The sequence below is a fragment of the Roseovarius amoyensis genome, from assembly GCF_003260265.1.
Taxonomy (GTDB): Bacteria; Pseudomonadota; Alphaproteobacteria; order Rhodobacterales; family Rhodobacteraceae; genus Roseovarius; species Roseovarius amoyensis.
The window spans coordinates 114,611-171,246 of the sequence record NZ_QITQ01000007.1; the positions used below are offsets into that span (position 1 = coordinate 114,611).

54 protein-coding genes, 1 tRNA gene and 1 pseudogene (1 of these 56 cut by a window edge) are annotated in these 56,636 nt (G+C 65.3%); 24 read left to right on the forward strand and 32 right to left on the reverse strand.

Annotation, left to right across the window (positions count from 1 at the left end):
• From DL899_RS08405 to pdxH, 5 genes are all read right to left on the reverse strand, one after another.
• Positions 1–757, reverse strand: the beginning of a protein-coding gene (locus DL899_RS08405) for a vitamin B12-dependent ribonucleotide reductase (protein ID WP_111733776.1). 2,912 nt of this gene lie to the left of the window's left edge; 757 of the gene's 3,669 nt are visible here — the first part of the coding sequence; the start codon lies at positions 755–757; the stop codon falls past the left edge of the window.
• Positions 758–1,220: 463 nt separating this feature from the next.
• Positions 1,221–1,297 (reverse strand) — tRNA-Pro (locus DL899_RS08410).
• A gap of 43 nt (positions 1,298–1,340) precedes the next feature.
• Entirely contained in the window at positions 1,341–1,808 is a 468-nt protein-coding gene (locus DL899_RS08415; protein ID WP_239494647.1) for a DUF192 domain-containing protein, read from the reverse strand.
• Positions 1,808–2,341 carry a cold-shock protein gene (locus DL899_RS08420; protein WP_239494648.1) on the reverse strand — a complete coding sequence of 178 codons (534 nt, stop codon included), beginning with the start codon at positions 2,339–2,341 and terminating at the stop codon, positions 1,808–1,810. Before DL899_RS08420 ends, DL899_RS08415 begins: the two co-directional genes overlap by 1 nt.
• Positions 2,342–2,458: 117 nt before the next feature.
• Positions 2,459–3,061 carry a pyridoxamine 5'-phosphate oxidase gene (gene pdxH, locus DL899_RS08425; protein ID WP_111733781.1) on the reverse strand — a complete coding sequence of 201 codons (603 nt, stop codon included), beginning with the start codon at positions 3,059–3,061 and terminating at the stop codon, positions 2,459–2,461.
• 161 nt (positions 3,062–3,222) lie between these two features.
• Here pdxH and fabI point away from each other — a divergent pair, with 161 nt between their 5' ends.
• The 4 genes from fabI (at position 3,223) to trpE (ending at position 8,045) form a co-directional block, all read left to right on the forward strand.
• A complete protein-coding gene (gene fabI / locus DL899_RS08430) occupies positions 3,223–4,029 on the forward strand; it encodes an enoyl-ACP reductase FabI (RefSeq protein WP_111733783.1) in 807 nt (268 codons plus the stop codon).
• Positions 4,030–4,056: 27 nt separating this feature from the next.
• Positions 4,057–4,554: a xanthine phosphoribosyltransferase gene (gene gpt / locus DL899_RS08435; RefSeq protein WP_111733785.1), complete on the forward strand. Its 498-nt coding sequence runs from the start codon at positions 4,057–4,059 to the stop codon at positions 4,552–4,554.
• 124 nt (positions 4,555–4,678) lie between these two features.
• A complete protein-coding gene (locus DL899_RS08440) occupies positions 4,679–6,520 on the forward strand; it encodes a peptidyl-prolyl cis-trans isomerase (protein ID WP_111733787.1) in 1,842 nt (613 codons plus the stop codon).
• A gap of 10 nt (positions 6,521–6,530) precedes the next feature.
• The gene (gene trpE, locus DL899_RS08445) at positions 6,531–8,045 is read left to right on the forward strand and encodes an anthranilate synthase component I (protein WP_111733789.1); all 1,515 of its coding nucleotides are present in this window, start codon (positions 6,531–6,533) and stop codon (positions 8,043–8,045) included.
• A gap of 109 nt (positions 8,046–8,154) precedes the next feature.
• Here trpE and DL899_RS08450 read toward each other — a convergent pair whose 3' ends face one another.
• Entirely contained in the window at positions 8,155–9,663 is a 1,509-nt protein-coding gene (locus tag DL899_RS08450; protein ID WP_239494649.1) for a divergent polysaccharide deacteylase family protein, read from the reverse strand.
• A 135-nt stretch (positions 9,664–9,798) separates the two neighbouring features.
• On the opposite strand from DL899_RS08450, the gene DL899_RS08455 reads away from it, so the two are divergent.
• From DL899_RS08455 to lexA, 6 genes are all read left to right on the forward strand, one after another.
• On the forward strand, positions 9,799–10,380 hold the full coding sequence (locus tag DL899_RS08455) for an anthranilate synthase component II (RefSeq protein WP_111733791.1): 582 nt from the start codon (positions 9,799–9,801) through the stop codon (positions 10,378–10,380).
• Entirely contained in the window at positions 10,377–11,396 is a 1,020-nt protein-coding gene (gene trpD / locus DL899_RS08460) for an anthranilate phosphoribosyltransferase (protein ID WP_111733793.1), read from the forward strand. Before DL899_RS08455 ends, trpD begins: the two co-directional genes overlap by 4 nt.
• Positions 11,393–12,211, forward strand: coding sequence for an indole-3-glycerol phosphate synthase TrpC (gene trpC / locus DL899_RS08465; RefSeq protein ID WP_111733795.1), 819 nt, complete (start codon positions 11,393–11,395; stop codon positions 12,209–12,211). Before trpD ends, trpC begins: the two co-directional genes overlap by 4 nt.
• Complete coding sequence (gene moaC / locus DL899_RS08470) at positions 12,208–12,684, forward strand: cyclic pyranopterin monophosphate synthase MoaC (protein ID WP_111733797.1); 477 nt, start codon at positions 12,208–12,210, stop codon at positions 12,682–12,684. Before trpC ends, moaC begins: the two co-directional genes overlap by 4 nt.
• On the forward strand, positions 12,681–13,853 hold the full coding sequence (locus DL899_RS08475) for a molybdopterin molybdotransferase MoeA (RefSeq protein WP_111733799.1): 1,173 nt from the start codon (positions 12,681–12,683) through the stop codon (positions 13,851–13,853). The genes moaC and DL899_RS08475 overlap by 4 nt, the downstream gene beginning before the upstream one ends.
• A gap of 89 nt (positions 13,854–13,942) precedes the next feature.
• On the forward strand, positions 13,943–14,650 hold the full coding sequence (gene lexA / locus DL899_RS08480; RefSeq protein ID WP_111733888.1) for a transcriptional repressor LexA: 708 nt from the start codon (positions 13,943–13,945) through the stop codon (positions 14,648–14,650).
• Here lexA and DL899_RS08485 read toward each other — a convergent pair.
• A complete protein-coding gene (locus DL899_RS08485; protein WP_420820962.1) occupies positions 14,644–16,680 on the reverse strand; it encodes a ComEC/Rec2 family competence protein in 2,037 nt (678 codons plus the stop codon). The two genes, lexA and DL899_RS08485, sit on opposite strands and share 7 nt — an antisense overlap.
• A 94-nt stretch (positions 16,681–16,774) precedes the next feature.
• On the opposite strand from DL899_RS08485, the gene gltX reads away from it, so the two are divergent.
• Together gltX and gltA are read left to right on the forward strand one after the other, a co-directional pair.
• Positions 16,775–18,184, forward strand: coding sequence for a glutamate--tRNA ligase (gene gltX / locus DL899_RS08490; RefSeq protein WP_111733801.1), 1,410 nt, complete (start codon positions 16,775–16,777; stop codon positions 18,182–18,184).
• A 71-nt stretch (positions 18,185–18,255) separates the two neighbouring features.
• Positions 18,256–19,551 carry a citrate synthase gene (gltA, locus tag DL899_RS08495; RefSeq protein ID WP_111733803.1) on the forward strand — a complete coding sequence of 432 codons (1,296 nt, stop codon included), beginning with the start codon at positions 18,256–18,258 and terminating at the stop codon, positions 19,549–19,551.
• A 92-nt stretch (positions 19,552–19,643) separates the two neighbouring features.
• Here the strand turns inward: gltA and DL899_RS08500 are convergent, their stop codons facing one another.
• From DL899_RS08500 to DL899_RS08545, 10 genes and pseudogenes are all read right to left on the reverse strand, one after another.
• On the reverse strand, positions 19,644–20,423 hold the full coding sequence (locus DL899_RS08500) for an enoyl-CoA hydratase-related protein (RefSeq protein WP_111733805.1): 780 nt from the start codon (positions 20,421–20,423) through the stop codon (positions 19,644–19,646).
• 76 nt (positions 20,424–20,499) lie between these two features.
• Positions 20,500–20,958 (reverse strand): cytochrome c-type biogenesis protein, encoded by a 459-nt coding sequence (locus DL899_RS08505; RefSeq protein WP_111733807.1) that lies wholly within the window; start codon positions 20,956–20,958, stop codon positions 20,500–20,502.
• Complete coding sequence (locus tag DL899_RS08510; protein WP_111733809.1) at positions 20,955–22,922, reverse strand: heme lyase CcmF/NrfE family subunit; 1,968 nt, start codon at positions 22,920–22,922, stop codon at positions 20,955–20,957. Before DL899_RS08510 ends, DL899_RS08505 begins: the two co-directional genes overlap by 4 nt.
• Before the next feature lie 58 nt (positions 22,923–22,980).
• The gene (locus DL899_RS08515; protein WP_204355277.1) at positions 22,981–23,574 is read right to left on the reverse strand and encodes a holin family protein; all 594 of its coding nucleotides are present in this window, start codon (positions 23,572–23,574) and stop codon (positions 22,981–22,983) included.
• Positions 23,565–24,176, reverse strand: coding sequence for a holin-associated N-acetylmuramidase (locus tag DL899_RS08520; RefSeq protein ID WP_111733811.1), 612 nt, complete (start codon positions 24,174–24,176; stop codon positions 23,565–23,567). Before DL899_RS08520 ends, DL899_RS08515 begins: the two co-directional genes overlap by 10 nt.
• Positions 24,177–24,239: 63 nt before the next feature.
• The gene (ccmE, locus tag DL899_RS08525) at positions 24,240–24,686 is read right to left on the reverse strand and encodes a cytochrome c maturation protein CcmE (RefSeq protein WP_111733813.1); all 447 of its coding nucleotides are present in this window, start codon (positions 24,684–24,686) and stop codon (positions 24,240–24,242) included.
• An 18-nt stretch (positions 24,687–24,704) separates the two neighbouring features.
• Positions 24,705–25,733: an N-acetyl-gamma-glutamyl-phosphate reductase gene (gene argC, locus DL899_RS08530; RefSeq protein WP_111733894.1), complete on the reverse strand. Its 1,029-nt coding sequence runs from the start codon at positions 25,731–25,733 to the stop codon at positions 24,705–24,707.
• 95 nt (positions 25,734–25,828) lie between these two features.
• Positions 25,829–26,641, reverse strand: coding sequence for a glutamate racemase (locus tag DL899_RS08535; protein WP_111733816.1), 813 nt, complete (start codon positions 26,639–26,641; stop codon positions 25,829–25,831).
• A 39-nt stretch (positions 26,642–26,680) separates the two neighbouring features.
• Positions 26,681–26,851 (reverse strand): annotated as a pseudogene (locus tag DL899_RS19845) (lysophospholipid acyltransferase family protein); the annotation flags it as partial.
• 201 nt (positions 26,852–27,052) lie between these two features.
• A complete protein-coding gene (locus DL899_RS08545; protein ID WP_111733820.1) occupies positions 27,053–30,472 on the reverse strand; it encodes an indolepyruvate ferredoxin oxidoreductase family protein in 3,420 nt (1,139 codons plus the stop codon).
• Positions 30,473–30,644: 172 nt separating this feature from the next.
• Between DL899_RS08545 and DL899_RS08550 the strand changes: the two genes are divergently transcribed.
• On the forward strand, positions 30,645–31,538 hold the full coding sequence (locus tag DL899_RS08550; RefSeq protein ID WP_111733822.1) for a LysR family transcriptional regulator: 894 nt from the start codon (positions 30,645–30,647) through the stop codon (positions 31,536–31,538).
• A 235-nt stretch (positions 31,539–31,773) separates the two neighbouring features.
• Here the strand turns inward: DL899_RS08550 and DL899_RS20235 are convergent, their stop codons facing one another.
• The gene (locus DL899_RS20235; RefSeq protein ID WP_420820964.1) at positions 31,774–31,914 is read right to left on the reverse strand and encodes a hypothetical protein; all 141 of its coding nucleotides are present in this window, start codon (positions 31,912–31,914) and stop codon (positions 31,774–31,776) included.
• 234 nt (positions 31,915–32,148) lie between these two features.
• Positions 32,149–33,180, reverse strand: a complete 1,032-nt coding sequence (locus DL899_RS08560; RefSeq protein ID WP_111733824.1) for a pyridoxal-phosphate dependent enzyme — start codon at positions 33,178–33,180, stop codon at positions 32,149–32,151.
• A 177-nt stretch (positions 33,181–33,357) separates the two neighbouring features.
• On the opposite strand from DL899_RS08560, the gene purL reads away from it, so the two are divergent.
• The 3 genes from purL to grxD all read left to right on the forward strand — a co-directional run bounded on the left by purL (position 33,358) and on the right by grxD (position 36,292).
• Complete coding sequence (purL, locus tag DL899_RS08565; protein ID WP_111733826.1) at positions 33,358–35,523, forward strand: phosphoribosylformylglycinamidine synthase subunit PurL; 2,166 nt, start codon at positions 33,358–33,360, stop codon at positions 35,521–35,523.
• Positions 35,524–35,610: 87 nt separating this feature from the next.
• On the forward strand, positions 35,611–35,853 hold the full coding sequence (locus DL899_RS08570) for a BolA family protein (RefSeq protein WP_111733828.1): 243 nt from the start codon (positions 35,611–35,613) through the stop codon (positions 35,851–35,853).
• Between the two features lie 76 nt (positions 35,854–35,929).
• Entirely contained in the window at positions 35,930–36,292 is a 363-nt protein-coding gene (gene grxD / locus DL899_RS08575) for a Grx4 family monothiol glutaredoxin (RefSeq protein ID WP_111733896.1), read from the forward strand.
• Positions 36,293–36,551: 259 nt separating this feature from the next.
• On the opposite strand, the gene DL899_RS08580 is transcribed toward grxD, so the two are convergent.
• Both DL899_RS08580 and DL899_RS08585 read right to left on the reverse strand, forming a co-directional pair.
• Complete coding sequence (locus DL899_RS08580) at positions 36,552–37,148, reverse strand: hypothetical protein (protein WP_111733830.1); 597 nt, start codon at positions 37,146–37,148, stop codon at positions 36,552–36,554.
• 244 nt (positions 37,149–37,392) lie between these two features.
• Positions 37,393–39,063 (reverse strand): cytochrome c oxidase subunit I, encoded by a 1,671-nt coding sequence (locus DL899_RS08585; protein WP_111733832.1) that lies wholly within the window; start codon positions 39,061–39,063, stop codon positions 37,393–37,395.
• A gap of 308 nt (positions 39,064–39,371) precedes the next feature.
• Between DL899_RS08585 and DL899_RS08590 the strand changes: the two genes are divergently transcribed.
• From DL899_RS08590 to DL899_RS08600, 3 genes are read left to right on the forward strand one after another with little or no spacing between them, the layout of a single operon-like run.
• Positions 39,372–39,530, forward strand: coding sequence for an Rrf2 family transcriptional regulator (locus DL899_RS08590; RefSeq protein WP_111733834.1), 159 nt, complete (start codon positions 39,372–39,374; stop codon positions 39,528–39,530).
• A gap of 20 nt (positions 39,531–39,550) precedes the next feature.
• The gene (locus DL899_RS08595; protein WP_111733836.1) at positions 39,551–39,910 is read left to right on the forward strand and encodes a carboxymuconolactone decarboxylase family protein; all 360 of its coding nucleotides are present in this window, start codon (positions 39,551–39,553) and stop codon (positions 39,908–39,910) included.
• Positions 39,907–40,368, forward strand: a complete 462-nt coding sequence (locus DL899_RS08600; protein WP_111733837.1) for a group III truncated hemoglobin — start codon at positions 39,907–39,909, stop codon at positions 40,366–40,368. The genes DL899_RS08595 and DL899_RS08600 overlap by 4 nt, the downstream gene beginning before the upstream one ends.
• Here DL899_RS08600 and DL899_RS08605 read toward each other — a convergent pair.
• Together DL899_RS08605 and rnk are read right to left on the reverse strand one after the other, a co-directional pair.
• Complete coding sequence (locus DL899_RS08605; protein WP_239494650.1) at positions 40,365–41,306, reverse strand: mechanosensitive ion channel family protein; 942 nt, start codon at positions 41,304–41,306, stop codon at positions 40,365–40,367. The two genes, DL899_RS08600 and DL899_RS08605, sit on opposite strands and share 4 nt — an antisense overlap.
• Positions 41,307–41,678: 372 nt before the next feature.
• Positions 41,679–42,119 (reverse strand): nucleoside diphosphate kinase regulator, encoded by a 441-nt coding sequence (rnk, locus tag DL899_RS08615; protein ID WP_111733841.1) that lies wholly within the window; start codon positions 42,117–42,119, stop codon positions 41,679–41,681.
• Positions 42,120–42,778: 659 nt separating this feature from the next.
• Between rnk and DL899_RS08620 the strand changes: the two genes are divergently transcribed.
• A complete protein-coding gene (locus tag DL899_RS08620) occupies positions 42,779–43,090 on the forward strand; it encodes a YjiS-like domain-containing protein (RefSeq protein ID WP_204355278.1) in 312 nt (103 codons plus the stop codon).
• Positions 43,091–43,363: 273 nt separating this feature from the next.
• On the opposite strand, the gene DL899_RS08625 is transcribed toward DL899_RS08620, so the two are convergent.
• Entirely contained in the window at positions 43,364–43,948 is a 585-nt protein-coding gene (locus tag DL899_RS08625) for an HNH endonuclease (protein ID WP_111733843.1), read from the reverse strand.
• 225 nt (positions 43,949–44,173) lie between these two features.
• Here DL899_RS08625 and DL899_RS08630 point away from each other — a divergent pair, with 225 nt between their 5' ends.
• Positions 44,174–44,614 (forward strand): VOC family protein, encoded by a 441-nt coding sequence (locus tag DL899_RS08630; protein WP_111733845.1) that lies wholly within the window; start codon positions 44,174–44,176, stop codon positions 44,612–44,614.
• A 103-nt stretch (positions 44,615–44,717) separates the two neighbouring features.
• On the opposite strand, the gene DL899_RS08635 is transcribed toward DL899_RS08630, so the two are convergent.
• From DL899_RS08635 to DL899_RS08670, 8 genes are all read right to left on the reverse strand, one after another.
• Positions 44,718–45,500 (reverse strand): FAD binding domain-containing protein, encoded by a 783-nt coding sequence (locus DL899_RS08635; RefSeq protein WP_111733847.1) that lies wholly within the window; start codon positions 45,498–45,500, stop codon positions 44,718–44,720.
• Between the two features lie 13 nt (positions 45,501–45,513).
• Complete coding sequence (locus DL899_RS08640; RefSeq protein ID WP_111733849.1) at positions 45,514–47,877, reverse strand: xanthine dehydrogenase family protein molybdopterin-binding subunit; 2,364 nt, start codon at positions 47,875–47,877, stop codon at positions 45,514–45,516.
• A gap of 77 nt (positions 47,878–47,954) precedes the next feature.
• Positions 47,955–48,323, reverse strand: coding sequence for a hypothetical protein (locus DL899_RS08645; RefSeq protein WP_111733851.1), 369 nt, complete (start codon positions 48,321–48,323; stop codon positions 47,955–47,957).
• Between the two features lie 27 nt (positions 48,324–48,350).
• Positions 48,351–48,836, reverse strand: a complete 486-nt coding sequence (locus tag DL899_RS08650; RefSeq protein WP_111733852.1) for a (2Fe-2S)-binding protein — start codon at positions 48,834–48,836, stop codon at positions 48,351–48,353.
• 81 nt (positions 48,837–48,917) lie between these two features.
• Entirely contained in the window at positions 48,918–49,928 is a 1,011-nt protein-coding gene (locus DL899_RS08655) for a molybdopterin-binding protein (protein WP_111733854.1), read from the reverse strand.
• Complete coding sequence (locus DL899_RS08660) at positions 49,925–50,890, reverse strand: XdhC family protein (RefSeq protein WP_111733856.1); 966 nt, start codon at positions 50,888–50,890, stop codon at positions 49,925–49,927. Before DL899_RS08660 ends, DL899_RS08655 begins: the two co-directional genes overlap by 4 nt.
• A gap of 102 nt (positions 50,891–50,992) precedes the next feature.
• On the reverse strand, positions 50,993–52,288 hold the full coding sequence (locus DL899_RS08665) for a vWA domain-containing protein (protein ID WP_111733858.1): 1,296 nt from the start codon (positions 52,286–52,288) through the stop codon (positions 50,993–50,995).
• 177 nt (positions 52,289–52,465) lie between these two features.
• Complete coding sequence (locus tag DL899_RS08670) at positions 52,466–53,374, reverse strand: AAA family ATPase (RefSeq protein ID WP_111733860.1); 909 nt, start codon at positions 53,372–53,374, stop codon at positions 52,466–52,468.
• 211 nt (positions 53,375–53,585) lie between these two features.
• On the opposite strand from DL899_RS08670, the gene DL899_RS08675 reads away from it, so the two are divergent.
• The 3 genes from DL899_RS08675 to DL899_RS08685 all read left to right on the forward strand — a co-directional run bounded on the left by DL899_RS08675 (position 53,586) and on the right by DL899_RS08685 (position 56,512).
• The gene (locus DL899_RS08675; protein ID WP_239494651.1) at positions 53,586–54,530 is read left to right on the forward strand and encodes a phosphoadenosine phosphosulfate reductase; all 945 of its coding nucleotides are present in this window, start codon (positions 53,586–53,588) and stop codon (positions 54,528–54,530) included.
• Positions 54,531–54,572: 42 nt separating this feature from the next.
• Positions 54,573–55,622, forward strand: a complete 1,050-nt coding sequence (gene pyrC, locus DL899_RS08680; protein ID WP_111733864.1) for a dihydroorotase — start codon at positions 54,573–54,575, stop codon at positions 55,620–55,622.
• Positions 55,623–55,879: 257 nt separating this feature from the next.
• Positions 55,880–56,512 carry an integrase arm-type DNA-binding domain-containing protein gene (locus DL899_RS08685; protein ID WP_111733866.1) on the forward strand — a complete coding sequence of 211 codons (633 nt, stop codon included), beginning with the start codon at positions 55,880–55,882 and terminating at the stop codon, positions 56,510–56,512.
• The last annotated feature ends 124 nt before the right edge of the window (positions 56,513–56,636 follow it).

Below are 56,636 nucleotides of genomic sequence, written 5' to 3' on the forward strand. Positions count from 1 at the left end.
TCTTGAGAAACCCCATCAGGCCGCTCGACTTGCCGCCGCCCGACAGGGCCTCCCCTTCGGCACGCAGGGAGGAAAAGTTCGTGCCGGTACCCGATCCGTACTTGAACAGGCGCGCCTCGCGCACCCACAGGTCCATGATGCCGCCGTCGCCGACAAGGTCGTCGGCCACCGACTGGATGAAACAGGCGTGCGGCTGGGGATGCTCATAGGCCGAGGTCGAGCGCACCAGTTCGCCGGATTCGTGATCGACGTAATAGTGTCCCTGGCTGGGGCCGTCGATGCCATAGGCCCAGTGCAGGCCGGTGTTGAACCATTGCGGGCTGTTGGGCGCGGCCATCTGGCGGGCCAGCATGTGGCGCATTTCGTCGAAATAGGCGCGCGCGTCCTCTTCGGTGGTGAAATAGCCGCCCTTCCAGCCCCAATAGGCCCAGGCGCCCGCCATCCGGTCGAACACCTGCCGGGCCGAGGTCTCGCCGGCGGCGACGGTGTCCTTGCTTGCCGGGACGGAGCGCCACAGGAAGTCCGGCACGCCCTTTTCGCGCACCTTCTTCAGTTTCACCGGCACGCCGGCCTTGCGGAAATATTTCTGCGCGATGACGTCGCTGGCAACCTGGCTCCAGCTCGCGGGCACCTCGACCTCATCCAGCCGAAAGACGGTCGTGCCGTCGGGATTGCGAATCTCGGAACTGGTGGTGACGAATTCGATGCCCGCATAGGCGTCCTGCCCTGCCGTGGTGAATCTGCGTTCGATCTTCATTTTTTGGCTGCCCCATTCTTTTCAGCGCGTCTCTGACCGTGGCGGGCCTTTGCCGGAACCGAACAGACACGACCGACCCGCCCGCTGCCCGGTTATCCGGTGCGGAAAATGGCCCGACATTGTCGTGCCGGGTATTCTTGGAGGTCTGTCCCTGCCCGGGACCTGGCCACCATATATTGTGGTGATCCGGCCCGCTCACACAAACTGACGTATACACCGCCCATCGGTCAACGGTATTTTCCAGATATTCCCAAAATTTTTCGGTTGACCTGCGGACCACCGCGCGCGTCCGATTCCCCGGCCTGCCGCAGGGGGTGAAAGACGGCCGCGTTGTTACCGGAAACACAAGGTTTTGGGGAAACCTCCGCCGCACCACACCAGCTGTTGCGATCGTGCGACAGTTTCCAGCGGTTGCGCCCCCGCATCCCCCGCTCACGCGGGACGATATATCGTGTTGATGAAATGGTCGGGGCGGCGAGATTCGAACTCACGACCCCCTGTACCCAAAACAGGTGCGCTACCAGACTGCGCCACGCCCCGAACCGGGGTCGTATCTAGCCGCGTTCGGCGGGCTTGAAAAGGGTTAACAGGGCCAGGCGGCATCCGGCCCGATCGCGGGGTGGCGCAGCTCGGTGCCTTTGATGATTCCCATCGCCTCAGCCAGGCCGCCATTTATTTCCAGAACGTACTGGATGCCGTTGCCACCCAGAATCAATCTCTCGCTCAGCGGTTCGGCCATCGGCGCGACCCGCTTTACCACACCGGCCGAGTCGGCAAACAGGATGTCGAGCGGGATGAGCGTGTTCTTCATCCAGAACCCCGCCCTGTGCGGGCGTTCATAGACGAACAGCATGCCGGCGCTGCGCGGCAGGCTTTCGCGGTGCATCAGTCCCCGGGCGCGTTCGGCATCGTCATCGGCCACCTCGACCGTGAAACGCGCCTCGCCCCAGGCGCCGCGCAGTTGCACCGTGGTGTCGGTACAAGCCGCCTCTGCCAGTGCCGGCCCTACCCCCAGCGTGAACCCGAACCCAAGCCCGAGCACCAGCACCATTATCCTGAATGCTTGACCGCAACTTCCCATGCACAGACCTCCGTCGCCATACGGCCCCTCTTGCCGTCGATCACCCGGATCGCCAGCGCCTCTCCGGGTTGCAGATCGGCCATGCCCGAGCGACGCAGAACCTCGATATGGATGAACACGTCCTGTTCGCAGCCAAAGGTGTTGGCAAAGCCGAATCCCTTGGCCTTGTCGAACCATTTCACGCGCGCGGGTTCAAGCGGCGCGGCGCGTATCGCCTCGGGGTCGATGTCTTCCAGGTCGGCCAGCCCCGACAGCGCATCAGCCTCCGGCGGCTCGATGGCATGCACCAGGACAGCCTGCACGCCGCGTTCGGTCCGCTGCACATCGATCTCGGCAACAGCGCCGTCGGCGATCGAGCTTTGTCCGAAATTGCGCAGAACATTGGCATGCAACAAGATGTCCGGCCCGCCCTCGTCAGAGACGACAAAGCCGAATCCCTTGGTGGGGTCGAACCATTTCACCCGTCCCCGGATGCGTTCTGTGCCTTGCGTAGGCTTGGCCAAAATGCCTGATCCCCATAATTTACGCAGGAACCGTCCTGCCATTAGAATGACACGCAGCCTGTTTCGCAAGAAACAATCCGCAGATCACGAATGCCCGTTTCCGGGCAGCGAAAGACCTCAGGGGCTCAATCGCTGGACTTTCCAAGCCGATTCAACGGCTTGCCTGCGCCAGACGAAGCGGTCATGCAGCCGGAATGCACCGTCCGCCCAGAACTCGATTTCGAACGGAACGATACGAAAGCCGCCCCAGAAAGGTGGGCGTGGCGGGTTAGGTCCCTTACGCGACGTCACCCTTGCCACCTCGGCCATCAGTTTCGCGCGTGATTCCAGCGGCTGCGACTGCCGCGACGCCCAGGCCCCAAGGCGACTTTTCAGAGACCGCGATGCGTAATAGGCGTCGGCCTCGGGCCCGTCCTCGCGCACCACCTCGCCGCGCACGCGCAGCTGACGGCGCATTGATTTCCAGTGCAGCACCATCGCTGCCTTGGGGCACGCCGCGATTTCCCGCCCCTTGGCGCTGTCGTAATTGGTGTAGAACCAGAACCCGGCATCGGTGATGTCCTTGAGCAGCACCATGCGCACATTCGGCATCCCGCCGTCATCGACCGTCGCCAGAGCCACGGCGTTGGGGTCGTTGATCTCGCTCGCCTCTGCCTCGGCCAGCCAGTCACGGGCGATCTGAAATGGATCATCCCCCGAAAAGATCCCGCTGCGTTCCATTCCGGGCCTCATCTGCTGCAACACGATTCAGCCTGCTACGCTCACGCGCCCGCAGGCACAAGGGTCAAAACCGGCCATCGGCGCATCGGCGCCATGCTCTTGATGCCGGTCCGGCGATCACCTAAAGGAATAACACACTGGCAAGGGCTCGAGGGCAGAACATGGCGAACACGCTGATGGCAGGCAAGCGCGGACTCATCATGGGTCTTGCCAACGACAAGTCGATCGCCTGGGGGATCGCCAAGGCCTGTGCCGATGCCGGGGCCGAACTGGCATTCACCTATATGGGCGACGCGTTCCGCAAACGGGTCGAGCCGCTGGCGGCGCAACTGGGCGTGACCCGCCTGTTTGATTGCGACGTGTCCGACCCGGACTCGATCGACGCCGCATTCGCCGCGCTGGGAGAGGTCTGGGACGGGCTGGACTTCATCGTTCACGCCATCGGCTTTTCCGACAAGAACGAGCTGCGCGGGCGCTACATCGACACCAGCCGCGACAATTTCCTCAATACCATGGACGTTTCAGTCTATTCCTTCACCGCCGTGGCGCAGCGGGCGGAAAAGATGATGCAGCCGGGCGGGTCGATGCTGACGCTCACTTATTACGGCGCCGAGCAGGTGATGCCGCATTACAACGTCATGGGCATCGCCAAGGCCGCGCTCGAGGCCTCGGTAATGTACATGGCCGAGGATCTGGGCCGTGACGGCATCCGCGTCAACGCCATCTCCGCCGGGCCGATCAAGACGCTGGCCGCCTCGGGTATCGGCGATTTCCGCTATATCCTGAAATGGAACGAGCTGAACTCGCCCCTGCGGCGCAACGTGACGACCGAGGATGTGGGCCGCGCCGCGCTCTTCCTGCTGTCCGACCTGGGCAGCGGCACCACCGGCGAGGTTCTGCATGTCGATGCCGGCTATCACGTCGTCGGGATGAAGGCGGTCGACGCCCCCGACATCGACAAGAGCTGACCTGCCGTGAGCCCCAAGCCATCCGAGATGAACGACCGCCTGCCGCATGAGCGGGGCTTTCACGTCAGCTGGGACCAACTGCACCGCGACGCCCGCGCGCTGGCCTGGCGGCTGCAGGCCGAAACGCCCGATGGCGGCTGGCGCGCCGTGGTGGCCATCACCCGCGGCGGCATGGCCCCGGCGATGATCGTCGCGCGCGAACTGGATATCCGCACCGTCGATACGATCAGCGTCAAGTCCTACGACCACCAGACCCAAAGCGCGGCGCATATCATCAAGTCGCCCGACATGGACGTGGTGGGCGACGGCGCCGGGGTGCTGATCGTCGATGACCTGGTCGATACCGGCCGCACGCTGGAAGTGGTACGCAAGGTGATGCCCAAGGCGCGCGTTGCCACCGTCTATGCCAAACCCAAGGGCCGCGGCATGGTCGACACCTTTGTCACCGAGGTCAGCCAGGACACCTGGATATTCTTTCCCTGGGACATGGCCCTGCAATATGTCGAGCCCTATCGCGGCACCTGAACGCCCGGGCCGGTGAGGCCGGCAGCCAGCCGACCGGAAACATCCCCCTGCCCGCCTCTTGCCCCCCCGCCAGTGAACGCGTAGATACCGCAAAACAGTGCATTTTCGCCTGACAGGGGACGACATGGCAGCCAAAGGCATCTCGAACACCATGGCCTGGATTCTTCTGGCCTTGCTCATCCTCGGTCTCGGCGGGTTCGGCGTGACCAACCTGTCGGGTACGGCCCGTTCTGTCGGGTCCGTCGGCGACCAGCAGATCGACGTCGACGATTATGCCCGTGCGCTGCAACAGGAAATCCGCGCCATCGAGGCGGAACGCGGCAGCGCGCTCAGCTTTGCCGAGGCCCAGCAGATGGGCGTGACCGACGCGGTGCTGACCCGGCTGATCGCCTCGGCGGCATTCGACTATGAGACCAGCCGCATCGGGCTGTCTGTCGGCGACGAAACACTGCATGATGAGATCGTTTCGATGCCGCAGTTTCAGGGCGTTGACGGCAAGTTCGACCGTGAGGCGTACCGCTATGGTCTCGACCAGGCCGGGCTGAGCGAAACCAAGTTCGAAGAGGATATCCGCGCCGAGGCCGCGCGCGGCTTTCTGCAGGCGGCGGTGGTGGCCGGGGTGCAGATGCCCGATGGCTACATGAAAGCCCTGACAGACTATCTGGGCCAGCGGCGCGAGGTCACCTGGACGGTGTTGGACCGCAGCGACCTGACCACCGGCCTGCCCGTGCCCGAAGAGGCCGACCTGGTCGCCTATCACCAGGAGCACGCCGAGCGTTACACCCTGCCCGAACGCAAGCGCATCACCTATGCCTGGCTCAGCCCCGACATGCTGCTGGACAGCGTCGAGGTGGACGAAGACGCCCTCCGCGATGCCTATGAGGCGCGTACTGACGAATACAACCGCCCCGAACGCCGCCTGGTCGAACGCCTGGCCTTTGCCGACACGGCCGCGGCCGAGGCTGCCCTTGCCCGTATCACCAGCGGCGAGGCGGATTTTGAGGCGCTTGTCGCCGAGCGCGGGCTCGAGTTGTCCGACACCGACCTGGGCGATGTGACGCGCGAGGAGTTGGGCGACGCGGCCGAGGCGGTGTTCGCCGCAGAGGTTGGCGATGTTGTCGGGCCCCTGCCCAGCTCTGTCGGGCCTGCACTGTTCCGCGTCGATGCCCGACTTGCGGCACAGACCACCACCTTTGAAGAGGCCCTGCCGGACCTGCGTGCCGAACTGGCCGCGGGCCGCGCCCGACGGATGGTCGAAGGCCGCATCGATGCCACTGACGACCTGCTGGCCGGCGGCGCCACGATCGAGGATCTGGCCCAGGAAACCGAGATGGAACTGGGCAGCATCGACTGGCACCCGGGCGTCACCGACGGCATCGCCGCGTTCGAGGCGTTCCGCGCCGCCGCCACCGAGTTGACCGATGGCGACTATCCCGAGGTCATCACCCTGGACGATGGCGGCATTTTCGCCATGCGCCTTGACGAGGTGATCGCGCCGGAGCTGCAGCCGCTCGACGCCGTGCGCGAGGAGGTCACTGCCGCATGGAGTGCCGAAAAGCTGGTGGAAGAGCTTGAAAAACAGGTCGCGCCGGCAGTGGCCAAGCTGGAAAGCGGCGCCAGCTTTGAGGATGCCGAGCTGACCGAGGACGACAGCCAGAGCCTGACCCGGCGCAGCTATGTCGCCGGGGCACCATCCTCGATGATCGACGAGGTGTTCGCGCTCGACCCCGGCAAGGTGGCCGTGATCGGAAACGCGGGGCGGCTGTTCGTCGTCCGGCTGGACGCCGTGCACGACCCCGACCCCGAAGACCCCGACCTGCAACAATTGCAGGGTCTCTTGCGTCAGCAGGCGGCCTCGGGGCTGGCGCAGGACCTTTTCCAGGTGCTGGCCAACGACATCCGCACCCGCGCCGGGATCGAGCTGGACCAATCCGCGCTCAACGCCGTGCACGCGAATTTCCGCTAGGACGCAAACCGTGGAACTGACCCCAGATTTCGAAAGCTTCGCCAAGGGTTTTGAGGCCGGACAGAACCAGGTTGTCTTTGCCCGGCTTGCCGCCGATCTCGACACGCCGGTTTCGCTGATGCTCAAGCTCACGGGCGCGGCGCGCGACGCCTTTGTGCTGGAATCGGTCACCGGCGGCGAGGTACGCGGGCGCTATTCGATCATCGGCATGAAACCCGACCTGATCTGGCAGTGCCACGGCCAGACCAGCCGCATCAACCGTCAGGCGCGTTTCGACGGCGACACATTCGAGGAACAGCCGGGCGACCCGCTGAGCAACCTGCGCGCGCTCATCGACGAGAGCCGGATCGACCTGCCCGCCGACTTGCCCGCGGCCAGCGCCGGGCTGTTCGGCTATCTGGGCTATGACATGATCCGGCTGGTCGAACACCTGCCCGACGTCAACCCCGACCCGCTGGGTCTGCCCGACGCGGTGATGATGCGCCCCTCGGTGGTGGCGGTACTGGACGGGGTCAAGGGCGACGTGATCGTGGTGGCGCCGGCCTGGGCCGGATCGGGCCTGTCGGCGCGGGCGGCCTATGCCCAGGCGGCCGAACGGGTGATGGACGCGGTGCGCGACCTCGACCGGGCGCTGCCGCGCGTCAGCCGCAGCCTGGGCGAGCCGCACGAGGACGCGCCGCCGGTTTCGAACTTTACCCACGAGGGCTACAAGGACGCGGTAGAGCGGGCCAAGGAATACATCCGCGCCGGCGACATTTTCCAGGTGGTGCCCAGCCAGCGCTGGACGCAAGACTTTCGCCAGCCGCCCTTTGCGCTTTACCGCAGCCTGCGGCGCACCAACCCGTCGCCCTTCATGTTCTATTTCAATTTCGGCGGCTTCCAGGTGGTCGGCGCCAGCCCCGAGATCCTGGTGCGGGTGATGGACGGGCAGATCACCATCCGCCCCATCGCCGGCACCCGCCCGCGCGGCGCCACCTCCGACGAGGACCGCGCCTTTGAGGCCGACCTGCTGGCCGACCCCAAGGAACGCGCCGAGCACTTGATGCTGCTGGATCTTGGTCGCAACGACGTGGGCCGCGTGGCCCGCATCGGCACCGTGCGCCCAACCGAGAAATTCATCATCGAGCGCTATTCACACGTCATGCACATCGTGTCGAACGTGGTGGGCGAGCTGGCAGAGGGCCAAGACGCCCTGTCGGCGCTGCTGGCCGGGCTGCCCGCCGGCACGGTGTCAGGCGCGCCCAAGGTGCGCGCGATGGAAATCATCGACGAGCTGGAGCCGGAAAAGCGCGGCGTCTATGGCGGCGGCGTGGGTTATTTCAGCTCGGGCGGCGACATGGATATCTGCATCGCCCTGCGCACCGCAGTGGTAAAGGATCAAAAGCTCTATATCCAGGCCGGCGGCGGCGTCGTCTATGACAGCGACCCCGAGGCGGAATACATGGAGACGATGCACAAATCCAACGCCATCCGCCGCGCCGCGGCCGACGCCGCCCGCTTTGCCGGTGACGACAACGAGGGCTAGGACAAGGCCCCGCGTTTGACCCGAATGTGCAAAGGCGGGCCGGGCGTAGGCCGGGCTTCAGCCCGGCGTTAAAGCAGGTTGCCGGGCTGAATCCCGGCCTACGCGGCTCTCAGTTCACGCTCTCTTTCAGCACTGCCGAAATCGGCGCCAGCGCGACGCTGCCGGCCCGGTCCTGAAGGCCCCAGAGCAGCAGCGCGCTGACGGTCTCGGCGCGCAGGCGCCCGACCATGACAACGCCGCCCTCTTCCTGCGACGCGCGGAACGCCGCCTGATCAAGGAACCGCCGGATCACCCGCGCATTCTGTCCCTCGGCGTCGAAATCACGGAACACCGGCGCCACCGGCACCCCCTCGCGCGCGATCAGCTTGCGGGTCGTGTCCAGCCCCTCGGAAAACAGCACCAGCCCCAGCCCGCCATCCTGCAGGATCGGGACAAGCTGCATCGCCGCCTCGCGGCTGGATTGCAGGCCGGTGCCGACCCCTTCCATCACCGCCACCGTCTGGGGCACGGCGCGCAGGTAGCTTTGCATCGCCACCTCGGTGTCGCGGGCATCGAAACCTTCGGGCAGATCGATCAACGCCATCACCTCCAGCCCGGCGGCGCGATAGTTTTTCGCCGCCTCGGCCGCACCGGACCAGCCCGCATCAATGGCATAGCTGATCGGATAGGGAAAATCCGCCAGCGCCTCGAAACTGATCGGGCTCTCGCCATCGTCAATCAGAACGATCGCCATCAGCGGCTTGTTTTCGGGGTTGTCAAAGGGCACGGCAAAGCGTTCCAGCGCCTCTGTCGCGACCGGATCGACGGCCTCGGCCTCAGCCGGGGGCGCGTCAGTCACCGCGGGCAGACGCCCGATGGTCACGCCCTCGGCCAGGTTGCCGATGGTGCCCGAGGGCGCCTCATCTTCAACAGCGGCCTCGGCGGCGGGTTCTTCGCTCATCGGTTCATCGGCGGCTGGGTCTGCCTTCTCGGTCATGTCCTCGGGGGGGCTCTGCGCCCCTGCCCGGTCATCGCCGAAAAGGCCGCTGTCGGCCTCGACCTCGGGCTGCGGGGGCTGCACCGGTTCGGCCGAGATCGAAAGTTCGTCTGCCTCTTCGGCCGGGGCGGCCGGAACCACGGGGACCGCGGGTTCGACAGGGTCAGGTGCCTCAGTCACCGCCGGCTGTTCGGCGGGCTCGGCCGCCACTGACGGGCCGTCCTCGTCGCGCGGCTCTTCGGGCGGCAGGGCCTGCGGGCTGGGCAGCACCGGCTCGTCGCCGCCAAAGGCCACGCCGGCCGCATCGCCATCGGCCTGCGGCGCGCTGAGCGACGCCTCGACATCGCCGGTCACCGGCGGCGCGGCGGGGGCGGTATCTGCATCGGCAAGCGGGCTCAGGTCGTCGGGCTCGGGCGCGGCCACCACCGGCGCACCCTCGGGCTCGGGCGTGTCGTCGGGGGCGGGCAACGTCGCCTCGCGGTCCTCGCGCGACTGGTTGAACTGCGACCCGGCCGGCACTTCGGGACTGGCCGCACGGGGGGGGCCGTCTGTCGCAATCCCGCTCAACACCGAAACCGCACCAAGCGCCGCCGCCGACAGCACCGCCCCGGTCAGAAAACCGCCCAGATAACCCAGTCGCACCGTCTCTGCCCTCTGCTTTTTGCCTTTCTCCTACCTTTGCGCCCCTTGACGCTGCCTTGCAACCCTGAACAAGTAGGGTCCGTCACAGGGGGGCCGGACCCGACGTCCGGCGCCCAAACCGCATGGGGATGCGCAATGCTGCTCCTGATAGATAACTATGACAGTTTCACCTACAACCTTGTCCATTACCTGGGTGAGTTGGGGGCCGGGGTCGAGGTGCGCCGCAATGACGCAATCGACGTGCAGGCGGCCATGGCGATGCGGCCTGCAGGTATCGTGCTGTCGCCCGGTCCCTGCGACCCAGACCGCGCCGGCATCTGCCTGGCGTTGACCCATGCGGCGGCGGAAACGCGCGTGCCGCTTTTGGGCGTGTGCCTGGGGCACCAGACCATCGGCCAGGCATTCGGCGGGCGCGTGGTGCGCCATTCCGAGATCGTGCACGGCAAGATGGGCAGCATCCACCACACCGGCAAGGGAGTCTTTGCCGGCCTGCCGTCACCCTTTGCGGCGACGCGCTATCATTCGCTGGTGGTCGAGCGCAGCTCTTGCCCGCAAGAGCTTGAAATCACGGCGGAACTGGAGGATGGCACCATCATGGGGCTGCAGCACCGCGACCTGCCGATCCACGGCATCCAGTTCCACCCCGAATCAATTGCCTCGGAACACGGGCATGCGCTGTTGAAGAATTTCCTAGAGACGACGAAGGTACCAGCATGAGCGATATCCGGTCCCTCATCGGCATCGCCGCCGACCGCCCCCTGACCCGCGAGGAGGCCGAGACCGCCTTTACCTGCCTGTTCGAGGGCGAGGCAACGCCGGCCCAGACCGGCGGATTCCTGATGGCCCTGCGCACCCGGGGCGAGACTGTGGACGAATACGCCGCCGCCGCGTCGGTGATGCGGGCCAAGTGCCACAAGGTCGCCGCGCCCGAGGGCGCAATCGACATCGTCGGCACCGGCGGCGACGGCAAGGGCACGCTCAACATCTCGACCGCCGCCGCCTTTGTCGTGGCCGGCGCCGGGGTGCCTGTGGCCAAGCACGGCAACCGCAACCTCAGCTCGAAATCGGGGGCGGCGGACGCGCTGACGCAACTTGGCATAAACGTTATGGTTGGGCCTGAAGTGGTTGAAAAGGCTCTGAAATCTACTGGTATCGCCTTCATGATGGCGCCCATGCATCACCCCGCGATGGCCCATGTCGGCCCGGTGCGGGCCGAGCTGGGCACGCGCACCATCTTCAACATCCTGGGCCCGCTGACCAACCCCGCTGGCGTCAAGCGGCAGCTTACCGGCGCGTTTTCGCGCGACCTCATTCGCCCGATGGCCGAAACGCTGGCCGCGCTCGGGTCTGAACGCGCCTGGCTGGTGCATGGCAGCGACGGCACCGACGAGCTCAGCATCGCGGGGCCAAGCTGGGTTGTCGCGCTTGAGGAGGACGGCAGCCTGCGCGAGGCCGAGATTTCGCCAGAGGATGCCGGCCTGCCGGTTCATCCCTTCAAGGCCATTCTCGGCGGCACGCCAGAGGAAAACGGCCGCGCCTTTCGCGCCCTGCTCGAAGGGGCCGGGGGCGCCTATCGTGACGCCGTGCTGCTGAACGCCGCCGCGGCGCTGGTCGTGGCCGGGCGGGCCACTGACCTGCGCCAGGGGGTCGAGATGGCGCGAGAGAGCCTCGACAGCGGCGCTGCACGCGCCAAGATCAAGGCATTGGCCAAAGTGACAACGGAGGTGGCATGACAACACCCACAATTCTGGAAAAGATCAAGGCCTACAAGCTGAAAGAGATCGCCGCCGCCAAGGAGGCCGTCAGCCAGGCCGATATCGAGACCCGGGCCGGCGCAGCGCCGGCGGTGCGCCCCTTTGCCGAGGCGCTGTTGCAGGCCAGCAAACAAGGCTACGGCCTGATCGCCGAGATCAAAAAGGCCAGCCCGTCGAAAGGGCTGATCCGCGCCGATTTCGACCCCGAGGCCCTGGCAAAGGCCTACGAGGCAGGCGGCGCCGCCTGCCTGTCGGTGCTGACCGACACGCCCAGTTTCCAGGGCGCGCCGGAATACCTGACCATGGCAAGGGCGGCGTGTAACCTGCCGGTATTGCGCAAGGATTTCATGTACGATCCCTACCAGGTTGCCGAGGCCCGCGCGCTGGGGGCCGATTGCATCCTGATCATCATGGCCGCGGTCGATGACAGCCAGGCGGCCGAACTGGAAGACGCCGCCGAACGGTGGGGGATGGACGCGCTGCTGGAGGTCCACACCGAGGCCGAGCTGGAGCGCGCCGCGCTGTTGAAATCGCCGCTGATCGGCATCAACAACCGCGACCTCGACACGTTCGAGACCTCGCTCGACGTCTCGCGCCGGCTGACCAGGCTGGTGCCCGCCGGGCGCACCATCGTGTGCGAAAGCGGGATGTCGACGCCTGACGATCTGGCCGACCTGGCGCGCTATGGCGCGCGCTGCTTCTTGATCGGCGAGGCCCTGATGCGGCAAGACGACGTGACGGCAGCGACCCGCGCCATACTGGCGGGCTCGGCGGTGACGCGGGGGCTTTTGTGAGCGGGCTGACCCATTTCGACGAACACGGCCATGCGCATATGGTCGATGTCAGCGCCAAGGCCCAGACCAAGCGCATCGCCAGCGCCGAAGGCTGGGTCAAGATGGCGCCGGAAACCTTTGAAATCATGGCAGAAGGCCGGGCGAAAAAGGGTGACGTCCTGGGTGTCGCGCGGCTGGCCGGGATCATGGGCGCCAAACGCACGGCCGACCTGATACCGCTGTGCCATCCCCTGCCCATCGCCAAGGTTGCGCTGGATCTGACGCCAGATGCCGACCTGCCCGGCGTGCGCATCACCGCCACGGTCAAGACCACCGGCCGAACCGGCGTCGAGATGGAGGCGCTGAGTGCCGTCAGCACCGCCGCGCTTACGGTCTATGACATGCTCAAGGCGGTGGATCGGGCTATGCAGATCGGCGGCATCCGCGTGACGCTGAAAGATGGCGGAAAATCAGGACGTTACGAGGCAACATGATCACCGTTGAAGAGGCGCTGTCAAAGCTGTTCGCACTGGTCCGGCCGCTGGAGCCCGAGACCGTTCCGCTGACCGCCGCCGCCGGCCGGGTGATGGCCCGGGACGCGGTGGCGCGGCGCGACCAGCCCCCCTTTGACGCCTCGGCGATGGATGGCTACGCGCTGCGCGCGGCCGAGGCCCGGCCCGGCGCCGCCTTTGACGTGATCGGCGAATCCGCCGCAGGCCACCGGTATGCCGGCAGCGTCGGCGCCGGACAGACGGTACGCATCTTTACCGGCGCGCCCGTGCCCGGGGGCGCCGACCGCGTGGTGATGCAAGAGGACGTGATCCGCGAGGGCGACCGTATCACGCTGACCGACACCATCGGCGACAGCGCGCATATCCGCCCGATGGGCGCCGATTTCGCCGCCGGGGCGTCTATCGCCGCGCCGCGCCTGTTGGGGCCGTCGGACATCGCGCTGATGGCGGCGATGAACCTGGGCGAACTATCGGTGACGCGCAAGCCGCGGGTGGCGCTGATTTCCACCGGCGACGAGCTGGTGATGCCCGGCGACAACCCCGGCCCCGACCAGATCATTGCCTCCAATACCTTTGGCCTCAAGGCACTGATCGACGCCACCGGGGCCGAGGCGCGCATCCTGCCCATTGCCGGCGACACCGACGCCGCGATCCACGCCGCCTTTGACCTGGCGGAGGGCGCTGACCTGGTGGTGACCATCGGTGGTGCCTCGGTGGGCGATCATGACCTGGTGGGCAAGGTTGCCGCCGCGCGCGGGATGGAACAGTCCTTCTACAAGGTGGCGATGCGGCCCGGAAAGCCGCTGATGGCCGGGCGCATGGACGGGGTGCCGATGGTCGGTCTGCCGGGCAACCCGGTATCAGCCATCGTCTGCGGGCATGTGTTCCTGGTGCCGATGCTGCGGACGATGCTGGGGCTGGGCGCGGCCCCCGCCCCGCGCCTGCGGGCGACACTGGCACATGAGTTGCCCGAGAACGGCCCGCGCGAACACTACATGCGTGCGCGCGTCGAAAACGGCGCCATTACAGCAGGCGACCGGCAGGACAGTTCGCTCTTGTCGGTGCTGTCCACGGCGAACGCGCTATTGGTGCGCCCGCCCGGCGACGACAGGCACGAAACCGGCACAGAGGTGGCGTATATCCCACTCTAGCGTATCAGCCGCCCGTACGGTCAGAGTTGACACAAAACGCGAACATGCGTAGAACAAACGCTAGACAACGCTCGCAAAGGATGTGCAACATGCTGACCCGTAAACAGCTGGACCTGCTGGAATTCATCCACAAGCGCATCAGCCGCGATGGTGTTCCGCCCAGTTTCGACGAGATGAAAGAAGCGCTTGATCTGCGCTCGAAATCCGGCATTCACCGGCTGATCACGGCGCTGGAGGAACGCGGTTTCATCCGCCGGCTGGCCCACCGGGCGCGGGCGCTGGAAATCATAAAGCTGCCCGATGCGCTGGCCCAGGGCGGCAGTGGCGGCGGCTTTCATCCCCGCGTGATCGAGGGCGACCGCGACGAACGACCACAACGCCCCGCCAACGCCATCGACGTCGCCAGCGCCCCGGCGGTGGAACTGCCGGTGATGGGCCGCATCGCCGCCGGTGTCCCGATCGAGGCGATCGCGCATGCCAGCCACAATGTCTCGGTCCCCGGTGACATGATCGCGGGGCGCGGCAACCACTACGCGCTGGAGGTGCGTGGCGATTCGATGATCGGGGTCGGCATCAATGATGGCGACGTTGTGGTGATCCGCGAAACCGACATGGCCGACAATGGCGATATCGTCGTTGCCCTGATCGAGGATCAGGAGGCGACGCTGAAAAAATTCTACCGCAACGGCAGCGCCATCGCGCTGGAGGCCGCGAACCCCGCCTACGAAACCCGCGTCCTGCCAGAGGACAAGGTGCGCGTGCAGGGCCGGCTGGTGGGACTGATCCGCAGCTACTGATCCGGCGTTCGCCCCGGCGACCACAGCCGCGTGCCGGTTTGCTGTCTTGCGCTGATCATGCGCAGCTTGTCCCCGTCACGGTAAAGCGCCAGCGCACCGGTTTTGCGCGAGGTCGCGGGCGTGATCACCCGGCAGGGCAGCCCGTCGCGCGGCTCGGCCGTCAGCACCACCCATTCACCGGGCGCGCAGTCGTCCAGGGCGGCGGCGGCGCGCTTGCCCGGCAGCGCCCTGACTGGCGGCCAATCGGCGACCTGGCCGGTGGGCCAGCGGGCATGGGCCAGCGCCTGATCGGCCGCATCGCCATCGTTTTCCAGCCAGATACCGGCGACGAACCCGGCCCCGCGCGCCCGGCTGATGGCGCGGCCCTTGTGGGTCATCACGCCCACCAGTCCGCCACGCTCTGATATCAGCACCTCGGGGCGCTCTGCCCCGGCCCACAGCACCATGGCCAGAACCACCGGCGCCAGCCCCGCCACCCGCGCCCGCCCCTGCCAGAGAATGACAAAGATCGCCCCCAGCGCCAGCAACGGCAGCACCCAAGGCCCCGGCGCCGGCACCGCGCCACGCGCGCCCGGCAGCGCCGACACCCACTGCGCCACGCCCAGGATCCAGTCCAGCCCCAGTCCCATCAGCCACAGCGCCGCCGCCTCGGCCCCGAGCGGCAGCAGCACCACCGCCGCCAGCGCCGCCGGCATCACCAGCACCCCCATCAGCGGCACGCTGAGCAGGTTGGCCACCAGCCCGTAATGGGCGAACTGGTTGAAATGCGCGGCGGCAAACGGGGCAGTCGCCAGCCCCGCCACCAGCGACGAGATCGCCACCGCCGCGGCCGGACGCAGCCACACTGGCCCCAGCGGGATCCGGCGGTCGCGGATCAGCCCGAACACCGCCACCAGCGCGGTCGTGGCGGCAAAGGACATCTGGAAACCGGGGCCAAGCAGCGCCTCGGGCCTCAGCGCCAGAACGATCACCGCCGCCACCGCCACCGCCCTGAGCGACAGCGCCCGCCGGTCGGCCAGCACCGCGCACAGCATCACCGTCACCATGATGAATGCCCGTTCGGTGGCGATACTGCCGCCCGACAGCGCCAGATATCCGGCCGAGGCCACGATTGCCGCCACCGCGGCGATCTTTTTCGCTGGCCAGCGCAGCCCCAGTGCGGGCACCGCCGCAAGGCCCAGCCGCACCACCCCCAGCACGACCCCCGCCAGCAGCCCCATGTGCAACCCCGAGATGGCCAGCAGGTGGGCGAGGTTCGAGCGCCTCAGCGCCTCCAGCACCGGTTGCGGAATGCCGGACCGGTCACCGGTCATGATCGCGGCGGCAAAGGCGCCCGCCTCGCCCGGCAGCGCCGCCTGCACTCGCGCCGACAGCCACATCCGTGCCCTGAACAGCCACTGCCCCCCTTCGGGCGGGGCCAGCGCCAGCACCGGCGTGCGGGTATAGCCCACCGCCCCCAGCCCCTGAAACCAGGCATGACGGCGAAAATCGAACCCGCCAGGTTCTGTCGGCCCCGACGGCGGCGACAGGTGGGCTGTCATGATCACCGTCAGCCCCGGCGCGATGTCGGGCTCCAGCCCGTCGCCATGCAGCGACACGCGCACCCGCGGCGGTGTCCTGTCGGGGGGCATGTCGGCCAGCACCACGCGGTCAAGCGTCAGCCGCAGCGCGTCAGAGGCCGAGCGGTCGATATCCGCAACCCGTCCCTGAACCGGCCCGTAATAGCGCCATTCCAGCACCGGTCCGGCCACCAGATGCGCCCGCGCCCCGGCCAGGCAGAGCCCCAGCGCGACCAGCGCCGGCAGCCACAAGAGCGGCGCCAGTATGGCCCCCGCCCGCGCCGCCAGCCCGGCACAGGCCAGCCCCGCCGCGCCGAGCGCGATGTAGTGCGGCACGCCCGGTTCAACCCGCAGCGAGAAATAAAGCCCGATACCGGCGGCCATCGCCGCCGGCGTCCAGCAGACCAGTTGCCCCCGCTGCGCCAGCCAGGCAGAGACAAGGACCGGGACCGGGCGATGCGTCGGCGCCAAGACTTGTCTCCCTTCCGGCGTGCCGATAGACAGTCCACCAACCGCTACCCCCAAAACAGTTACCAATACGTTAACCCGGAAAGGCTCCCAGAAGATGCCCGAGACCGTTGTCACCCGGTTCGCTCCCTCACCCACGGGATACCTGCATATCGGAGGCGCGCGTACGGCGCTCTTCAACTGGCTGTACGCCCGTGGCCGCGGCGGCAAGTTCCTGCTGAGGATCGAAGACACCGACCGCGCCCGTTCGACCCCCGAGGCGACGCAGGCCATTCTCGACGGGCTAGAATGGCTGGGGCTAGACCATGACGGCGAGGTCATCAGCCAGGCGGCGCGCGCCGACCGCCACGCCGAGGTGGCACAACAGCTGCTGGCATCGGGCAAGGCCTACAAGTGCTTTTCAACACAGGAAGAAATCCAGCAGTTCCGCGAGGCAGCCAGGGCCGAGGGCCGCTCGACCCTGTTTCAAAGCCCCTGGCGCGACGCTGACCCCGCGACCCACCCGGATGCGCCTTTCGTGATCCGCATCAAGGCCCCGCGCGAGGGCGCGACGGTGATCAAGGACCGGGTGCAGGGCAATGTCACCATCCGCAACGACCAGCTTGATGACATGGTGCTGTTACGCAGCGATGGCACACCGGTCTACATGCTGGCGGTGGCGGTGGACGATCACGACATGGGCGTGACCCATGTGATCCGGGGGGATGATCACCTCAACAACGCCGCGCGCCAGATGATGATCTATGACGCGATGGGCTGGCCCCTGCCCGTCTATGCCCATATCCCGCTGATCCACGGCCCCGACGGCAAGAAACTGTCCAAGCGCCACGGCGCGCTGTCGGCGGCCGAATACCGCAAGATGGGCTATCCGGCGGCGGCAATGCGCAACTATCTGGCGCGGCTGGGCTGGAGCCACGGCGATGACGAATTCTTTACCGACGAAGAGGCGCGGGCGTGGTTTGATCTGGATGGCATAGGCAAGGCCCCGGCGCGGTTCGATTTCAAGAAGCTCGCAAACCTGTCGGGTCGTCACATTGCCGCGATGGAGGATGCTGCGCTGCTGCATGAACTGCAAGGCTACCTGCAGGCCACCGGCCAGCCCCCTTTGCCAGACGATCGGGCGAAGCTGCTTGAAACTGCGCTTTTTTGTCTCAAGGACAGGGCAAAGACCTTTGCGGAACTTGTTGACAAAGCGGCCTTTATCCTTAACGATCGGCCGATCCAGCCGGATGCGGCGGCGGCTGCCGCTCTGGATGATGTATCCCGTGGCATACTGTCAGAATTGACGCCGCATCTGCAAACTGCTAGTTGGACGCGCGAGGATTTGGAAGCTGCAGCGATGCAGTTCGCCGCGTCCATCGACACCAAGTTCGGCAAGCTGGCGGCCCCGATGCGTGCCGCGCTGGCCGGTCGTACCGCGACACCGAGCGTGTTCGACATGCTGCTTGTGCTCGGGCGAGAGGAATCTCTTGCCCGGCTCAGGGATGCCGCCCGCGACCGCGGGTGATCATTCCGATCAAGCCAATGAGACATAACGCGCGTGCCCGCGCGCGCGAGGCGCAACGACGGAGGAAGCCGATGCACGAAAGTACAAAATCAGCGAAATTGACGATCGGCGACAAGGAATACGACCTACCGATTTTCAGCCCCACGGCGGGTCCGGATGTCATCGACATCCGCAAGCTTTATGCACAGGCGGGTGTCTTTACCTACGATCCCGGTTTTACCTCGACCGCAAGCTGCGACAGCACCATCACCTTTATCGACGGTGAAGATGGCCTTCTGATGCACCGCGGCTATCCCATCGACCAGCTGGCTGAAAAATCGCATTTCCTCGAAGTCTGCTATCTGCTGCTGTATGGCGATCTGCCCTCGGCCTCGCAGCTGGAAGATTTTGAAGCCCGCGTCACCAACCACACCATGCTGCACGAACAGATGCATTTCCTGTTCCGCGGTTTCCGGCGTGACGCCCACCCGATGGCGATCATGGTCGGCATGGTGGGGGCGCTGTCGGCCTTCTATCACGACAGCACCGACATCAATGACCCCTGGCAGCGCGAGGTCGCCACGATCCGCATGATCGCCAAGATGCCGACCATCGCGGCGATGGCCTATAAATACACCATCGGCCAGCCCTTCGTTTATCCGCGCAACGACCTGGATTATGCGTCGAACTTTCTGCGCATGTGCTTTGCCGTTCCGGCCGAGGATTACGAGGTCAACCCGATCCTGAGCCGCGCGATGGACCGCATCTTTACCCTGCACGCCGATCATGAGCAGAACGCTTCGACCTCGACGGTGCGGCTAGCGTCCAGTTCGGGCGCCAACCCCTTTGCCTGCATCGCCGCGGGCATCGCGTGCCTGTGGGGGCCCGCGCATGGTGGCGCCAACCAGGCCTGCCTTGAGATGCTCAAGGAAATCGGCACGCCCGACCGCATCCCCGAATTCATCGCCCGCGCCAAGGACAAGGACGACCCCTTCCGCCTGATGGGGTTCGGCCACCGGGTCTACAAGAACTTCGACCCGCGCGCCAAGGTGATGAAACAGTCCGCCGACGAGGTGCTGGAGCTGCTGGGGGTCGAGGACAACCCCACCCTGCAGGTCGCCAAGGAGCTAGAGAAACAGGCGCTCGAGGATGATTATTTTTCCTCCAAGAAACTGTTCCCGAACGTCGATTTCTATTCCGGCATCATATTGGAGGCGATGGGTTTCCCGACCTCGATGTTCACGCCCATCTTCGCGGTCAGCCGCACCGTGGGCTGGATCTCGCAGTGGAAAGAGATGATCTCGGATCCGCAGCTCAAGATCGGGCGTCCGCGCCAGCTCTATAAGGGTGCGGAACTGCGCAACTACGTCGATATCGAAAACCGCTGAGGCGCCGGGGCCGGCCACGGCCCCCTTGCGCCCACGGGCAGAGTATTCAGAAAATCCCCGCCGCGTGCCTTTCAGGTGTGCGGCGGTTTTCGTCAGCGCCCCTCGAACCCGGCGCTGCGCTTGTCGTGAAAGGCAACGACGCCTTCCTTGAAATCACGGGTGCCGCCCAGATCGCCCTGCAATTCCGCCTCCAGCGTCAGCTGCGCATCGAACCCGTTCTGCCAGCTTTCCCGCAGGGCGCGCTTGAGGTTGCGATAAGCCTGCGTCGGCCCCTTGGCCAGGTACGCCGCGCGCGCCTGCCAATGGGCCTCGAACCCGTCGTCTGATTCCGCCTCCCAGATCATGCCCCACTCGTCAGCGGTGCGGGCGCTGATCGGCTCGGCAAAGAGCGCCGCCCCCATCGCCTTGGCCATGCCCATCTGCCGCGGTAGCCAATAGGTGCCGGCGGCGTCGGGCATCAGCCCGATACGGGTGAAGGCCTGCTGGAAATAGGCGCTTTCGGTGGCGATCACCACATCCGCGCTCAGCGCCAGGTTCGCCCCCGCCCCCGCCGCGGGGCCGTTGACCGCAGAGATGGTGGGCACCGGGCAGTCACCGATGGCCTTGATCATCGGCACGTATTCATCCCGCAGGACGCGTTCGAGATCCAGTTCTACGGCATTGCCGACATCGCTAAGGTCCTGGCCCGAACAGAACGCCTTGCCATTTCCGGTGATCACCAGCACCCGCGCATGTTGCGGGGCAAGCAGCGCGGCATCGGTGATCTCGGCCCGCATCTGGGTATTGAGCGCGTTCATCCGGTCGGGCCGGTTCAGCCGCAAGGTGGCGATGTCGTCGGCTACTTCCAAGGTGATGGTCTGATACTCTTTCACGGGGGGCTCTCCATTTGAACCGGCTTTGCCCCTGACCTAGCGGCAAAGCGCACACCGGGCAAACCCCGACCGTGCGTCAATCGTCCATGATCTCGCGCAGTCTGGCGGCCTCGGCCTCGGTCAGCGCCGCCTCGGCCGGTTCCGCCGCCCGTGACCTGCGGCGCAGAAAGACCAACCCGACACCGCCGGCGATGATCAGCATCAACGGGCCGGCCAGCCAGAGGATCAGGTTTGCGCCGTCCGTCTGCGGCCTGAGCAGGACATATTCGCCGTAGCGGTCGACGATATAGGCGATGGCCTCTTCGTTGGTGTCGCCGGCCAGCACGCGTTCGCGCACCAAAAGGCGCAGATCGCGGGCAAGGGCGGCGTTGGATTCGTCGATGCTCTCATTGCGACAAACCAGACAGCGCAGGCCGGCGGAAATCTCTCGCGCGCGGGCTTCCAGCGCGGGGTCGTCAAGCACCTCGTCGGGCTGCACGGCAAACGCCGGCAGGGCCATCAGCAGCAGGCACAGGATTGCGGCCAGCCGTTTCATTCTGCCGGTACCGCCTTGGCGCGTGCGCGCCGTGCGCCAGCGGCGACGCGATAGCGCCGGTCCGACAGCGACAGCGCGCCGCCCAGCGCCATCAGGATGGCGCCGCCCCAGATCCAGTTCGCCAGTGGCTTGTAATAGGTGCGCATGGCCCAGCCGCCACCGACCTGCGGATCGCCCAGCGCGACATAGACGTCCCGCAGAAAACCGTTGTCCAGCGCCGCCTCGGTGGTGGGCATCCCGGCCACCGGGTAGACGCGTTTTTCGGGGTGCATGGTGGAAATCTGCCGCCCCTCGCGGGCCAGAGTCATATCGGCCAAGGTGGCAACATAGTTCGGCCCTTCGACCTCTCGCACGCCCGTCAGGGTCAGGGTGTAACCCGCCACCTCGTAGCTGTCTCCGATCTGCACGACGCGGATATCCTCGGCCTGCCAGGCGGTCATCGCGGCGACGCCGGCAATTGTCACACCCAGTCCCGCATGGGCGGTCGCCTTGCCCCAGTCGGCGCGCGGCAGCCGGCGCAGGCGGCGCAGCCGCCCTTCGCCATTGCCGGTGCGCGTCCACAGGTCGGTGGCCGCCCCCGCCACCAGCCATGCCGCCAGGAACAGCCCCACCGGGGCGACCGCGCTTTGCCCGGTCTGCATCGCCCAGGCCAGCGCCCCCACCGCCAGTGCCAGCACGAAGGCCGGCACCAGGCGGCGCGCGATGCGTCCCACGCGCGCACGCTTCCACGGCAGCATCGCGCCCAGGGGCATCAGCAGCCCCAGTGCGATCATGAAGGGCGTGAAGGCAACGTTGAAAAAGGGCGGTCCGACGCTGAGCTTGCGGTCAAAGAACATCTCGGCCACCAGCGGCCAGATGGTGCCGGTAAAGACCACGAACGCCGCCACCGCCAGCAGGATGTTGTTGACCACCAGCGCCGATTCCCGGCTGACAAGGGCAAACACCCCGCGCGCCTGCATCACGCCGGCGCGGGCCGCGAACAGCGTCAGCCCCAGCATCATGAAGGCGGCAAGGATCGCCAGCAGGAACACGCCCCTTTCGGGGTCGGTGGCAAAGGCATGGACCGAGGTGATGATGCCCGAGCGGGTGATAAACGCGCCGATCATCGAGAACCCGAAGGCGATGATCGCCAGCAGGATGGTCCAGCTTTTCAGTGTCTCGCGCTTTTCCACCACCACCGCCGAATGCAGCAGCGCCGCCGAGATCAGCCACGGCATGAAGCTGGCGTTCTCAACCGGGTCCCAGAACCAGAAACCGCCCCAGCCAAGCTCGTAATAGGCCCACCACGAGCCCAGCCCGATACCCACGGTCAGGAACATCCACGAGGCCAGCGTATAGGGCCGCACCCAGCGCCCCCATGCTGCATCGACCCGCCCCTCGATCAGCGCCGCGACGGCGAAGGAATAGCTCATCGAAAGGCCGACATAGCCGAGATAGAGAAACGGCGGATGAAACGCCAGGCCCGGGTCCTGCAACAGCGGGTTCAGGTCCTGCCCGTCAAAGGGCGGCACCGGCATCCGCAGGAATGGGTTGGAGGTGAAGAGGATGAAGCCAAAGAACGCCGCCCCGATCATCGCCTGTACCGACAGCACCCGCGCCCTGAGCGTCGGCGGCAGCGCGCCGCCGAACCAGGCCGCGAAAAAGCCGAACAGGGTGACGATCAGCACCCACAGCAGCATCGAGCCCTCGTGATTGCCCCAGACGCCGGTAATCTTGTACAGCATCGGCTTGGCCGTATGGCTGTTCTGCACCACCAGCTGCAGCGAGAAATCCGAGGTGACAAAGGCCCAGGTCAGCGCCAGGAACGCGGCCGCCGTCAGCAGGAACTGCAGCGCCGCCGCCGGCGCGGCGGTGGCCATCCAGCCCGCCCAGCCCTTGTGCGCGCCGACAAGGGGCACGACGGCCTGAAAGAGCGCGACGAAAAAGGCGAGGATCAGGGCGAAATGGCCGAATTCTGTGATCATGCCCCGATTATAGTTTTTCCCGCCTCCGGGTCCAATGCCAAAGCGACATGCGTCGGGATCACATTGTCGCGGCACCGCCCTGTTGCGCTCGCCGCCAGTCATCCAGCGCGGGGTTCCCGCCCGGCGTTACCGCGCCCAGTTCCAGCGCCGCATCAGGGCCATTGGCGGCAATGCGCGGGCTGGTCGCGGACAGCCGGCCCAGCTCGGCGATATTGGCCATGACCTGGGGCGTGCGCGCCATCGTCAGCGCCAATGAGCGCTGAAATTCCTGCCCCTGCGCCTGGTGGCGGGCCCCGAAATAGAAGCTGACGATCGCCCCCAACAGCCACCACAGCGGCTCTGGCACCAGCTGGATGCCCTGCATGCGGGCAGAAAACCACGCCGGGTCGATCATCGCCGACAGGAACAGGCCCAGCGTTCCCAACGCCATCGCCGGGCGCGGCACCCGGTTCAGCCCGTCGATCAGCCGGTCGAACAGACCGCGCCGGGGCACGGCGAATTCGGCCGCCAGCTGGGCCAGCGCATCCGACTGGATGGTGGCAGCGCGGGCATCCGCCGCCTCGGCATTGACGCGAAACACCTCCGTCGTTTCGGCCACCACGTTGCGCCCGTTGCCCAGAAGCGCTGACAAGACATCCGCGATCAATCCCATGCTGCAACCCTTTCACGAAACTCCGCATCGGTCATGTGATAGCGGGGCGAGATGAAGTCCTCTGCCCGCCGGATCCAGCCGCCCTTGCCGCCCGCGCGGGTGCGGGCGAACTTGCGCGAGGCCGGGCGCGCATCGGCGAGGCGAAAGTAATAGTTGCGCCGCGCGATGCCATAGGCGTCTGCGATATGGTCTGGTGCGACGCGGGTGGCGGCATGGGCGGCGGCGGCGGTCTGCGGCCCGATCGCGCCATCGACGGCCACGTCATGGCCCATCTGCCGCAAGAGGCGCTGCAATATCTTCACCGCGCCCGCACCGGCATTGACATACATGTCGAAAACCGAAGCGTGCAGCACCTCAGGCAATTCACCGATGCGCGGGCGCTGGAAATAGTGGCGTACAAAAATCGCTTCGGCATCCGCCCGCGTAAGTGCGCGCACATCGGCCACGTCGACATCACCATCACGGTCCAGGTCGAGCCCCAGCCGCCGCAGGGTGTGAATGCTGACCCCGAACCTGGTGGCGCCGCCGGGGTCGTCGGGATCATCGACAAAGCCGCCCTCGCGGGCGACGATCTGTTGCGCGATGGCCTGAACTGTCTGCATGATGGACCCTTTCCGCCGGCGATTGCTGGCGGAAAGCTGCCCGTTGAGTGGTTAACGGCGCGCTTAGCTGCCGTTCGGTTCCTGGTACACACCCTGTTCCTTGAGGCTGTCGATCACCTCCTTGGGCATGTAATCCTCGTCGTGCTTGGCCAGGATTTCGGTGGCGTGAAACACGCCGTCCACATAGGTGCCGGTGCCAACCATGCCCTGGTTTTCGGCAAAGAGATCAGGCAGCACGCCGGTGAAGAGGACCGGCACCACCGCGCCGCCATCGGTGACGTTAAAGCGGATCGTCTTGCCCTCGCCCCGTTGCAGGCTGCCCTCTTCGACCAGCCCGCCGATGCGGAATACCTCGTTCGACGCGGGCGGTTCGGCCATGATCTGGCTGGGCGAGCGGAAAAAGTTGATGCCGTCGCGCAGCGCGTAGCCGATCAGCACGGTCGAGATCAGCAACGCCGCCAAGGTGATGAATATGACCTGCACCCGGCGCTTTTTCTTTAGCGTTTTCATCTGCCTGCACCCCTTTCGTCAGGGAAATACCGGGGCCAGCATCAGCCCCTCGGTCTCGTCCAGCCCAAGCATCAGGTTGGCGTTCTGGATCGCCTGCCCGCTGGAGCCCTTGGTCAGGTTATCGAGCGCGGCCACCACGATGGCCCGCCCCGGCAAACGGTCCGCCGCCACGCCGATATGGCAAAAGTTCGAGCCGCGTATATGGCGGGTGCTGGGCGCCTCGTCCATCGGCAGCACCTGGATGAAGGGCTCATCGGCATAGGCCGTGGCCAGCGCCTCGTACACCCTGGCCGGGTCGCCCTTTACATAGCCGGTGGCCAGAATGCCGCGATTGGCCGGGATCAGGTGCGGCGTGAACTGGATTTTCACTTCGCGCCCGGCGATGGCGGAAAATTCCTGGTCGAACTCGCCCAGGTGCCGGTGGGTGCCGCCCAGTGCATAGGCGTGATAGCCCTCGCTGAGTTCGGCATGCAGCAGATTTTCCTTTAGGCTACGGCCCGCGCCCGACACCCCGCATTTGAGGTCGAGGATGATGTCATCAAGGTCGATCACCCCGCCGGCAATCAGCGGGCGAAGGACAAATTGCCCGGTCGCGGCATTGCACCCCGTCCCCGCCACCAGCCGCGCGGCGCGTATCTGGTCGCGGTAGAACTCGGTCAGGCCGTAGACCGCCTCTTTCTGCAATTCCGGCGCGGCGTGGGGGTTGCCGTACCATTTTTCATAGTCCGCCGGGTCACGCAGGCGAAAATCGGCGGAGAGATCGACGATCTTCAGATCACGCGGCAGCGCCGCGATCACCTCCTGGCTGGTCTTGTGCGGCAGGGCGCAAAAACACAGGTCGATATCGGCAAAGTCGATCTGGTCCACCGTCACCAGGTCGGGCAGGTCAAGGTGGCGCAGATGCGGAAAGACCCGGGCCATCGACTGCCCCGCCTTGGCATTGGCGCCCAGCGCGACGATCTGCATCCCCGGATGGGTGGCGATGAGCCTGACCAGCTCTGCCCCGGTATAGCCCGAGGCGCCCAGAATCGCGATTTTTCGGGTCATGTCGGCCCTCATGTGGAAATTCAATTGGCATGTAGGTGAAAACCCCCGTCACCGCAATGCGGCGCGACGGCCCGGGGGCGGGGCAGAGGCGCCGATCAGATGTGTTCGAACGCGATCTTGCGGCGCAGGAACTGGGTTGCGCGGTCAGACACGCGGCGGGCGTCGCCCGTGGTCAGACAGCGCGAGGGCGCATCGCCACCGGCCATCTGCGGATGCCGCCCCAGGTAATCGGCCAGGCTCTCGGCCACCAGCCGGGGCTGTGAAAATACCGTTACATCAGGCCCCAGCGCCGACTTGAACACATCTTCGACCAGCGGGTAGTGGGTGCAGCCCAGCACCGCCGCCTGCGGGTGCGGCATCTTGCGCAAGAGCGCGTCAACGTGCGACCGCACCAGCGCCTCGGCCAAAATCATGTCGCCCTCTTCGATGGCGTCGACGACGCCGCCGCAGGCCTGTGCCTCGACATCGACGCCGATGGCGCGGAACGCCAGTTCGCGCTGAAAGGCGCGGCTGGCCACGGTGGCGGGGGTGGCGAACAGCGCCACGTTCGTGACCGCCACCTCGCGCGGGGGGGAATTGTCGCCCCATTGCCGTTCGGTCAGCGCCTCGATCAGCGGTACGAATACGCCCAGCACGCGCTTGCCCTTGGGCATGCCGTCCTCCTGCATCCGGCGCAGCGCGGCGGCCGAGGCGGTGTTGCACGCCAGAATCACCAGGTCACAGCCCATGTCCCACAACGTGACGACACTGCTTCGCGTCAACTGATAGATGTCGTCGGCATCACGCACCCCATAGGGTGCATGCGCATTGTCGCCCAAGTAGATGAAATTGACGTCCGGCAGCCGCTCCTGCGCCGCCGCCAGCACCGTCAGGCCACCCAGCCCACTATCGAAAACACCTACCGCCATGCCTGTCGTCCGTGCCTTATGCGCCGGTCGTTTCCCCGGCTATTGGAATTCGAAACCGGTATCCGCAGGATTGATCGGTCTCGGGCTCAGCTCATACGTCTTTCGGCGCAAAAACGCCATCAGCGATTTGCCGTCGCATGCGCGCCGGTCCAATTCGTCGCGCCCCAGCGGCTGGCCCACGACCACCCGCACCGGGGTATCGACGCGCTTGACCAGACGGATGCGGCCCGTCAGATTCTCCATCGTGCGGATCATCGCGCGGCCACCCCGGGTGCGCGCGGAAAAGGAATAGCTGATGTCACGCGCGACATGACGATCCTGATGCATCGGCCGGGGTCCTGTGCGGTTCGCCCGTTTTCCAGTGGGCGCCCGCAATCATGGCCAGTGGTTTTGACGCCGTCATGACAGCGCTCATTGCGCGGCTTGGCGCGCGTTCTCTCCGCCGGCCCGGATGGTTGCCAGCAATTCCTCGCGCCGCTTGGCCGCCTTTTCGGCGTTCGCCTCCTTGATCGGGCCGAAACCGCGGATCGACAGCGGCAATTCGGCCAGCGCCACGATGGCGTCTCGGGTGGCGTCGTCGAGCTTTGGCAGCACCTCGGCCATGTCGGCCTCGTACTGGCGGATCAACTGCCGTTCCAGCCGCCGCTCGGCGGAATAACCGAAGATGTCGAGCGGCGTGCCGCGCAGCCCCTTCATCTGCGCCATGACCCGCAGTGGCCCTTGCATCCATTGCCCGAATTTGCGCTTTTTCGGCCGCCCGTTCACGGGCTTGCCGCCCAGGACCGGCGGGGCGAGGTGAAAGGTCATGCGGAAATCACCTGAAAATTCCTCTTTCGCCTTGTCGCGACTCTGGATCAGCAGGCGGGCCACCTCGTATTCGTCCTTGTAGGACAGGACCTTGTGATATCCCTTCGCGACCGCTTCCTTCACCGCCTCGTCGGCAATGCCGTCGACCAGCTTGCGATAGCGCCGCGCCAGACGCGGGCCCTGATAATCGACCAGATGCGCCGCGCGATAGGCAATCCTGTCTTCCAGCGTCTTGGGGGTCTCTACCTCTGCCGGTGCCAGCGCGGCGGCGGCCTCTTCGGGAAATGCCGCGGCCCAGCGACCGATGGCAAAGGCGCGCCGGTTCTGTTCGACCGCCGTGCCGTTCATCCCGATCGCTTCTTCGATTGCCTCCAGCGAAACCGGGATCAGCCCGCGTTGCCAGGCGGCGCCGAACACCATCATGTTGGAATAGATCGAGTCGCCCATCAGGACGCGGGAAAGTTCTGTCGCATCAAAGAGTTGAAGACCATCCCTGATCTTGGCCTGCAGCGCCAGCTGCAGCCGCCCGCCGGGGATGGAAAAATCCGGGTCGCGGGTGAACGCGCCAGTGATGATCTCGTGGCTGTTGACCACCGCGCCGCTGCGCCCGGTGCGCATCAGCCCCAGCGTGCTGGCGCCCGCACTGACCACCAGGTCACCGCCGATCACGGTGTCGGCCTCGCCGGTGGCAACGCGAATGGCATTGATATCCTGAGGTTTTTCCGCGATCCGGCAATGGATATGCACGGCGCCGCCCTTTTGTGCCAGCCCGGCCATTTCCATCATGCCCGCGCCCTTGCCATCAAGCTGCGCCGCCTGCGCCAGCACCGCGCCGATGGTCACAACACCGGTGCCGCCCACCCCGGTGATGACGACGTTATGCGTGCCCTCGATTTTCGGCAGTTGCGGCTGCGGCAGGTCCGGCAGGTTCAGTTCGGCCGATGCCTCTTTGCGGATCTTTGCCCCCTCCAGCGTCACGAAAGAGGGGCAAAAGCCCTTGAGGCAACTGAAATCCTTGTTGCAGGCCGATTGGTCGATGGCACGCTTGCGGCCAAGTTCGGTTTCCTTGGGCACCACTGCGACACAGTTCGATTGCACGCCGCAATCGCCGCAACCCTCGCAGATGTCGGTGTTGATGAATATCCGCTTGTCTGGGTCGGGAAAGGTGCCGCGTTTGCGCCGGCGACGTTTCTCGGCGGCGCAGGTCTGGATGTAGACAATGGCCGACACGCCCTTGATCCTGGAAAACTTTTCCTGAACCTGTTGCATCTCGGCCCGTTCATGCCAGCCGATCCCCTTGGGAAATACGCTGCGGTCGGGTTCTTCCTTTTCGTCATAGACGACCGCGACGTCGCGCACCCCCATTGCCAGCAGTTCGCGCACGATCCGGTCGGGCGACAGCCCACCCTCGTTCGTCTGCCCGCCCGTCATGGCAACCGCGTCATTGTAAAGGATCTTGTAGGTAATGTTGGTTCCCGCCGCCAGCGCCGCGCGGATCGCCAGTATTCCTGAATGGTTATAGGTGCCGTCGCCAATGTTCTGGAAAACGTGATCACGGGTGGAAAACGGCGCCTCGCCGATCCAGTTGGCGCCCTCGCCGCCCATATGGGTATAGCCGCTGGTGTCCCGGTCCATCCACAGCGCCATGATGTGACAGCCTATCCCGGCATAGGCGCGGCTGCCCTCGGGCAGCTTGGTCGAGGTGTTGTGCGGGCAGCCGGCGCAGAAATAGGGCAGCCGGGTGGCGATTTCCTCGGCGTTGTCGGCCTTGTTCGCCTCGGCGATCCGCTCGAGCCCGGCCTTGACGGCCTCGGTGCCGCGCCCCTCTTCAATCAGGATGTTGCCGATCTTTTCGGCGATCATGATCGGGTCCAGCGCCATGCGGGTCGGGAACAGTTCCTCGGTGTGCATGCCGCCGGCGCCGCCCTTGTACCAGCCATAGACACGGCGGCCGCGGCGGTCGTCAAAGATCGCCTCCTTGATCTGAATCTCGATCAGCTTGCGTTTTTCCTCGACCACAACGATCAGGTCCAGCCCCTCGGCCCAGTCGTGAAACCCCTTCATGTCCATCGGAAAGGTCTGGCCAACCTTGTAGGTGGTCAGGCCCAGGCGCTCGGCCTCGGCTGCGTCGACGCCCAGCAAGTCAAGCGCGTGCACCAGGTCCAGCCAGTTCTTGCCGGCCGCGACGAAACCGATCTTTGCACCCGGCTTTCCCCAGACACGTTTGTCGATTTTGTTTTTATGGGCAAAGGCTTCGGCGGCAAACCTCTTGTAATCTATCATGCGTGCCTCTTGCGGCACCCAATGATCGTTCAGGCGGATGTTCAGCCCGCCCTCGGGCATGTCGAATTCGGGCGTGACGAATTGCATCCGGTCGGGCCGGCCATCGACGACCGATGTCGCCTCGACCGTGTCCTTCATCGTCTTGAGCCCGCACCATACGCCGGCAAAGCGCGACAGGGCAAAGCCATACAGCCCGAAATCCAGGATTTCCTGTACCCCCGCGGGGCTGAGCACCGGCATGTAGGCATCGACCATCGCCCAGTCGGACTGATGGCACACGGTCGAGCTTTCGCCGGTGTGATCGTCGCCCATCGCCATCAGCACGCCGCCGTGGGGCGAGGTGCCTGCCATGTTGGCATGCCGCATCACGTCGCCCGACCGGTCGACCCCAGGCCCCTTGCCGTACCACAGGCCAAAGACGCCGTCATAGCGGCCTTCGCCGCGCAGCTCGGCCTGTTGGGTGCCCCACATGGCGGTGGCGGCCAGGTCTTCGTTCAGACCAGGCTGAAAACGCACGTTGGAGTCTGCCAGCAACTTTTCCGCGCGGCCCATCTGCAGATCGACCGCCCCCAGGGGCGAGCCGCGATAGCCGGTGACATAGCCGGCGGTGTTCAGCCCCGCCGCCTTGTCGCGCGCCGCCTGCATCAACATCAGCCTTACCAATGCCTGGGTTCCGTTCAGAAGAACCGGTGACTTGGTCAGGTCGAAACGATCGTTCAGGCTGATCTGGTGCTTGCTCATGGCGGGCCTCCTCCCGAATGATATGTTCATGCCTTGGACATAAGGCAAATATAGGTCATTATGTCTGACCCATAAAGACAAAAACCGTCTCTTTGCGACAAGCAACAGATGCACTATGACGCGGTTCCTGCTATTTCGTTGGCGGTGGCCGGTTATTGCGAAAGTTGTTTGAATGGATTGGGACAAGCTAAGAATATTTCACGCGGTGGCCGATGCCGGCAGCCTGACCCGTGCGGGTGACTCGCTGCATTTGTCTCAATCCGCCATTTCGCGCCAGATCAGGGGGCTGGAAGAATCGCTTAACGCGACCCTTTTCCATCGCCATGCGCGCGGGCTGATTCTGACCGAGCAGGGCGAGTTGCTGTTCGACGCCACGCGGGCGATGATGCGCCGCCTGGACGCCACCACTGCCCGCATCCGCGACAGCGAGGAAGAGGTCTTTGGCGAATTGCGGGTGACCACGACCACCGGGTTCGGCACGCTGTGGCTGGCCCCGCGTCTGCCCAAGCTATTTGCCAAATACCCCGAACTGAATATCGACCTGATGCTGGAAGAGCGCGTTCTGGACCTGCCCATGCGCGAGGCCGACGTCGCCATCCGCATGAAGGAACCCAGCCAGGCCGACCTGATCCGCAAGCGCCTGATGAGCGTGCACATGTGCCTGTTCGCGTCGCGCCAGTACCTGGCCGATTCCGGCACACCGGAAACCCCGGAGGATCTGAGCGCGCACCGGCTGATCTGTCAGAACCCGCGGACGTTTCAGGTTGGCGCGGGGGCGACACTGGTGCAGGAGCTGATGACCAACGACATCTCGTCGCTGCTGATGGTCAACAACTATTTCGGAGTACTGCAGGCGGTGGTGCAGAACATCGGTATCGGGGTACTGCCCGACTATCTCAGCCGCGATTTCGAGCAACTGGTACAGGTACTGCCAGACGTACAGTCGGTCGAGGTGCCGGTGTTCCTGGCCTACCCATCGGAACTGAGGCACGCCAAGCGAATCGCCGCGTTCCGTGATTTCATCCAGGAAGAGATCGTTCTCTACCGCAAGGATACTCAAAGATAGGCGAAAAACACTCATAGGTAGTAATTTCGCCCTGTTGGCCACGTTGAAGCCCCTGCGTTATGCATGCAACACATAGCGGTCATGTTGCAGTTGCAGCATCATTGGGCTTGATCGGGCGTTCAGGCGGGGCTATCTGCAGTACGTGACGGCGGGGCGTTCAGCGCTTCGCCATCATACCTCCCTGTTGGACTTTGGCCGAGCTTAGTGCTCGGCCTTTTTTTTCGCACGACGATATTCAGCCCGACAGAACCGGTAATTCCAGGCTGGAAAGCGGCGACAGGGCACGCGGCCCGGTGTCTGTGATCACAATGTCTTCCTCGTGCACCATGATCCGCCCCGGCGCGGTCTTGATCCCCGGCTCAAGCGTGATCACCATGCCCCGGGCAAAGCACGGTCTCGTCCTGCGCGGTCAGCGACAGCCCCTCGGTCAACTGCATCCCCAACCCGTGGCCAAGCCGCCCCGCCCCTTCGTCCGCGCAGTGATGGCGGCCATCGCCCGCCAGATTTCACAGGTCCGCGCACCTGGGCGCGCAGCCCGCAGCCCGGCGCGCGCCACGCCCGCCTGCGCGCGCGCCACGCGGGCGCGATGTTCGACCTCGGGAAAACCTCGTCATGCCTCGGGCTCTTCGGAGATCACACACAGCACGCGCGTGCCCGCGTCGAGGCCCGTCGCCATCAGCGCCGCCGCCCCTGCCCCGCCCGACGGCGTCGTGCCCATGCCCTGCGCCGCCAGCCCCGGCAGCACCGCCGCCGCCTCGGCCTCGGTCACGGTGACGAATGCGTCGGCGTCGCGCGCCAGCCCCTTGAGGGCAATGAGCGACGGCTCCTTGCAATCAAGCCGCCCCATCGAGGACACCGGTCCCGACGCCGTCACCGGTCGCCCGGCACGGATGCTATCGCGCAGCGCCGGTGCGAACTCGGGTTCCACCACCACGATGCGCGGCCCCTCGCCCCAGACATGCCGAAACCAGGCCGCGCCGGCCGCCGCCAGCCCGGCGACCCCGGCCTGCAGCACGATCAGGTCGGGCGGCGCGGGCATCTGGCGGGTGGTTTCCGCCGCCAGCGCCAGATACCCCTCCATCAACCGGTGGGGGATGTCGACATAGCCGGGCCAAGAACTGTCCGACAGCAATATCCAGCCTTTATCCGCCGCGGCGCGGGCCGCCGACGCCATGCTGGCCTCGTAATCGGCGCCTTCGCGCACCACCTGCGCCCCCTTGGCGCGCAGCCGGTCGGCGAATGCCTTGGGCACCGTATCCGCCAGCCAGATCGCCGCGCGCGCGCCGAACAGCCGCGTCCCGGCGGCCACCGACAGGCCGTGATTGCCGGCGCTGGCGGCGACATAGGTCCTCCCCGCCAGCGCGGTGGACAGATCGTCCCGCCCGGTGGCAACCGCGTCATGCGCGATGACATAGGCCGCGCCCAGCGCCTTGAAGCTGCCCAGCCCCATGCGGCTGCGTTCATCCTTGGCCCAGACCTCGGCAGCAAAACCGCCCAGCCGCGCCAGCGGCGTTTCCGCCGCCGCGGGGCAGCGCGCCAGCAATTCCGCCGGTGCGTCTGCGGCGATGCTGGGCCAGGGCACACCGGCAAGCACATCCTCGGGCAGGCCACGGCCGCGATAGGGATTTTCAAGACGTTCCATGTGCCCTCTGCCCGTCTGTACGGGCCAAAAGACACCAGCACCCGCCTCCGGTCAACCGCGCCAAGGGATTCACCCATTGATACGCCAAGGCGCTGGATTCTGGCGGGCCGGGCCTTTTCCCTCTCGTTGCATTGCCCTAAAGAGACACCAGACCGAGCAGCCCAGAGGACAGCACCGATGCAGGAGCCCGAAATCACGCCCGAGTTGATCGAGGCACATGGCCTCAAGCGCGACGAATACGACCGTATCCTGCAGATCATCGGGCGCGAACCCAGCTTTACCGAGCTGGGCATCTTTTCGGCGATGTGGAACGAGCATTGTTCCTACAAGTCGTCCAAGAAATGGCTGCGCACCCTGCCCACGACCGGGCCCCAGGTGATTTGCGGTCCGGGCGAAAACGCCGGCATCGTCGATATCGGCGACGGCCAGGCGGTGGTGTTCAAGATGGAAAGCCACAACCACCCCTCATATATCGAGCCCTACCAGGGCGCGGCCACCGGGGTTGGGGGCATCCTGCGCGACGTGTTCACCATGGGCGCGCGGCCGGTGGCGACGCTGAACTCGCTCAGCTTTGGCGCGCCTGACCATCCCCGCACGCGGGCGCTGGTGCATGGCGTGGTTGCCGGCATTGGCGGCTACGGCAACTGTTTCGGCGTGCCCTGCGTGGGCGGCGAGGTGCGGTTCGACCCCGCCTATAACGGCAACTGCCTGGTCAACGCCTTTGCGGCCGGGATCGCCGACACCGACGGCATATTCTATTCCGCGGCCAGCGGCGTGGGCATGCCGGTGGTGTATTTGGGCGCCAAGACCGGGCGTGACGGGGTCGGCGGCGCGACGATGGCCTCGGCCGAGTTCGACGAAACCATCGAGGAAAAGCGCCCCACCGTGCAGGTGGGCGACCCCTTCACCGAAAAGCGCCTGATGGAGGCCTGTCTTGAGCTGATGACCACCGGCGCGGTGATCGCGATCCAGGACATGGGTGCGGCCGGGCTGACCTGTTCGGCGGTCGAGATGGGCGACAAGGGCGGCCTTGGCGTGCGGCTCGACCTTGACCGCGTGCCTCAGCGCGAAGAGGCGATGACCGCCTATGAGATGATGCTTTCCGAAAGCCAGGAACGCATGCTGATGGTGCTGCGCCCCGAAAAAGAGGCAGAGGCGCGCGCGATCTTCGAAAAATGGGATCTCGACTTTGCCATCGTCGGTGAGACCCTGCCGGATGACCGGTTCCTGATCATGCATGGCAACGAGGTCAAGGCCGACCTGCCGCTGTCGACGCTGTCGGGCTCGGCCCCCGAATACGACCGCCCCTGGGTCGAACCCGTGCCGGCGGAGCCGCTCGACGCCGAAACCGTGCCCGCCATCGACCCCATCGACGGGCTGCGCGCGCTGATTTCATCGGCCAACTATTGCTCGCGCCAATGGGTGTGGGAACAGTACGACACCATGGTGATGGCCGACACCGCGCGCACACCGGGGCTGGGCGCCGGGATCGTGCGCGTGCACGGCACCGACAAGCTGTTGGCCTTCACCTCGGACGTGACGCCGCGCTATGTGCAGGCCAACCCCGAGGAAGGCGGCAAACAGGCCGTGGCCGAGGCGTTTCGCAACCTCTCGGCCGTGGGGGCACAGCCGATGGCGGCGACCGACAACCTGAACTTCGGCAACCCCGAAAAGCCCGAGATCATGGGCCAACTCGTCGCCGCGATCCGCGGCATCGGCGCGGCGTGCACGGCGCTGGACATGCCCATCGTGTCGGGCAACGTGTCGCTTTACAACGAAACCGACGGCTCTGCGATCCTGCCGACCCCGACCATCGGCGCGGTGGGCCTGATCCGCGACCCCGAACAGGCGATCACCGGCACCGCGCGCGAGGGACACGTCGCACTGATGGTGGGTGAATGCAGCGGCCACCTGGGGCAATCGGCCCTCCTGGCCGAGGTTTTCAACCGGATCGAGGGTGCGGCCCCGCCGGTGGACCTGGAGGCCGAGCGCCGCAACGGCGATTTCATCCGCGAACATGCCGAATGGATCCGCGCCTGCACCGACATCTCCGACGGCGGGCTGGCGCTGGCCGCGTTCGAGCTGGCCGAGGCCGCGGGCGTCGGTGTCGAGATCGAGACCGCCGACATGGGCCAGCTATTCGGCGAGGATCAGGCGCGTTATCTTGTCGCGTGCAACTTTGACCAGGCCGAGGCCCTGATGGGCGCCGCCGCGCAGGCCGGCGTGCCGATCGCCAGCGTCGGCCGGTTTGGCGGCGATACCGTCAGGATCGGCAACGCCGAGGCGCCGCTGGCAGAGCTGTCAGAGGTGTTCCGCTCCGGCTTTGGTGCTATCTTCGGCTAGAACCTGAACGAGATCGGGGGTGGTGGCGACCTTGCGCTTGCCCCTGCCCCGTTCTACATCCATTCGAACAAGCAAGGAGACCCGCCCATGGCGATGCAAGCCCAGGAAATCGAGGACCTCATCCGCGCGGCCTTGCCCAATGCGCAGGTCACGATCACCGATCTTGCCGGAGACGGGAATCATTTCGCGGCCGAGGTGATCGACCCCTCCTTCGTGGGCATGAACCGCGTTCAGCAGCAGCGTGCTGTCTATGCCGCGCTCAAGGGACGGATGGACGGACCTTCGGGCGACCTGCACGCGCTGGCGCTGACCACGAAAGCCCCGGACTGAGAGCCGGGCCACGCAACACAGCCGGACATGGCGACACGCGCCTGCATCCGGCCCTGACAGGAGCATGAGAAACAAGATGAGCGACGCGAAAACCCGCATCGAGGACACCGTCAAGGCCAACGACGTGGTGCTGTACATGAAAGGCACCAAGACGATGCCGCAATGCGGCTTTTCCAGCCGCGTGGCCGGGGTGCTGAATTACATGGGCGTGGATTACCACGACGTGAATGTGCTGGATGACGAGCAGGTGCGCCAGGGTATCAAGGATTATTCCGACTGGCCCACCATCCCCCAGCTCTACGTCAAGGGCGAATTCGTCGGCGGCTGTGACATCATCACCGAGATGACGCTGTCGGGCGAACTGGACCAGCTTTTCGAAAGCAACGGCGTGACCTACGACAAGGACGCCGCCGAAAAGATCCGCGAAGCCAACGCCTGATATCCGCCGGCGGAGGTGGGGGCCAGCCCCCACACCCCCGGGGTATTTCCGACCAGAAAGAAACAGAATAGGGGCGCGACCCATTGATCGCGCCCCTTGCCGGTTGTCTTGCATGTGCGCTGTTGCGGCGCTGCGCAACCGGCCCCTCGAAGCAAGCACGCCTTGGCTGATTTCTGCGAGGGTATTGTCGCATTGAATGCCCGCTGAGCGGGACGAAGCCGGCGTTCGTTCAGTTCGGTCCAATGGCCGCTTAAGGCCTTCAGTCACTCTGCCAGATACGTTTTCCCGGACCCGCGCCGCCGGGAAATTGCCATCCCATGTGCGTGACCGTGTCTATGACATTGCACGAAAGTTCGGCAACATGAGCTTGGACTTGTCGAAGATATGCCACGTCGATTGGGGTCTCGAATACCTCTTTTTTGCGGTTCACGAACAGAGGAATAGATGCGCCACTGTTATCGGGCGTGCGCCATGACCCGTGGCACAGCACATTTCGGATGGCGGCAGCCGCCTTGATATCCTCTACAAGATCGGAGACGTTTTCGGTTGTCGTCTCGGGATTTTCTCGCGTCGCTTTGCCATACGCTTCTGCAAGGTTTACTAGCTGGTCTGTCAATGCCCGCTCAAGTTTTGGCAGCCAGGCTTCATATGCCGCATCAATTTGATCTCTGCTGTATCGCCGAGTAGCCATAAACGCAAAGATCGCCTTTCCTAAGACTTCCTCTAAGAATCCGAACGAAGCGATTGCTCGTCCGAGATGCTCCCAAAACTCCGGGTCATGGCGATGAGTAGGAAACATCTCCGGCAGGCTTTCCCGGTCGATGATCGTTCTGTTGACAGGTTCTTCGGCGCTCATGATTGCCCTCCAGTTTGGGTTTTTTTCTGCATTTCCCTAGCCCCACTGTTTGTCTTGCCGCTACTATCGAATGTCGGCAATGTGCGCCAAGAAACAGTGCGAGCGTTACGCAGCATCGGTCAAAGTTGGCTCGAAGCGGCCATTGCCCGGTGCCGTGTCATGCAGGCGCCGCGCCCAACCGGGAACCCGACAGGCAAGGGGCGCGACCCGGCGGGCGCCCCCTTATATTTGCGTGTTTGCCCGGTCACTCTGCCGGCTGGCGGTCCCAGTCCTTGGGCTGGGGCAGTTGCTCGAACGTGTGTTCGGGCACCGGCGTCGGCAGCGTCCATTCCAGCGTGTCGGCGTAGTCGTTCCAATAGCTGGGGCGCGCTTCGCGCCGCCCGGCAAGCAGGGTGTAGGCGATGATGCCGATGAACAGCAGGAATGACGCGAACGACAGCAGCGCGCCCCAGCTTGAGACCTCGTTCCAGTAGGCGAGCGCCTCGGGATAGTCGATGTAACGCCGGGGCATGCCCTGCCGGCCCAGAAAGTGCTGCGGAAAGAAGGTCAGGTTGGCGCCGATGAAGAACATCCAGAAATGCAGCTTGCCCGCCCATTCGGGATATTGGCGGCCCGACATCTTGGCCAGCCAGTAATAGATGCCCGCCATCAGCGCAAAGACGCCGCCCAAGCTCATCACATAGTGGAAATGCGCCACAACGTAATAGGTGTCGTGATAGGCCCGGTCGACGCCGGCCTGCGCGACCACCACGCCGGTGACGCCGCCGACGGTGAACAGAAAGATGAACCCGACCGCGAACAGCATCGGCGTCCTGAAGCTAACCGAGCCGCCCCACATCGTCGCCAGCCACGAGAATATCTTGATGCCCGTAGGCACCGCGATGGTCGCCGAGGCGAGCTGGAAATAAGCCTGCTGGGTGAGCGACATGCCGGCGGTGAACATGTGGTGCGCCCAGACCAGGAAGCCCAGCAGCCCGATCACGATCATCGCCCAGACCATCGGCAGATAGCCGAAAATCGGCTGGCGCGAAAAGGTCGACACCACGTGGCTGATGATGCCGAAACCGGGCAGGATGACGATATAGACCTCCGGGTGCCCGAAAAACCAGAACAGGTGCTGAAACAGCACCGGGTCGCCGCCACCGGCCGGGTCAAAGAAGGTGGTGCCGAAATTGCGGTCGGTCAGCAGCATGGTGATCGCCCCCGCCAGAACCGGCATCGCCATCAGCAGCATCCAGGCGGTGATGAAGATCGACCAGGCAAAGAGCGGCGTCTTGAACAGCGCCATTCCCGGCGCGCGCATGTTCAGGAAGGTGGTGATCATGTTGATCGCCCCCAGGATCGACGACGCGCCCGAGATGTGGACGGCAAAGATCGCCAGGTCCATCGACATGCCGCCGTCATTGACCGACAGCGGCGCATAGATCGTCCAGCCGACACCTGCGCCGGCCTGCGAATCCCCGCCCGGCGCAAACAGCGACGCAAAGGCCAGCCCCGCCCCGGCGATGAACAGCCAGTAGCTGAGGTTGTTCATGCGCGGAAACGCCATGTCCGGCGCACCGATCATCAGCGGCATGAAATAGTTGCCGAACCCCCCGAACAGCGCCGGGATGACGACAAAGAACATCATCAGCAGCCCGTGATAGGTCACCAGCACGTTCCAGAGATGCCCGTTCGACGTGCATTCCGCCGCCGAGGGGATCAGGCGGAACCCCTCCATGCACATGTACTGAACGCCGGGTTCCATCAGTTCCAGCCGCATGAACACCGACATCAGCGCCGCCACCAGCCCGATGGCCGCGGCGGAAAAGAGATAGAGCACGCCGATGGTCTTGTGATTGGTCGACATGAACCAGCGGGTAAAGAACCCCTGCCCGTCGTGATCCTTACTGTGGTTCAGTGTCGCTTCGCTCATCTGGGCCTCCTTTGGGGCTGAACCTGGGGCGGGACTGGTTCCGTAGCGGTGGCGTGCGGATGCGTATCTGCGGTCATCGCGCTGTCCTCCTCCTCGGTCCGCGCCCCGGTGACCCGCCCGGTACGCCGAAGCGTCGGACAATAAATAGATCACCGGCTCCTCCCATAGGCGCGGACCGGCACGCGCACCCGTTCTGCGCACAGCCTGACGGCCTGCGCCGGATGCCCGAATCCGCCGGTTAATTGGTAATTGTAATACTCATTATTTTCCATTATATTTGGTACTGTCAATACCTATTAGAATGCCGCATGCGACTGGCCGCTTTCACCGATCACGGGCTTCGGGCCCTGATGCACCTTGCCGGGGCGCAGGGGCGGTCGGTTTCGACCGGGCAGATCGCCGAGGAGTTCGACATTTCCCAACAACATCTCGCCAAGGTGGTGCGCGAACTGGGGCGCGGCGACTGACAGGAAAGCACGACAGAACCATGCCGGATACGATCTATCCCACCAATACCGCCGCGCTTCACAAGCGCCGCAAGGAACTGGCGCCGGGCCCTGCGCAGGCGTTCGAGGCATTCAGCCGCGCCGTATTCGCCGATGGGGCGCTGGATGCAAAGACAAAGCAGCTGATCGCCGTCGCGGTCGCCCACGTTACCCAGTGCCCCTATTGCATCAAGGGCCACACCAAGGCCGCGCTCCGCTACGAGGCCAGCGAAGCCGAGATCATGGAGGCGATCTGGGTCGCCGCCGAGATGCGCGCCGGCGGCGCCTATGCCCATTCGGCGCTGGCGCTCGACGAGTTCGCAAAGGCCGCCCAGCCAGAGACCGGAAAAGGGCCGGCATGAGTGACGAATTCGCGTTGGAACACAGCTATTCCCAACAGAAGCGGGCGCAGATACGCGAGGCCGCAGGCATCATCGGCATCGACGAAGATTATCTGTCCCGAATGGTCGAGGAATTCTATGCCCGCGTGCGCACCGATGCGCGGCTGGGTCCGATATTCGAGGCGAAACTCGGTGATGACTGGGGCCCGCACCTGGCCAAAATGAAAGCGTTCTGGGCATCGGTCGCGCTGAGCGCCGGCACCTATTCAGGCAAGCCGGTGGTGGTGCATCGCGCGCTGCCGGGCGTCGAGCCGGATGATTTCACCCGCTGGCTGGCGCTGTTCAACGCGACACTGGCCGACACCGCCCCCACGCCCGAGGCTGTCAGTTACCTGGCGCTGCGCGCCGAACGCATCGCCCAGAGCCTGAGCATGGCGATGTTCGACAGAACCGCACACGGCGTGCCGGCGCTGAACTAGGCGGGCGGTGCGGGGCTGACCGCCGGGGATGAAGATGCGTCCTCTCCCACACCGGGCACAGGCGGCGCGGCCTGGATCAGCTCTATCCGACGGTGCGGGGCCACACAGCCTGCGCGGCGCAGGGCATCGTCAACCAGACTGTAGATCTCGTCGCGGCAATCGACATCGCGGTCAAAGCGCGACAACCAATAGCGCAGCGCATAGGTAATCCCGCCTTCCTCGTAGGCCAGCACGCGCACGTCGGGCGCCGGATCGGCCTGGATCAGTTCTGCGGCCTTCAGCGCCCCCAACATCACCGTCCGCGCGCGTTCGATCGGCATGGTGTGATCCAGCGTGATCGTCACTTGCGCGCGGTATTGCGGCTTGGGGGCCGAATAGTTGGTGATGCGCTGGCGCGCGATCTGGCTGTTGGGCAGGATCATATAGGTCGCATCGCGGGTCAGAATGCGCGTGGTGCGCCAACCGATCTCGATCACCTTGCCGCGCGCCAGCCCGTCGATGTCGACCCAGTCGCCAATACGGAAAGGCCCCTCAATCCCAAGCGCGATCCCTGACAGGGTGTCGGCGACGACGTTTCGGATGGCAAAGCCCAGCAACGCCAGCACCAATCCCGAGCTCGCCAACGCCCCGAACGCCCCCTGCCCCAGATAAAGCGATATCGTTGCGGCAAAGGCGATCAGGAACAGCACCGCCGCCACCAGATCCTTGAGCAGGCGCGGATAGGGCCGGTGCCGCGACGCCTGATCAAGCGCGAGCGCAGCAATACGACTGACCAGCCAAGCCGCGGCAAAATAGGCCAACGCCGTGACCGCGGGTTCAAACGAGACATCGCCACCGGCCATGTCCGCCAGTCGGGACGGAAACAGGATCAGCCCGAAACTGACGATCGTCAGCAATGCCGGCCACAGCAACCGGCGGATATGGTCCTTCGTGCTCAACTGCGGATCCCCCTGAACGCAGGCCCTTGCGCCCCATGCATCTCGCAGACCGTGCATCTGCCGGTGTCGGAAACCGCAGATTTGCAGCGTCGGCAGAAAACGGCGAAACCCCGGTCGATCATGGCCAGGGGCGTGCGGCAGAACGGGCAGCGCCCGGCGGCGGCGCGCGGCAGGGTCTCGTTGCAGTTCCCGCAATCTCTGCGGTCGTGGGTGGCGGTCATGTCACTGGCTCCGGTCGGATATCGGGCACGGGGGTGGCGCCCCCTGCCCCGCAACTGCGCGCCCGGCGGACCCGCCTTCGCCCGTGATCACGTCACATCGATGGCAGGCCCTCCGGCGTGGCGCGGGGTTCTTGCGGCAAGGTCACGGGGGTCAGTCGCCTTCGGACGCGCCGGTTTGTTCGACCTTGATCACGGTCAGCATCCGGCGCTGGTTGTCGCGCGTGTCCCAATAGAACGATGCCCCCTCGGAGAGGCCCAGCAACGCCACGCCTATGGGCGTCATCACCGATACCCGCTGGCGCGCGATGTCGGCATCCTCGGGATAGACCAGTGTCACAGTCCGCTCTTGCCCGGTCGCGTCGTCACGATAGGTGACGCTGCTGCCGATGCCGATGGCGTTCGCCGGCATCCTGGCGGCAGCTACGATGCGGGCGCGGCCGATTTCCTCAAGCAGCCGGTCGGCCAGCGCCGGGTTGCGATCCATCGCGCCCTCGGCGAGGGCTTCGATATGGGTCAGGTCGTCGGCGCTGATGACGATGCGCGGTCTGCGGCCGGTCATTCTGGTGGCAGGCTTTTTCATCGGTGCAGTCATGTCTTGCTGTCCTTTGTTCTTGGCCGTGAAAGCAGCCGGTCAGGCCGGCGGAGGGGGCGCTGGTCATGATCTCACGTACGGCAACGCTGGGTTGCTATCGTGGATCGGTAACCTGTGTCGTCTCGAAAGGGTGTTGGGAAAGTCGGGGCGCCCCGGGGGATCAGAAAGGCGCGTACGCGCCTATACCGCCCGGGGATACGGGCGGTTCAGCAGAAGAAATCGCGTATGATCCTCGTGCGCCAACATGCACCAGAGATAGGGTCGCGTGGTGCGTTCGTCAATCGTCGCTGCGATCCGGTTGTCGCCCACAGCATCCGGGCCAAGCCGTTTCGCGCCGAAAGGTCGCACCCATACGGCAGCCCTATTGCAAACAGGGGCACGAAGCACCAGATCGGGTGTATGACAACGCATGGCATTCATATGTGGGTCCCGCGCATTGCGGGAAATCTGCTGAACCGCCTCTGACCCCGGGCGGGGTCCGGTCGTTTTGGCCGTTCTCGCCACGGGGATCATTTCGACTTTTCCGAACACACCTCTCAAGGGACGGCAGGCACCCGTCACCACTCACCCGCCAGCGTGGTCCATCCGGGACCAGCAGGCGGACAGGCTGAGTGGGTCACGGACCCGGTCCCGGCACTCTCATGAAAAGGAAGAATGGCATGCAACCGATCTTGTCACACCGAAACGGCCAGCGGCAGAGCCAGCTCAACCTGCGCGCCCTTGCCATGGAACCGCAGGCAGGAAGCGGCGTTTTCGGACAGTGGCTCAGGGCCGCGATCCGGCAACGGCAAAGGCGCAGGATGATCGCGGCGCTGCAGGCCCTGGACGACCGGACATTGCGCGATATCGGGCTTTATCGCGGTGACATACCGAGACTCGTGGCCGGGTTCAGTGACTGCGAACTCGGCATGCGCCCGCCAAGGCGAGCAGGCCGTCCCACGCAAGCGCCGACGGATCGGGTATCTGCGTAAATCTGACTACCCAAGGCCATAGCCAGCGCGCCACCTGTGCCACGCCAGTGTGGCGCGCCATCAAGCGCACATACCGCCCTTTCGTATTCTTGAAAATGGAGCCCCGAAAATGATGATCTGCAACGCAGATTTCGAAGAATTGTTTCCAGCGTTGTTCCGGCCCGCATCCGCACCTGCGTCCGCCGCGCGACAACCCGCACCCGACGCAAGCTGCATCGCACGATGGGAAGATGACGGCGGCCGCATCGTGCCACCAGCACGGCTTGTTCTCGCCTATGCCTCCAGCACCGCGTCCCAATAGAGGAAATCCATCCAGCTGTCATGCAGGTGGTTGGGCGGGAACTTGCGCCCCATGTTGCGCAGCTCCTCCGCCCCCGGCGCGCGGGGCGGGCGGCGCAGACTCATCCCCGCTTGGCGCACCGTCTTGGCGCCCTTGCGCAGGTTGCAGCGGCTGCAGGCGGCGACGACATTTTCCCAGCTGGTGATCCCGCCGCGCGCCCGCGGCACGACATGGTCAAAGGTCAGATCGCCCCGTGACCCACAATACTGGCAGCGGAATTCGTCCCTCAGAAAAAGATTGAAGCGCGTGAATGCCACGCGCTTCTGGGGTTTTACATAATCTTTCAGGACGATCACGCTGGGAATGCGTATCTCGGTACTGGGGCTTCGGACCGTCTGTTCGTATTCGGCCACCACGTCGACCCTGTCGAGGAACACCGCCTTTATCGCGTCCTGCCAGGGCCAGACCGACAGCGGATAGTAACAAAGCGGCCGGTAGTCTGCATTCAGGACCAGCGCCGGATGTTGTTTCAGCGCGGCAGGATCGCGCACGAACTCGGTTCTGAAATCGCCGTCCATCGCGTAAAGAAACCCCTGTCCGGTCAACCAATGTCATCGGCCCGGGGCGGAGCGAACCGCCCCTTTCTGCCGCTCACTATATATCGTGTTGAAGCGCTGACAAGTCCTACAAGTAGTGGAATTCCCAAGCCTGCAACCATCAGGCTGCGCAATCCCAAAAGGCGCCCGCCCCGCCGGCCCCGAAACGGACTTTCGATGCGCCCGTCGGACAGATAGGATTGCCCCATGACAATCGCAGAGAACCTGCCCGACGCGCCGCCCATCGGGGGCATCATAGAGGCGGCGCTTTACGCCCGTGACCTGGACGCTGCCGCTGCGTTTTATGGCGGCGTGATGGGGCTGAAAGAGGTGACGCGCGTCGAGGGGCGCCACATCTTTTTCCGCGTCGGACGGGCGATCCTGCTGATATTCAACCCCGACGCAACGGTGCAGGGTTCATCCAACCCCCGCCTGCCGGTGCCAGCCCACGGCGCCCACGGCCCCGGCCACCTGTGTTTTGCCGCCAGCCGCGAGGAAATCGAGCAGTGGCGCACGCGGCTGCAGGCAGCCGGTTATCCGATCGAGGCCGATTTCGACTGGCCGAACGGCGCGAGGTCGCTCTATTTCCGCGACCCGGCGGGCAACTCGGTCGAGATCGCCGAGCCCCGGCTTTGGTTCGAGGCGTAGCCTAGGGGCGCTGCCCCTCGCCCCGGAATATTTCCCGAACAGAAGAAGGGCCGGAGACAGCACCCTGCCCCCGGCCCAATCGATCTGTCGGTTGCGGCCCGCGTCAGCCGGCGGCGGCCACGGCGCGACGCGTCATCACGCCGACCAGATGTGCGCGATAGTCGCCCGAGCCATGGACATCGGCGATCATGCCGGCGCCATCGAGCGTCAGCCCCGATACCGCGTCGGCGGAGAAGTTCGCCAAAAGCGCCTTTTCCGCCTCGGTCCAGCGGAACACGCCCTCGTTCGACGCGCCGGTGACGGCCACGCGCACGCCATCGGCATATTGGGCGACAAAGGCCCCCACCAGCGCAAAGCGCGATGCGGGTTGTTCGAACTTGGCGTATGCCGCGCGCTGGGGCACCGGAAAGCGAACTTCGGTGATGATCTCACCCTCGTCCAGCGCGGTATCGAACATGCCGGTGAAATAGTCGTCGGCCGCGATCTCGCGCTTGTTGGTGACGATGGTCGCGCCCGACCCCAGCGCGGCGGCGGGATAGCACGCCGAGGGGTCGTTGTTGGCCAGGCTGCCGCCGATGGTACCGCGATTGCGCACCGCCGGGTCACCGATATTGGCTGCCAGATGCGCCAGCACCGGGTAGTGATCCTGCGCTGCTACCTGCGCATGCGGCGTGGCCGCACCGATGCTGAGGTTGCCGCCATCGACCCGGATGCCCTGCAGTTCGGAGATGCCGGTCAGGCTGACCAGCTTTCCAGGGCTCGCCAGACGCTGCTTGAGCGTCGGGATCAGGGTCTGCCCGCCCGAAAGCGGCTGCGCCTCGCCATCCGAGAGCGCGGCAACCGCGTCGGCGAGGGTGGAGGGGCGCTCGAATTCAAATGCATACATCGTTTCTTCCTCCTTATCCCTGCATCGCCTGCCAGACCCGCGAGGGCGAGACAGGCATGTCGATGTGATCCACCTTGTATCCACCGGACTGGAGCGCATCGATCACCGCGTTGACCACAGACGGTGGCGAGCCGATGGCGCCGGCCTCGCCGCAGCCCTTCACGCCAAGCGGGTTGTGCGTGCAGGGCGTCTGGCAGGAATGGTCGACCGTGTAGAACGGCAGGTCGTCGGCGCGCGGCATGGCGTAATCCATGTAGGAGCCGGTCACCAACTGGCCGTCTTCGTCATAGACGCAATGTTCCAGCAGCGCCTGACCGATCCCCTGGGCGATGCCGCCGTGCACCTGGCCGTCGACGATCATCGGGTTGACGATGTTGCCGAAATCATCCGCCGCCGAGAACCGTTCGATGGTGACCTTACCGGTTTCGGGGTCGATCTCGACCTCGCAGGCATAGGCGCCGGACGGGTAGGTAAAGTTGGACGGATCGTAGAACGCCGTTTCCTCCAGCCCCGGCTCGATCTCTTCGAGCGGATAGTTGTGGGGCACATAGGCCGCAAGCGTCACGTCACCCCAGGCAACCGACTTGTCGGTGCCCGCGACCGAGAACTGGCCGTCCTTCAGCACGATGTCGGCCTCGCTGGCCTCCATCAGGTGGGCGGCGATCTTGCGCGCCTTGTTGATGATCTTTTCGGTGGCGCGCACCATTGCCGATCCGCCAACCGCCAGGCTGCGCGAGCCATAGGTGCCCATGCCCATCGGCACCCTGGCGGTGTCGCCATGCACGATCTCGACCATGTTGGCGTCGATCCCGATCATCTCGGCCACGACCTGGGCAAAGCTGGTCTCGTGCCCCTGCCCGTGGCTGTGCGAGCCGGTCATCACCGTGATCCCGCCGGTGGCGTTCACCCGCACGGTGGCGCTTTCATATAGCCCCGCCCGCGCGCCAAGCTGGCCCACCAGCGACGAGGGCGCGATGCCGCAGGCCTCGATATAGCAGTTGACGCCGAAGCCGCGCAGCTTGCCGCGCTTTTCGCTTTCGGCGCGGCGAGCGGCAAAGCTCTTGATGTCGGCGATCTCTTCCAGCTTGTCCATCGTCGCGACATAGTCGCCGGTGTCGTATTCCACCGCCACGGGCGTGGCATAGGGAAATTCGGTGATGAAGTTCTGCCGCCTCAGCGCGATCGGGTCGACACCCAGTTCACGCGCCGCCTTGTCGATCACCCGCTCAATCTGATAGCTCGCCTCGGGCCGGCCGGCGCCGCGATAGGCATCGACCGCGACGGTGTTGGTAAAGACCGCCTTGACGTTGACGTAGATGTTGGGGGTCTTGTAGTTCCCGGCCATCAGCGTGCCGTGCAGATAGGTCGGCACCGAGGGCGCGAAGGTCGACAGATACGCCCCCATGTTGGCCAGCGTATGAGTGCGGATGGCGACGAAGTTGTTGTCCTTGTCCAGCGCCAGCTCGATCTTTGTGACGTGGTCACGCCCATGAGCGTCAGAGATGAACGCCTCGGACCGGCTGGCCGTCCACTTGACGGGGCGGTTCAGCGCCTTGGCGGCGAACGTCACGAAGGCCTCTTCGGCGTAGTGAAAGATTTTCGACCCGAAACCGCCGCCCACGTCAGGGGCGACCACGCGCAGCTTGTGCTCGGGGATGCCCAGAACAAAGGCGCCCATCAGCAGGCGGATGACATGCGGGTTCTGCGAAGTGGTATAAAGCGTGCTGTCGTCGCTGGCGCGGTTGTAGTCGCCCACCGCGACGCGCGGTTCCATCGGGTTGGCGACAAGGCGCTGGTTCACCAGCTCCAGCGTGGTGACATGGGCCGCGCCCTTTATCGCCGCGTCCACGGAATCGCGGTTATCCTCTACAAAGCCCCAGTCGTAGCAGAGGTTCGAGGTCAGATCGTCATGGACCTTGGTTGCACCGTCCTCGAGCGCCGCCTTCATGTCGACGACCGCCGGCAGTTCCTCGATCTCGACCGCGATCGCCTCGGCGGCGTCGCGGGCCTGTTCGCGCGTCTCGGCCACCACAGCGGCGATCGGATCGCCGACATGGCGCACCTTGCCCTGCGCCAGGACCGGGTGTGCGGGCTCTTGCATCGGCGCACCGAAGCGGTCGGTGACCTGCCAGCCGCAGGGGATGCCGCCCACGCCCTCGAAATCGGCGCCGGTGAAGATGCGGACGACGCCCGGCATGCCCTCGGCCACACCGGTGTCGATGGCGGTGATGCGCCCGTGCGCCACGTCAGAGCGCAGGAAATGCACATAGGCCTGACCGCGCATGTTGATGTCGTCGGTATAGTTGCCGGTTCCGGTCAGGAACCGGACATCCTCGCGTCGCTTGGTTGCGGCGCCGATGCCTCCGTCCATGGGCATGACTTTCCTCCCTTGATCATCTCCGAGGGGGCGAGCATGCGCCCCCGTCCTACCCTGTCAGTTCGCCGTCTCCGGCCTCATTGATCCCACATCATCCTGATTTCATCGACGGTGTAGTCGCGGTTGCTTTCGGTCCCCTCGCTGTGAACGACGAGGAACGCATCGACGACGCCGTTGACGATCGGGCACATGATCACCACGTCCTGGTCGCCGGGGCGCAGATCCCAGCCATAGACGACCCAGTTGGCGCGGGTGACCTTGCCGCTGCCGTTCTGGTTCTTGTAGCGGAACAGGACGTATTCGGCCTTGCTCATGCAGGTTTCGCGGTCATGGGTCAGCCCCAGTTCAACGGTGTCATAGCTTTCGGCCTGTGCCATCCCCGTGGCTGCGGCCAGAAAACCCAGCCCTGCAAAAAGTCGAATCGTCTTTCCGCTCATGTCGATCATTCAGAAATCCCCTTACTAAAGCTGTTTTCACTCGGCAGCGATCTGGCCGACATCCTGACCGGATGCCGCCATGATCGCCTTGACGATGTTGTGGTACCCCGTGCAGCGGCAGATATTGCCTTCCAGGTAGTCGCGGACCTCCGCTTCGCTGGGCCTGGGGTTTTCCGCCAGCAGCGCCGCCGCCGACATCACCATGCCCGGCGTGCAGAAACCGCATTGCAGGCCGTGATGGTCCTGAAACGCCTGCTGAATCGGGTTCAGCGTGCCATCGGCGGCCGCCATGCCCTCGATCGTTGACACCTGTGCGCCATCGGCCTCGGCGGCCAGCATGGTGCAGGATTTCACTGCGCGCCCGTCAACATGCACGACGCAGGCGCCGCACTGGCTGGTGTCGCAGCCCACATGCGTACCGGTGAGTCCCAGGTTTTCGCGGATGAATTCGACCAGCAGCGTGCGTCCTTCGACTTCGCCCGACGCAGGCTTGCCATTCACGGTCATGCTGACCTTCGGCATTGGCTCCTCCCAATTATCGAATTGTGTGGTTTGGCTGTCCTAACTTAAGCACGCTCCCGCCCGGTTGAGAACCCGGAACTTTCAGACAACTTCGTGACGGCCGCCGCCACCACGCTGACGGGGTTGCGGCCGGGTCGGTATTTCCTTGAGCAACCCGCCGACACCCCAACCAGCGATATCGGACGACCGCACCGCCAGCCCGCAGGCCACCCGCGACAGCACCCAATCCGCCCCGTGCAACACCGGCGAGCGCGCGCTGCCCGGCAGGCCGATCACCGGTTTGCGCCCCAGTTCCCCCACGAACAGCAGGTTGCCGGGGTCGACCGGCATGCCGAAACGTTCGATCCTCCCGCCGGCACGGATCAGCGCGGCAGGCGCGGTGTCGGCCGGGTCCGAGGTGGCCGAGCCGGTGAGAATCAACACCATCTCGCCCGTGGCCGAGGCAATCGCCGCAGCAAGCGCCGTCTCGTCATGATCCACCCGCAGGGTCTGGGCCAGCTGTATGTTCAGACCCGAAAGCCGCGCCTCGATCGCGTCGACACCTTTCAGCCCCGGCCCGCCGGGAATGTCGGTGACGATCAGCGAAGCGGTCTCATAAACCGGCCGTGCCAGCCGAATCGCGCCATGCGCGGCCTGCGCCGCCCGCGCCACCGCATCAGAGGCAACGCCATAGGCGATGATCTTGACGGTGGCGACCATGCCGCGCGCGTGCATCTGGTGAAAGGGCGGTACTGTCGCCACGGTGATCATCGGATCGACGGCGTTGGCGGCGTCGATCCTTGCCGCCTCGATCAGCGCGACGCCCGGCCCCTCGGCCAGCAGGTTGACCCGCCCGGTAAATGGCGCGCCCGGTCGCAGCCCCTCGGCCCCGGCATGCAGCGCCGTCGCCACCGCCACGGCGGCGGCGTTTTCGTCCATGTCGCCGGGGTCGAGACGGGCGACGCAGACCTCACCCATCCCGGCGGTGGCAAGCGCGGCAATGTCCTGATCGCTCAGGACATGGCCCTTTCTCAGCCGTCCGTCGGGCAGGCGCACCGAATGCGCCAGGATCGCCCCCGCCGCGCCGGCCACGGGGATGGTGCCGAACCTCATGCCCCGCGCCTCAGAACCCGCAGCATCTCGGCCAGGATCGAGACCGCGATCTCGGCCGGGCCGGCAGAACCGATGTCCAGCCCGATGGGGGCGTGAATGCGCGCGATCTGCGCCTCGGTCATCCCGCGCGAGACCAGCCTTTCGACCCGCTTGCCGTGGGTGCGGGTCGAGCCCAGCGCGCCGATATAGAAACACTCGGACGCCAGCGCCACCTCCAGCGCCGGGTCGTCCAGCTTGGGGTCGTGCGTCAGCAGCACCACCGCGGTGCGGGTATCCACGCCCACCTTGCGCAACGCCTCGTCGGGCCAGTCATGCAACAGCCGCTCGCCCGGGAACCTGTCGGGGCTGGCAAAGCTATCGCGCGGGTCGACAACGATCGGGTCGAACCCCGCGATGCGCGCCATCGGCACCAGCGCCTGGGCGATATGCACCGCCCCCACCACGACCAGCCGCAGCGGCGGGTTGTGAATGGCGACAAAGGTCTGCCCGTCGTCTTCGAACCCGGAGCGGTCCATGCGAAAGCGTTCGACGTATTCCTCGCGCACCAGCCGGCGGTTGACGTCCACCCCGGTAACATAGGCGATGGGTTCGCGGGCGGCGCGGGCGGCGACCAGATCCTGCAGCACGGCTTCGGGCATGACCGAGCCCACAGGTTCGACCAGCACGCGGATGGTGCCGCCGCAGGCCAGCCCCACGGCAAAGGCATCGCCGTCGCTGACGCCGTATTCCAGCATGACCGGCTTGCCCGCCTCGATCGCGTCAAGCGCCTCGGCCACCACCGCCCCCTCGACGCAGCCGCCCGAGACCGAGCCGGCGATCTCTCCCTCGCCGGAAATCGCCAGCTGGCTGCCCACCCGGCGCGGGGCGCTGCCCCAGGTCTGCACCACCGTCGCCAGTGCGGCCCCCTTTCCGGCGCGATGCCAGGCCAGCGCGATTTCGGGAATGTCGTCAAACCGGTCCATGATCTGTCTCCTGGCGCGCATATTGGGGCGCGCTGCGGGTGGTTTCAAACACGAATGTCGCGCACCATCCCCCCATTCACCTAGGCCGCTGCGACAGGTGCCTCAAGAGGTGGCGCGCCCGCCTGGCGGCACGGTTTCCTCTTCGGCCCGCAGCAAGGCCATCAGCCGCGCCTTTTCGCCAGTGTCATCGGGGCGCGAGATCACCTCGGCCAGTTCCTGCAGCGTGGCGATGGAATGACCGGCGCGAAAGCTGTCCACATGCGGCAGCATCGCCCGGATGCCCACCGCCCTGGGCGCGAATTCCTGCCAGCGCAGCAACGGGTTGAGCCATATAAGCCGGCGTGCGGACAGGCGCAGGCGCTCGACCTCGCGCGACAGGCGGTCGGGGTCGCCACGGTCCAGCCCGTCGGTGATCAGCAGCACCACCGCCCCCTGCCCCATCACCCGGCGTGACCAGTCGCGGTTGAATTCGTGCAGGCAGTCGCCAATGCGGGTGCCGCCCTCCCAGTCCTGCGCCTGGCGCCCGGCGGCGGCAAGCGCGGCATCGACATCGCGCGTGGCCAGGTGGCGGGTGATGTTGGTCAGACGGGTGCCAAAGGTAAAGGCATGCACCCTGGCCCAGCCCGCACCCTTGTGGTTGGCCACCGCGTGCAGGAAATGCAGCACCATGCGGCTGTACTGGCTCATCGAGCCGGAAATGTCGCACAACACCACTAGGGCGGGCCAGCGCGGGCGTGGCCGGGTGTGGTGGATCTTCGCGATCTCGCCACCCCGGCGCATGGCGGCGCGCAGGCTGCGGCGGGCATCGACCCGACGGCCCTGGGGGCTGGCCTCGCCCCGGCGCGAGGCCAGCGGCTTGACCGGCAGCGTGAGACGCGCCAGCATGCGTTTGGCCTCGGCGATCTCGGCGGTGCTCATCTGCTCGAAATCCAACGTCCTGAGGCGTTCCTCGGCCGACATGGTGCGCGAGGCGTCGATTTCGATCACCGCCTCTTCGTCGCTGCCCTCGGGTTCAGGCACATCACGATCGACCCCGTCGAGCAGCGCCTCGGCGGCGCGCTTTTCACCGGCGTCGGCGCTGCGTTCCTCCTGCACGCCGCGAATGGCGGGCAGCATCATCGCCATCATGTGTTCCATGTAGCGCGGATCACGCCAGTAAAGGCGAAAGAGCTGGGCAAAGACCGCTCTGTGTTCGGGCCGGGTGATGAAACACGCCTGAAGCGTGTGAAAGAAATCATGCCGAGAGGTAAAGCCAGCCGCCTCGACCGCGCGGATGGCGTCGATCACCCGCCCCGGACCCGCCGGCAGCCCGGCTTTGCGCAGCGCGCGGGCAAAATGGATGATGTTCTGGGCCAGCCGGGGGTTTTCCGGCAGATCAAGGGGGGCCGTTTCAGACATGGAGGCGCGGCGAGGGAAGTCGCCCTTGCCCCCAGGGTTGTCTTGACCGATGTGGTCCGATTGTGGGTTTCGGACCAATCAGAGGGCATGCGCCCGCCATGGGGCAGGCGGGCTCATGCCCGGCCCACAAGCGGGCCGGGCGAAACTCTGCACGAGATACGTGATTTTTTGGTGCTCTCATGCCGGGCCCAGAGTGGCGCGCACCTCGTCCAGGATGCGCTTGGCCTCGGAGCCCTGCAGCCGGGCAATGTCGTCCTGGTATTTCAGGATCGCGCCCAGCGTGTCGGCGATCACCTCGGGGCTGAGGTCGATCACGTCCAGCGCCAGCAGGCACTTGGCCCAGTCGATCGTTTCAGCGACGCCCGGTTTCTTGAACAGGTCCTCGGTGCGCAGCGCCTGGACGAATGCCACCACCTCGCGGCTGAGCCGTTCGGACGTTTCTGGCGCACGGGCGTGCAATATCTCGATCTCGCGCTCGAAATCGGGGTAGTCGACCCAGTGATAAAGGCAACGCCGCTTGAGCGCGTCGTGCACCTCGCGGGTGCGGTTCGAGGTCAGGACCACGATCGGCGGCTCGGGGGCGTGGATGGTGCCCAGCTCGGGGATGGTGACCTGGAAATCGCTGAGCGCCTCCAGTAAGAACGCCTCAAAGGGTTCATCGGTGCGGTCCATCTCGTCGATCAGCAGCACTGGCGCGCCACCGGGCTGCGGGCGCATCGCCCGCAACAGCGGGCGTTCGATCAGGAATTCCTCGGTGAACAGCTCGTCCTTGAGCGACTCGCGGTCGACACCGCCTGATGCCTCGGCGGCGCGGATGGCGATCATCTGTTCGGCAAAGTTCCATTCATAGACCGCGCTGGCGGCGTCCAGCCCTTCGTAGCATTGCAGCCGGATCAGCCGCCGCCCCAGCCCGGCGGCCAGCGCCTTGGCGATCTCGGTCTTGCCGGTGCCCGCCTCGCCCTCAAGGAATAGCGGCTTGCCCAGCCGCAGCGCCAGAAAGACCACCGTGCCCAGCGCGCGGCCGCAGACATAGTCCTGCCCCGCAAGCATCGCCTGCACGTCGTCGATGGATGTCATGGATTTCATTGAACTCTCCGCACGACCCCGGCCCAACTACCTGCATCTCCCTCCGCCCGCCGTCAAGGCTGTCGGCGCCGGCGCTGGCCCCTGGCCACCCAGAAACCCCTTGGATTTTCCAAAGTTTCGCCCCACTTCAAAGCTAGACCGAGAACCCGAGAGAGCCGCGTCAAAGCGGTCACGACACAAGCGACGAGGACAAGGCAGGATGCAGGACAGCATGAGCATCACGGAAACCGACCTGAGCGGGCTCGACTGGGACGGCTGGTGCGACGAGGCCGCCGAAGTCGCCGGCGAGGACGGTTTCGCCGAACGGCTGGGCCCGAACCACGCCGCTGTTCTTGTCGAGAAAAAGCCCGTATTGCTGGTGACTTTCGAGAATATCGAGACGATCCAGGCGCGATCGGACAAGGCCCACCCCATCGGCTGGGAACTGATGGAAGCGCTGGGATGGTCGCAGCTGTCGCTGGTCAGCAACGGCGGCACCTGGTTCCGCGACCCGCGCGTCTATGGCTTTTTCGACCGGCTGATCGACGACGGTTTTTTCGAGGATTTCGACAAGGTCATCTTTTACGGTGCCGGACCGGGCGGTTATGCCGCTGCCGCCTATTCGGTGGCGGCCCCCGGCGCGCTGGTTCTGGCGCTGCAACCGCAGGCCACGCTGGACCCCCGCGTGACCGAATGGGACGACCGGTTCCACCACATGCGCCGGACCGATTTCACATCCCGGTTCGGCTATGCGCCAGACATGCTGGACGCCGCCGAGCGGGCGGTGATCATCTATGACCAGCAGAACCGGCTGGACGCCATGCACGCGGCGCTGTTCGCCCGCCCCAACGTGATGCGCGCCCGCGCCCGTTTCGTCGGCGTCGAACTGGAGGCCGCGTTCCTGAAAATGCAGATACTCTACCGGATGCTGGCGCAGCTCAGTTCGGGCCGGCTGACCGAGGTCGGGCTGGCGCGCCTTTTGCGCAAGCGGCGCGACTATCCCGCCTACCAGTTCACCCTGCTTCGCCATCTGGAGGACAGCGGCCGCGACAGGCTGGTGATGATGCTGTGCAACAGCGTTCTGAAGCGGCGAAACGCCCGCCCCTTCCGCAAGGCGCGGAACACGGCGCGCGCCAGGCTGGGCCTTTCCCCCGATGACAATACCGCTACGGGCTGAGCCCTCTGGCCCGTAGCGCCGCGATTGTGTAAGCCGGGCGCCATGACAAGACACCTGACCCTGCCCCGCCCGGACGACTGGCACCTGCACCTGCGCGACGGCGCGATGCTGGCTGCGGTCTGTCCCGAAACCACTCGCGATTTCGCCCGCGCCATCATCATGCCCAACCTGGTGCCGCCGGTGGTGACCGGGGCGCAGGCCGCCGCCTATCGTGACCGCATCCTTGCCGCCTGCCCGCCGGGCCACGATTTCACGCCGCTGATGACGCTCTACCTGACCGAGGAAACCGACCCGGCAGACGTGCTGCGCGCCCATGCCGAGGGCATCATCACGGCGGTCAAGCTGTACCCCGCCGGGGCGACCACCAATTCGGCCTCTGGCGTGACGGATTTCGACCGCGTGCGCGGGGTGCTCGACGCGATGGCCGAGGCCGGCATTCCACTGTGCGTGCATGGCGAGGTGACCGACAGCGAGGTCGACATCTTCGACCGCGAGGCGGTGTTCATTGAGCGCGTCCTCGACCCGATCCGCCGGGCCACGCCGGGGTTGCGGGTGGTGCTGGAACACGTCACCACGCGCGACGGCGTCGATTATGTACGTGCCAACGACGACGGTCTGGCGGCGACAATCACGGTTCACCACCTGGTCATCAACCGCAACCACATCCTGGCCGGCGGGATAAGGCCACATTACTATTGCCTGCCCGTGGCCAAGCGCGAAACCCACCGCCTGGCGCTGCGCGAGGCGGCGAGCTCGGGCGATTCGCGCTTTTTCCTGGGCACCGACAGCGCGCCGCATGCCGACGACGCCAAGGAAAGCGCCTGCGGCTGTGCCGGCTGCTTCACCGCGACGAACGCCATGTCCATCCTCGCCCATGTGTTCGAGGAAGAGAACGCGCTCGACCGGCTGGAAGGGTTTGTCAGCCGCCACGGCCCGGCCTTTTACCGGCTGCCGGTCAACGAGGGCACGATCACGCTGGAAAAGGGCGACACCGCTGCCGGCTGGCCCGACAGGATCGACACCGACGCCGGGCCGGTCACGGTGTTCGACCCCGGATTCGACGTGTTCTGGCGGGTTGCAGAAGGCGCCTGAAATCGGTTCGAGTGGGAATCTGGCGCACCCATCAGGATTCGAACCTGAGACCTCTGCCTTCGGAGGAGGTACCGATACCTTTCCTAAATGCACGATAGCGCGCGACGGAGCACGATAACCAACTGATTTTAATTGCCTTTTCAGATTGCCGCTCCGAAGCTCCTATCCAGAAACAGGTCGCAGCTTTCTTCCTGCTGCTTACGTAGTGCTTACGTGAGAAGCGAGGTTGAGGGCCGATCGGAAAGGTCCGCCTTAAGATGGCAAAGCTCACGAAACGCTTCATCGACACGGTTGAAATCCGCCCCAAGGACTACGTCATCTGGGACGACGATCTGCCGGGCTTCGGTTTGCGCGTGTTTGCGTCGGGCAAGCGCAGCTACGTCATTCAGTACCGTGCAGCTGGTCGCTCGCGGCGCTACGCCATTGGTCTTCATGGAGTCTGGACAGCAGAGACCGCGCGTAAGGAAGCGATGGTCCAACTCGGAAAGGTTGCCCGCGGCGAAAACCCCGCCGAAGTGCGCCAGCTTGATCGCAACGCGATTACCGTGAAGGAGTTGGCCGAACAATACGTCGAGGCCATGAAAGCCGGGCTGATCATGGGGAAAGGCGGACGTCCGAAGCGGCCATCTACAGTCTACACAAACATTGGCGCGTTAAACGGACATATCGTCCCACTCATCGGGCAGCGCCGGGTCCAAGACCTGACGAAGGCAGATGTGACGAAGATGATGAACGACGTCATTGCAGGAAAGACAGCTGCCGTTCGGAAGACAGAGAAGAAGCGAGGTGTCTCGGTCCTACGCGGGGGCCGTGGGACGGCGAGCAAGTGTGTCGGCCTAACAGGATCGATGCTCACCTATGCAATTAGCATGGGGATCATCGAACACTGAGCTACCCCCCGAAATTCGGACAGTGACGTAAGCTACGATTTGCAGTCTGCTGATCTTCGACGAGAAGGAGATCAGAGATGTCGAAACGCAAACAACATGCGCCCGAGTTCAAGGCGAAGGTCGC

Coding starts and splice junctions, on each gene's coding strand:
- pyrC (WP_111733864.1), top strand. CDS start 54,573: ATGACAAGACACCTGACCCTGCCCCGCCCGGACGACTGGCACCTGCAC.
- DL899_RS08670 (WP_111733860.1), bottom strand. CDS start 53,374: ATGAAATCCATGACATCCATCGACGACGTGCAGGCGATGCTTGCGGGG.
- DL899_RS08630 (WP_111733845.1), top strand. CDS start 44,174: ATGACAATCGCAGAGAACCTGCCCGACGCGCCGCCCATCGGGGGCATC.
- DL899_RS08475 (WP_111733799.1), top strand. CDS start 12,681: ATGATCACCGTTGAAGAGGCGCTGTCAAAGCTGTTCGCACTGGTCCGG.
- argC (WP_111733894.1), bottom strand. CDS start 25,733: ATGACCCGAAAAATCGCGATTCTGGGCGCCTCGGGCTATACCGGGGCA.
- DL899_RS08570 (WP_111733828.1), top strand. CDS start 35,611: ATGGCGATGCAAGCCCAGGAAATCGAGGACCTCATCCGCGCGGCCTTG.
- DL899_RS08545 (WP_111733820.1), bottom strand. CDS start 30,472: ATGAGCAAGCACCAGATCAGCCTGAACGATCGTTTCGACCTGACCAAG.
- DL899_RS08520 (WP_111733811.1), bottom strand. CDS start 24,176: ATGCAGACAGTTCAGGCCATCGCGCAACAGATCGTCGCCCGCGAGGGC.
- DL899_RS08440 (WP_111733787.1), top strand. CDS start 4,679: ATGGCAGCCAAAGGCATCTCGAACACCATGGCCTGGATTCTTCTGGCC.
- DL899_RS08650 (WP_111733852.1), bottom strand. CDS start 48,836: ATGCCGAAGGTCAGCATGACCGTGAATGGCAAGCCTGCGTCGGGCGAA.
- DL899_RS20235 (WP_420820964.1), bottom strand. CDS start 31,914: ATGGTGATCACGCTTGAGCCGGGGATCAAGACCGCGCCGGGGCGGATC.
- gltX (WP_111733801.1), top strand. CDS start 16,775: ATGCCCGAGACCGTTGTCACCCGGTTCGCTCCCTCACCCACGGGATAC.
- DL899_RS08600 (WP_111733837.1), top strand. CDS start 39,907: ATGAGTGACGAATTCGCGTTGGAACACAGCTATTCCCAACAGAAGCGG.
- trpD (WP_111733793.1), top strand. CDS start 10,377: ATGAGCGATATCCGGTCCCTCATCGGCATCGCCGCCGACCGCCCCCTG.
- pdxH (WP_111733781.1), bottom strand. CDS start 3,061: ATGGAACGCAGCGGGATCTTTTCGGGGGATGATCCATTTCAGATCGCC.
- DL899_RS08675 (WP_239494651.1), top strand. CDS start 53,586: ATGAGCATCACGGAAACCGACCTGAGCGGGCTCGACTGGGACGGCTGG.
- DL899_RS08515 (WP_204355277.1), bottom strand. CDS start 23,574: ATGGGATTGATCGCGGATGTCTTGTCAGCGCTTCTGGGCAACGGGCGC.
- purL (WP_111733826.1), top strand. CDS start 33,358: ATGCAGGAGCCCGAAATCACGCCCGAGTTGATCGAGGCACATGGCCTC.
- gpt (WP_111733785.1), top strand. CDS start 4,057: ATGAACGACCGCCTGCCGCATGAGCGGGGCTTTCACGTCAGCTGGGAC.
- ccmE (WP_111733813.1), bottom strand. CDS start 24,686: ATGAAAACGCTAAAGAAAAAGCGCCGGGTGCAGGTCATATTCATCACC.
- DL899_RS08645 (WP_111733851.1), bottom strand. CDS start 48,323: ATGATCGACATGAGCGGAAAGACGATTCGACTTTTTGCAGGGCTGGGT.
- DL899_RS08560 (WP_111733824.1), bottom strand. CDS start 33,180: ATGGAACGTCTTGAAAATCCCTATCGCGGCCGTGGCCTGCCCGAGGAT.
- DL899_RS08665 (WP_111733858.1), bottom strand. CDS start 52,288: ATGTCTGAAACGGCCCCCCTTGATCTGCCGGAAAACCCCCGGCTGGCC.
- grxD (WP_111733896.1), top strand. CDS start 35,930: ATGAGCGACGCGAAAACCCGCATCGAGGACACCGTCAAGGCCAACGAC.
- DL899_RS08455 (WP_111733791.1), top strand. CDS start 9,799: ATGCTGCTCCTGATAGATAACTATGACAGTTTCACCTACAACCTTGTC.
- DL899_RS08635 (WP_111733847.1), bottom strand. CDS start 45,500: ATGTATGCATTTGAATTCGAGCGCCCCTCCACCCTCGCCGACGCGGTT.
- DL899_RS08415 (WP_239494647.1), bottom strand. CDS start 1,808: ATGGTGCTGGTGCTCGGGCTTGGGTTCGGGTTCACGCTGGGGGTAGGG.
- trpC (WP_111733795.1), top strand. CDS start 11,393: ATGACAACACCCACAATTCTGGAAAAGATCAAGGCCTACAAGCTGAAA.
- DL899_RS08505 (WP_111733807.1), bottom strand. CDS start 20,958: ATGAAACGGCTGGCCGCAATCCTGTGCCTGCTGCTGATGGCCCTGCCG.
- lexA (WP_111733888.1), top strand. CDS start 13,943: ATGCTGACCCGTAAACAGCTGGACCTGCTGGAATTCATCCACAAGCGC.
- gltA (WP_111733803.1), top strand. CDS start 18,256: ATGCACGAAAGTACAAAATCAGCGAAATTGACGATCGGCGACAAGGAA.
- DL899_RS08510 (WP_111733809.1), bottom strand. CDS start 22,922: ATGATCACAGAATTCGGCCATTTCGCCCTGATCCTCGCCTTTTTCGTC.
- DL899_RS08640 (WP_111733849.1), bottom strand. CDS start 47,877: ATGCCCATGGACGGAGGCATCGGCGCCGCAACCAAGCGACGCGAGGAT.
- fabI (WP_111733783.1), top strand. CDS start 3,223: ATGGCGAACACGCTGATGGCAGGCAAGCGCGGACTCATCATGGGTCTT.
- DL899_RS08535 (WP_111733816.1), bottom strand. CDS start 26,641: ATGGCGGTAGGTGTTTTCGATAGTGGGCTGGGTGGCCTGACGGTGCTG.
- DL899_RS08620 (WP_204355278.1), top strand. CDS start 42,779: ATGCAACCGATCTTGTCACACCGAAACGGCCAGCGGCAGAGCCAGCTC.
- DL899_RS08625 (WP_111733843.1), bottom strand. CDS start 43,948: ATGGACGGCGATTTCAGAACCGAGTTCGTGCGCGATCCTGCCGCGCTG.
- DL899_RS08595 (WP_111733836.1), top strand. CDS start 39,551: ATGCCGGATACGATCTATCCCACCAATACCGCCGCGCTTCACAAGCGC.
- DL899_RS08655 (WP_111733854.1), bottom strand. CDS start 49,928: ATGAGGTTCGGCACCATCCCCGTGGCCGGCGCGGCGGGGGCGATCCTG.
- DL899_RS08550 (WP_111733822.1), top strand. CDS start 30,645: ATGGATTGGGACAAGCTAAGAATATTTCACGCGGTGGCCGATGCCGGC.
- rnk (WP_111733841.1), bottom strand. CDS start 42,119: ATGACTGCACCGATGAAAAAGCCTGCCACCAGAATGACCGGCCGCAGA.
- DL899_RS08590 (WP_111733834.1), top strand. CDS start 39,372: ATGCGACTGGCCGCTTTCACCGATCACGGGCTTCGGGCCCTGATGCAC.
- DL899_RS08580 (WP_111733830.1), bottom strand. CDS start 37,148: ATGAGCGCCGAAGAACCTGTCAACAGAACGATCATCGACCGGGAAAGC.
- DL899_RS08660 (WP_111733856.1), bottom strand. CDS start 50,890: ATGGACCGGTTTGACGACATTCCCGAAATCGCGCTGGCCTGGCATCGC.
- DL899_RS08685 (WP_111733866.1), top strand. CDS start 55,880: ATGGCAAAGCTCACGAAACGCTTCATCGACACGGTTGAAATCCGCCCC.
- DL899_RS08585 (WP_111733832.1), bottom strand. CDS start 39,063: ATGAGCGAAGCGACACTGAACCACAGTAAGGATCACGACGGGCAGGGG.